This is a genomic window from Pseudomonas sp. TE21435 (assembly GCF_056279265.1).
The window spans coordinates 4,194,707-4,249,994 of record NZ_JBWBQZ010000001.1 but is presented as its reverse complement, the minus strand read 5'-3'; the positions used below and the strand labels follow the sequence as shown (position 1 = coordinate 4,249,994).

The 55,288-nt window shown below is 63.9% G+C and carries 56 protein-coding genes and 1 pseudogene (2 of these 57 cut by a window edge); 32 read left to right on the top strand and 25 right to left on the bottom strand.

Features of this window, described 5'->3' with window-relative positions:
- The 6 genes and pseudogenes from ACZ9C1_RS19300 to ACZ9C1_RS19275 all read left to right on the top strand — a co-directional run.
- Positions 1 to 1,326: pseudogene (locus ACZ9C1_RS19300) on the top strand (phosphomannomutase/phosphoglucomutase); its annotated part reaches 48 nt to the left of the window's first position; the annotation flags it as partial.
- Between the two features lie 30 nt (positions 1,327 to 1,356).
- On the top strand, positions 1,357 to 2,262 hold the full coding sequence (gene argB, locus ACZ9C1_RS19295) for an acetylglutamate kinase (RefSeq protein ID WP_023629901.1): 906 nt from the start codon (positions 1,357 to 1,359) through the stop codon (positions 2,260 to 2,262).
- A gap of 206 nt (positions 2,263 to 2,468) precedes the next feature.
- Positions 2,469 to 3,149: a CsgG/HfaB family protein gene (locus ACZ9C1_RS19290; RefSeq protein ID WP_476254287.1), complete on the top strand. Its 681-nt coding sequence runs from the start codon at positions 2,469 to 2,471 to the stop codon at positions 3,147 to 3,149.
- A 30-nt stretch (positions 3,150 to 3,179) separates the two neighbouring features.
- Positions 3,180 to 3,548, top strand: a complete 369-nt coding sequence (locus tag ACZ9C1_RS19285) for a DUF4810 domain-containing protein (RefSeq protein ID WP_102684805.1) — start codon at positions 3,180 to 3,182, stop codon at positions 3,546 to 3,548.
- Complete coding sequence (locus ACZ9C1_RS19280) at positions 3,545 to 4,204, top strand: DUF799 domain-containing protein (RefSeq protein ID WP_028689941.1); 660 nt, start codon at positions 3,545 to 3,547, stop codon at positions 4,202 to 4,204. The genes ACZ9C1_RS19285 and ACZ9C1_RS19280 overlap by 4 nt, the downstream gene beginning before the upstream one ends.
- Positions 4,205 to 4,341: 137 nt before the next feature.
- Entirely contained in the window at positions 4,342 to 4,548 is a 207-nt protein-coding gene (locus ACZ9C1_RS19275; protein ID WP_110696773.1) for a hypothetical protein, read from the top strand.
- A 56-nt stretch (positions 4,549 to 4,604) separates the two neighbouring features.
- On the opposite strand, the gene pyrE is transcribed toward ACZ9C1_RS19275, so the two are convergent.
- Positions 4,605 to 5,246, bottom strand: a complete 642-nt coding sequence (gene pyrE, locus ACZ9C1_RS19270) for an orotate phosphoribosyltransferase (protein ID WP_476254286.1) — start codon at positions 5,244 to 5,246, stop codon at positions 4,605 to 4,607.
- A gap of 80 nt (positions 5,247 to 5,326) precedes the next feature.
- Here pyrE and ACZ9C1_RS19265 point away from each other — a divergent pair, with 80 nt between their 5' ends.
- A complete protein-coding gene (locus tag ACZ9C1_RS19265) occupies positions 5,327 to 6,106 on the top strand; it encodes an exodeoxyribonuclease III (RefSeq protein WP_023629898.1) in 780 nt (259 codons plus the stop codon).
- A gap of 47 nt (positions 6,107 to 6,153) precedes the next feature.
- Here the strand turns inward: ACZ9C1_RS19265 and ACZ9C1_RS19260 are convergent, their stop codons facing one another.
- Both ACZ9C1_RS19260 and rph read right to left on the bottom strand, forming a co-directional pair.
- Positions 6,154 to 6,522 carry a DUF4870 domain-containing protein gene (locus ACZ9C1_RS19260; protein ID WP_139674867.1) on the bottom strand — a complete coding sequence of 123 codons (369 nt, stop codon included), beginning with the start codon at positions 6,520 to 6,522 and terminating at the stop codon, positions 6,154 to 6,156.
- 24 nt (positions 6,523 to 6,546) lie between these two features.
- Positions 6,547 to 7,269, bottom strand: a complete 723-nt coding sequence (gene rph / locus ACZ9C1_RS19255) for a ribonuclease PH (protein WP_046857587.1) — start codon at positions 7,267 to 7,269, stop codon at positions 6,547 to 6,549.
- A gap of 225 nt (positions 7,270 to 7,494) precedes the next feature.
- Between rph and ACZ9C1_RS19250 the strand changes: the two genes are divergently transcribed.
- Together ACZ9C1_RS19250 and gmk are read left to right on the top strand one after the other, a co-directional pair.
- Positions 7,495 to 8,358, top strand: coding sequence for a YicC/YloC family endoribonuclease (locus ACZ9C1_RS19250; RefSeq protein ID WP_102684577.1), 864 nt, complete (start codon positions 7,495 to 7,497; stop codon positions 8,356 to 8,358).
- 13 nt (positions 8,359 to 8,371) lie between these two features.
- Positions 8,372 to 9,028, top strand: a complete 657-nt coding sequence (gmk, locus tag ACZ9C1_RS19245; protein WP_139674862.1) for a guanylate kinase — start codon at positions 8,372 to 8,374, stop codon at positions 9,026 to 9,028.
- 131 nt (positions 9,029 to 9,159) lie between these two features.
- Here the strand turns inward: gmk and ACZ9C1_RS19240 are convergent, their stop codons facing one another.
- From ACZ9C1_RS19240 to ACZ9C1_RS19230, 3 genes are all read right to left on the bottom strand, one after another.
- Entirely contained in the window at positions 9,160 to 10,701 is a 1,542-nt protein-coding gene (locus ACZ9C1_RS19240; protein ID WP_023631275.1) for an APC family permease, read from the bottom strand.
- 112 nt (positions 10,702 to 10,813) lie between these two features.
- Positions 10,814 to 11,587, bottom strand: coding sequence for a gamma-glutamyl-gamma-aminobutyrate hydrolase family protein (locus tag ACZ9C1_RS19235; RefSeq protein WP_102684580.1), 774 nt, complete (start codon positions 11,585 to 11,587; stop codon positions 10,814 to 10,816).
- A 4-nt stretch (positions 11,588 to 11,591) separates the two neighbouring features.
- Positions 11,592 to 12,974, bottom strand: coding sequence for a glutamine synthetase family protein (locus ACZ9C1_RS19230; RefSeq protein WP_102684581.1), 1,383 nt, complete (start codon positions 12,972 to 12,974; stop codon positions 11,592 to 11,594).
- Positions 12,975 to 13,181: 207 nt separating this feature from the next.
- Here ACZ9C1_RS19230 and ACZ9C1_RS19225 point away from each other — a divergent pair, with 207 nt between their 5' ends.
- The 5 genes from ACZ9C1_RS19225 (at position 13,182) to ACZ9C1_RS19205 (ending at position 17,908) form a co-directional block, all read left to right on the top strand.
- Complete coding sequence (locus tag ACZ9C1_RS19225) at positions 13,182 to 14,057, top strand: LysR family transcriptional regulator (RefSeq protein ID WP_102684582.1); 876 nt, start codon at positions 13,182 to 13,184, stop codon at positions 14,055 to 14,057.
- A 235-nt stretch (positions 14,058 to 14,292) separates the two neighbouring features.
- Positions 14,293 to 14,556 (top strand): DNA-directed RNA polymerase subunit omega, encoded by a 264-nt coding sequence (rpoZ, locus tag ACZ9C1_RS19220; protein ID WP_008091595.1) that lies wholly within the window; start codon positions 14,293 to 14,295, stop codon positions 14,554 to 14,556.
- A gap of 59 nt (positions 14,557 to 14,615) precedes the next feature.
- Complete coding sequence (spoT, locus tag ACZ9C1_RS19215) at positions 14,616 to 16,724, top strand: bifunctional GTP diphosphokinase/guanosine-3',5'-bis pyrophosphate 3'-pyrophosphohydrolase (RefSeq protein ID WP_102684583.1); 2,109 nt, start codon at positions 14,616 to 14,618, stop codon at positions 16,722 to 16,724.
- Positions 16,725 to 16,747: 23 nt separating this feature from the next.
- Entirely contained in the window at positions 16,748 to 17,128 is a 381-nt protein-coding gene (locus ACZ9C1_RS19210) for a RidA family protein (RefSeq protein WP_028689951.1), read from the top strand.
- Between the two features lie 54 nt (positions 17,129 to 17,182).
- On the top strand, positions 17,183 to 17,908 hold the full coding sequence (locus ACZ9C1_RS19205; RefSeq protein WP_476254285.1) for a hypothetical protein: 726 nt from the start codon (positions 17,183 to 17,185) through the stop codon (positions 17,906 to 17,908).
- A gap of 46 nt (positions 17,909 to 17,954) precedes the next feature.
- Here the strand turns inward: ACZ9C1_RS19205 and ACZ9C1_RS19200 are convergent, their stop codons facing one another.
- Positions 17,955 to 18,812, bottom strand: coding sequence for an SDR family oxidoreductase (locus ACZ9C1_RS19200; protein WP_476254284.1), 858 nt, complete (start codon positions 18,810 to 18,812; stop codon positions 17,955 to 17,957).
- 191 nt (positions 18,813 to 19,003) lie between these two features.
- Here ACZ9C1_RS19200 and exbB point away from each other — a divergent pair, with 191 nt between their 5' ends.
- From exbB to ACZ9C1_RS19170, 6 genes are all read left to right on the top strand, one after another.
- Complete coding sequence (gene exbB / locus ACZ9C1_RS19195) at positions 19,004 to 19,993, top strand: tonB-system energizer ExbB (protein WP_476254283.1); 990 nt, start codon at positions 19,004 to 19,006, stop codon at positions 19,991 to 19,993.
- A gap of 3 nt (positions 19,994 to 19,996) precedes the next feature.
- Complete coding sequence (exbD, locus tag ACZ9C1_RS19190) at positions 19,997 to 20,425, top strand: TonB system transport protein ExbD (protein WP_023632733.1); 429 nt, start codon at positions 19,997 to 19,999, stop codon at positions 20,423 to 20,425.
- Entirely contained in the window at positions 20,422 to 21,156 is a 735-nt protein-coding gene (locus ACZ9C1_RS19185; RefSeq protein WP_046857596.1) for an energy transducer TonB, read from the top strand. Before exbD ends, ACZ9C1_RS19185 begins: the two co-directional genes overlap by 4 nt.
- Positions 21,157 to 21,250: 94 nt before the next feature.
- The gene (locus tag ACZ9C1_RS19180) at positions 21,251 to 22,177 is read left to right on the top strand and encodes a hydrogen peroxide-inducible genes activator (protein WP_102684588.1); all 927 of its coding nucleotides are present in this window, start codon (positions 21,251 to 21,253) and stop codon (positions 22,175 to 22,177) included.
- A gap of 4 nt (positions 22,178 to 22,181) precedes the next feature.
- Complete coding sequence (gene recG, locus ACZ9C1_RS19175; protein WP_476254282.1) at positions 22,182 to 24,260, top strand: ATP-dependent DNA helicase RecG; 2,079 nt, start codon at positions 22,182 to 22,184, stop codon at positions 24,258 to 24,260.
- Between the two features lie 78 nt (positions 24,261 to 24,338).
- Positions 24,339 to 25,748: an aminoacyl-tRNA deacylase and HDOD domain-containing protein gene (locus tag ACZ9C1_RS19170; RefSeq protein WP_277502429.1), complete on the top strand. Its 1,410-nt coding sequence runs from the start codon at positions 24,339 to 24,341 to the stop codon at positions 25,746 to 25,748.
- Positions 25,749 to 25,836: 88 nt separating this feature from the next.
- Here ACZ9C1_RS19170 and ACZ9C1_RS19165 read toward each other — a convergent pair whose 3' ends face one another.
- The 4 genes from ACZ9C1_RS19165 to ACZ9C1_RS19150 form a co-directional block, all read right to left on the bottom strand.
- On the bottom strand, positions 25,837 to 26,211 hold the full coding sequence (locus ACZ9C1_RS19165) for a hypothetical protein (RefSeq protein WP_023631265.1): 375 nt from the start codon (positions 26,209 to 26,211) through the stop codon (positions 25,837 to 25,839).
- A 133-nt stretch (positions 26,212 to 26,344) separates the two neighbouring features.
- Positions 26,345 to 26,641 carry an HU family DNA-binding protein gene (locus tag ACZ9C1_RS19160; protein ID WP_046857600.1) on the bottom strand — a complete coding sequence of 99 codons (297 nt, stop codon included), beginning with the start codon at positions 26,639 to 26,641 and terminating at the stop codon, positions 26,345 to 26,347.
- A 188-nt stretch (positions 26,642 to 26,829) separates the two neighbouring features.
- On the bottom strand, positions 26,830 to 27,978 hold the full coding sequence (locus tag ACZ9C1_RS19155; protein WP_139674841.1) for an NAD(P)/FAD-dependent oxidoreductase: 1,149 nt from the start codon (positions 27,976 to 27,978) through the stop codon (positions 26,830 to 26,832).
- Positions 27,979 to 28,011: 33 nt separating this feature from the next.
- Positions 28,012 to 28,179: a rubredoxin gene (locus tag ACZ9C1_RS19150; RefSeq protein ID WP_023532601.1), complete on the bottom strand. Its 168-nt coding sequence runs from the start codon at positions 28,177 to 28,179 to the stop codon at positions 28,012 to 28,014.
- Positions 28,180 to 28,372: 193 nt separating this feature from the next.
- Here ACZ9C1_RS19150 and ACZ9C1_RS19145 point away from each other — a divergent pair, with 193 nt between their 5' ends.
- Positions 28,373 to 28,930, top strand: coding sequence for a chorismate--pyruvate lyase family protein (locus ACZ9C1_RS19145; protein WP_139674838.1), 558 nt, complete (start codon positions 28,373 to 28,375; stop codon positions 28,928 to 28,930).
- Complete coding sequence (gene ubiA / locus ACZ9C1_RS19140) at positions 28,930 to 29,820, top strand: 4-hydroxybenzoate octaprenyltransferase (RefSeq protein ID WP_102684593.1); 891 nt, start codon at positions 28,930 to 28,932, stop codon at positions 29,818 to 29,820. The genes ACZ9C1_RS19145 and ubiA overlap by 1 nt, the downstream gene beginning before the upstream one ends.
- A 53-nt stretch (positions 29,821 to 29,873) precedes the next feature.
- Here the strand turns inward: ubiA and ACZ9C1_RS19135 are convergent, their stop codons facing one another.
- Complete coding sequence (locus ACZ9C1_RS19135; protein WP_476254281.1) at positions 29,874 to 30,245, bottom strand: COG4315 family predicted lipoprotein; 372 nt, start codon at positions 30,243 to 30,245, stop codon at positions 29,874 to 29,876.
- Positions 30,246 to 30,419: 174 nt separating this feature from the next.
- Between ACZ9C1_RS19135 and phoB the strand changes: the two genes are divergently transcribed.
- The 3 genes from phoB to ACZ9C1_RS19120 all read left to right on the top strand — a co-directional run bounded on the left by phoB (position 30,420) and on the right by ACZ9C1_RS19120 (position 34,001).
- The gene (gene phoB, locus ACZ9C1_RS19130) at positions 30,420 to 31,109 is read left to right on the top strand and encodes a phosphate regulon transcriptional regulator PhoB (protein ID WP_003253341.1); all 690 of its coding nucleotides are present in this window, start codon (positions 30,420 to 30,422) and stop codon (positions 31,107 to 31,109) included.
- Positions 31,110 to 31,181: 72 nt separating this feature from the next.
- Complete coding sequence (gene phoR / locus ACZ9C1_RS19125; protein WP_256659354.1) at positions 31,182 to 32,453, top strand: phosphate regulon sensor histidine kinase PhoR; 1,272 nt, start codon at positions 31,182 to 31,184, stop codon at positions 32,451 to 32,453.
- Positions 32,454 to 32,660: 207 nt separating this feature from the next.
- Positions 32,661 to 34,001 (top strand): hemolysin family protein, encoded by a 1,341-nt coding sequence (locus tag ACZ9C1_RS19120; protein ID WP_102684596.1) that lies wholly within the window; start codon positions 32,661 to 32,663, stop codon positions 33,999 to 34,001.
- A gap of 50 nt (positions 34,002 to 34,051) precedes the next feature.
- Here the strand turns inward: ACZ9C1_RS19120 and ACZ9C1_RS19115 are convergent, their stop codons facing one another.
- The 8 genes from ACZ9C1_RS19115 to ACZ9C1_RS19080 all read right to left on the bottom strand — a co-directional run bounded on the left by ACZ9C1_RS19115 (position 34,052) and on the right by ACZ9C1_RS19080 (position 44,543).
- On the bottom strand, positions 34,052 to 34,951 hold the full coding sequence (locus ACZ9C1_RS19115; protein WP_476254280.1) for a peptidoglycan DD-metalloendopeptidase family protein: 900 nt from the start codon (positions 34,949 to 34,951) through the stop codon (positions 34,052 to 34,054).
- A gap of 193 nt (positions 34,952 to 35,144) precedes the next feature.
- Entirely contained in the window at positions 35,145 to 36,056 is a 912-nt protein-coding gene (locus tag ACZ9C1_RS19110; protein WP_277502426.1) for a response regulator, read from the bottom strand.
- Positions 36,057 to 36,218: 162 nt separating this feature from the next.
- Positions 36,219 to 36,989 carry a phosphate signaling complex protein PhoU gene (gene phoU, locus ACZ9C1_RS19105; RefSeq protein ID WP_023630537.1) on the bottom strand — a complete coding sequence of 257 codons (771 nt, stop codon included), beginning with the start codon at positions 36,987 to 36,989 and terminating at the stop codon, positions 36,219 to 36,221.
- Between the two features lie 73 nt (positions 36,990 to 37,062).
- Positions 37,063 to 37,896: a phosphate ABC transporter ATP-binding protein PstB gene (pstB, locus tag ACZ9C1_RS19100; RefSeq protein ID WP_031315066.1), complete on the bottom strand. Its 834-nt coding sequence runs from the start codon at positions 37,894 to 37,896 to the stop codon at positions 37,063 to 37,065.
- Between the two features lie 72 nt (positions 37,897 to 37,968).
- Positions 37,969 to 39,639 (bottom strand): phosphate ABC transporter permease PstA, encoded by a 1,671-nt coding sequence (gene pstA / locus ACZ9C1_RS19095; RefSeq protein ID WP_038707069.1) that lies wholly within the window; start codon positions 39,637 to 39,639, stop codon positions 37,969 to 37,971.
- Positions 39,640 to 39,656: 17 nt separating this feature from the next.
- Complete coding sequence (locus ACZ9C1_RS19090) at positions 39,657 to 41,945, bottom strand: ABC transporter permease subunit (RefSeq protein WP_476254279.1); 2,289 nt, start codon at positions 41,943 to 41,945, stop codon at positions 39,657 to 39,659.
- 143 nt (positions 41,946 to 42,088) lie between these two features.
- Positions 42,089 to 43,087, bottom strand: a complete 999-nt coding sequence (locus ACZ9C1_RS19085; RefSeq protein ID WP_102684600.1) for a phosphate ABC transporter substrate-binding protein PstS — start codon at positions 43,085 to 43,087, stop codon at positions 42,089 to 42,091.
- Between the two features lie 166 nt (positions 43,088 to 43,253).
- Positions 43,254 to 44,543 (bottom strand): MFS transporter, encoded by a 1,290-nt coding sequence (locus tag ACZ9C1_RS19080; protein WP_102684601.1) that lies wholly within the window; start codon positions 44,541 to 44,543, stop codon positions 43,254 to 43,256.
- A 362-nt stretch (positions 44,544 to 44,905) separates the two neighbouring features.
- On the opposite strand from ACZ9C1_RS19080, the gene ACZ9C1_RS19075 reads away from it, so the two are divergent.
- Both ACZ9C1_RS19075 and ACZ9C1_RS19070 read left to right on the top strand, forming a co-directional pair.
- On the top strand, positions 44,906 to 45,304 hold the full coding sequence (locus ACZ9C1_RS19075) for an acyl-CoA thioesterase (protein ID WP_003253317.1): 399 nt from the start codon (positions 44,906 to 44,908) through the stop codon (positions 45,302 to 45,304).
- A gap of 73 nt (positions 45,305 to 45,377) precedes the next feature.
- Complete coding sequence (locus tag ACZ9C1_RS19070) at positions 45,378 to 46,274, top strand: D-hexose-6-phosphate mutarotase (protein ID WP_476254278.1); 897 nt, start codon at positions 45,378 to 45,380, stop codon at positions 46,272 to 46,274.
- A gap of 118 nt (positions 46,275 to 46,392) precedes the next feature.
- On the opposite strand, the gene ACZ9C1_RS19065 is transcribed toward ACZ9C1_RS19070, so the two are convergent.
- The 5 genes from ACZ9C1_RS19065 to ACZ9C1_RS19045 form a co-directional block, all read right to left on the bottom strand.
- A complete protein-coding gene (locus tag ACZ9C1_RS19065) occupies positions 46,393 to 46,926 on the bottom strand; it encodes a DUF3299 domain-containing protein (protein WP_173862461.1) in 534 nt (177 codons plus the stop codon).
- Between the two features lie 49 nt (positions 46,927 to 46,975).
- Entirely contained in the window at positions 46,976 to 47,221 is a 246-nt protein-coding gene (locus tag ACZ9C1_RS19060; RefSeq protein ID WP_023629866.1) for a GlsB/YeaQ/YmgE family stress response membrane protein, read from the bottom strand.
- Positions 47,222 to 47,317: 96 nt separating this feature from the next.
- Entirely contained in the window at positions 47,318 to 48,400 is a 1,083-nt protein-coding gene (locus tag ACZ9C1_RS19055) for a 5-(carboxyamino)imidazole ribonucleotide synthase (RefSeq protein ID WP_046857612.1), read from the bottom strand.
- Positions 48,401 to 48,411: 11 nt separating this feature from the next.
- Positions 48,412 to 48,903, bottom strand: coding sequence for a 5-(carboxyamino)imidazole ribonucleotide mutase (gene purE / locus ACZ9C1_RS19050; RefSeq protein ID WP_031314848.1), 492 nt, complete (start codon positions 48,901 to 48,903; stop codon positions 48,412 to 48,414).
- Positions 48,904 to 49,075: 172 nt separating this feature from the next.
- Positions 49,076 to 50,005 (bottom strand): LysR substrate-binding domain-containing protein, encoded by a 930-nt coding sequence (locus ACZ9C1_RS19045; protein WP_023629864.1) that lies wholly within the window; start codon positions 50,003 to 50,005, stop codon positions 49,076 to 49,078.
- Between the two features lie 181 nt (positions 50,006 to 50,186).
- On the opposite strand from ACZ9C1_RS19045, the gene aspA reads away from it, so the two are divergent.
- The 5 genes from aspA to ACZ9C1_RS19020 form a co-directional block, all read left to right on the top strand.
- Positions 50,187 to 51,611 (top strand): aspartate ammonia-lyase, encoded by a 1,425-nt coding sequence (gene aspA / locus ACZ9C1_RS19040; RefSeq protein WP_031314847.1) that lies wholly within the window; start codon positions 50,187 to 50,189, stop codon positions 51,609 to 51,611.
- Positions 51,612 to 51,778: 167 nt separating this feature from the next.
- A complete protein-coding gene (locus ACZ9C1_RS19035) occupies positions 51,779 to 52,771 on the top strand; it encodes an AraC family transcriptional regulator (RefSeq protein WP_457378927.1) in 993 nt (330 codons plus the stop codon).
- 113 nt (positions 52,772 to 52,884) lie between these two features.
- Entirely contained in the window at positions 52,885 to 53,925 is a 1,041-nt protein-coding gene (locus ACZ9C1_RS19030; RefSeq protein ID WP_476254277.1) for a histone deacetylase family protein, read from the top strand.
- Positions 53,926 to 53,927: 2 nt separating this feature from the next.
- A complete protein-coding gene (locus ACZ9C1_RS19025; RefSeq protein WP_457378925.1) occupies positions 53,928 to 55,031 on the top strand; it encodes an extracellular solute-binding protein in 1,104 nt (367 codons plus the stop codon).
- A gap of 254 nt (positions 55,032 to 55,285) precedes the next feature.
- Positions 55,286 to 55,288 carry the 5' end (the start) of an IS110 family transposase gene (locus ACZ9C1_RS19020; protein WP_111533460.1) on the top strand. Its footprint extends 948 nt past the window's final position, so 3 of the gene's 951 nt are visible here — the first part of the coding sequence; the start codon lies at positions 55,286 to 55,288; its stop codon lies beyond the right edge, outside the window.

Below are 55,288 nucleotides of genomic sequence, written 5' to 3'. Positions count from 1 at the left end.
GTCGGCAAGACCCTGCATGCCGAGACCGCTTACTGGATCGGCCGCGCCATTGGCGCCCAGACCCTCGCCCAGGGCGAACCGCAGATCTCGGTCGGCCGCGACGGTCGCCTGTCCGGCCCGATGCTGGTCGAGCAACTGATCAAGGGCCTGGTCGAGGCCGGTTGCCAGGTCAGCGACGTCGGCCTGGTGCCGACCCCGGCGCTGTACTACGCCGCCAATGTGCTGGCCGGCAAGTCGGGCGTGATGCTCACCGGCAGCCACAACCCGTCGGACTACAACGGTTTCAAGATCGTCATCGCCGGCGACACCCTGGCCAATGAACAGATCCAGGCCCTGCTGACCCGCCTGAAGACCAATGACCTGACCCGTGGCGATGGCCGCGTGGAAAAGGTCGAGATCCTTGAGCGCTACTTCCAGCAGATCGTCGCCGATGTGAAACTGGCCAAGCGCCTGAAGGTGGTTGTCGACTGCGGCAACGGCGCGGCCGGCGTGGTCGCTCCGCAACTGATCGAAGCGTTGAACTGTGAGGTGATCCCACTGTTCTGCGAAGTCGACGGCAACTTTCCCAACCACCACCCGGATCCGGGCAAGCCCGAGAACCTGGAGGACCTGATCGCCAAGGTGAAAGAGACCGGCGCCGATATCGGCCTGGCCTTCGATGGCGACGGTGACCGCGTGGGTGTGGTGACCAACACCGGCAGCATCGTCTACCCCGACCGCCTGCTGATGCTGTTCGCCCAGGACGTGCTGTCGCGCAACCCGGGCGCCGAGATCATCTTCGACGTCAAATGCACGCGCCGCCTGACCCCGCTGATCGAACAGCACGGTGGCCGCGCGCTGATGTGGAAGACCGGCCACTCGCTGATCAAGAAGAAGATGAAACAGACCGGCTCGCTGCTGGCCGGCGAGATGAGCGGGCACATCTTCATCAAGGAGCGCTGGTACGGTTTCGACGACGGCATCTACAGCGCCGCGCGCCTGCTGGAGATCCTCAGCAAGGCCGGGCAGGACGCCGAAAGCCTGTTCGCCGCGTTCCCCAATGATATTTCCACGCCGGAAATCAACATTGATGTGACCGACGAGGGTAAATTCAGCATCATTGATGCACTGCAACGCGACGCCGATTGGGGCGAAGCCAGCCTGACCACCATCGACGGTGTGCGGGTCGACTACCCCAACGGCTGGGGCCTGGTTCGCGCCTCCAACACCACACCGGTGCTGGTGCTGCGCTTCGAGGCCGACAGCGCCGCAGAACTCGACCGAATCAAGGCTGTATTCCGCACGCAGCTGCTGCGGGTCCAACCAGGCCTGCAACTGCCGTTCTGACGACTATCCGTTCCTTACCTGGAGCCCTGCATGACCCTCGATCGCGATGCCGCTTCCCATGTAGCCGAGGTTTTGTCCGAAGCACTGCCTTACATCCGCCGCTTCGTCGGCAAGACCCTGGTGATCAAGTACGGCGGCAACGCGATGGAGAGCGAGGAGCTCAAGACCGGCTTCGCCCGTGACATCGTGCTGATGAAGGCCGTGGGCATCAACCCGGTGGTGGTGCACGGTGGTGGCCCGCAGATCGGCGACCTGCTCAAGCGCCTGTCGATAGACAGCCACTTCATCGATGGCATGCGCGTGACCGACGCGGCGACCATGGACGTGGTGGAGATGGTCCTGGGCGGCCAGGTGAACAAGGACATCGTCAACCTGATCAACCGCCACGGCGGCAGCGCCATCGGCCTGACCGGCAAGGATGCTGAGCTGATCCGCGCCAAGAAGCTCACCGTCACCCGCCAGACGCCGGAGATGACCACCCCGGAAATCATCGACATCGGCCATGTCGGCGAGGTCGTCAGCGTCAACACCGACTTGCTGAACATGCTGGTCAAGGGTGACTTCATCCCGGTGATCGCGCCGATCGGCGTGGGCGCCAACGGCGAGTCGTACAACATCAATGCCGACCTCGTGGCCGGCAAGGTGGCCGAGGCGCTGAAGGCCGAGAAGCTGATGCTGCTGACCAACATCGCCGGCCTGATGGACAAGCAGGGCGAGGTCCTCACGGGGCTGAGCACCGAGCAGGTCAACGAACTGATCGCCGATGGCACCATCTACGGCGGCATGCTGCCGAAGATCAAGTGCGCATTGGATGCCGTCCAGGGTGGCGTGAACAGCTCGCACATCATCGACGGTCGCGTGCCGAATGCCGTGCTGCTGGAGATCTTCACCGACAGCGGCGTGGGCACGCTGATCAGCAACCGCAAACCACGCTGATCCAGCTGTAATCCTATCGCGGGGCAGGCCCGCTCCCGGCTGGGAGCAGGCCTGCCCCGCGATGCATCCATCCCCGCCCACTCAAAAAGATGGCTTATAGCCATTACCCTTGATGTTTGACTATCAAGAATCCCGGTAGACTGCCGAAACAACGTGACAGCATGCTTGCTCGTTACGAATAGTTTCTATTTACCTGGAGAACACGCGTGAAATACGCATCACAAGGACTCGTGCTGGCAGCCGCCCTGGCTGTCGGGTCCATCACCGGCTGTGCCACCGAAACCTCCACCGCTGTTGCCGTGCAACAGGTCGAAAGCGTCAGTCGTCCCTACAGCGGCGTGCGCACGCCGATCGCCGTGGGCAAGTTCGACAACCGCTCCAGCTACATGCGCGGCATCTTCTCCGACGGCGTCGACCGCCTCGGCGGCCAGGCCAAGACCATCCTGATCACCCACCTGCAGCAGACCAACCGTTTCAACGTGCTGGACCGCGACAACATGGGCGAGATCCAGCAGGAAGCGGCCATCAAGGGCCAGGCCCAGCGCCTGAAGGGCGCCGACTTCGTGGTGACCGGCGACGTCACCGAGTTCGGCCGCAAGGAAGTCGGCGATCACCAGCTGTTCGGCATCCTCGGCCGCGGCAAGACCCAGATCGCCTACGCCAAGGTCGCCCTGAACATCGTCAACATCAGCACATCCGAAGTGGTCTATTCGAGCCAGGGCGCCGGTGAATACGCCCTGTCCAACCGTGAAGTCATCGGCTTCGGCGGCACCGCCAGCTACGACTCGACCCTCAACGGCAAAGTGCTCGACCTGGCCATGCGCGAAGCTGTCAACAAGCTGGTGGGCGCAGTCGAAAGCGGCCAGTGGAAACCACAGGCGCAATAACAAGCACAACACGACAAGGAAGACCGTTCGATGAGCATCACCTACCCGGCCTGGCGCACTGTCGCCGGGCTGCTGCTGGGCAGCGTCCTGCTGGCCGGCTGCAATTCGCCCAAGACCCTGTACCAGTGGGAAAGCTACCAGCCCCAGGTATACGGCTACCTCAAAGGTGACGCCAAGGAAGAACAGGTCACCGCCCTGGAGCGCGACCTGGAGAAGATCAAGGCCAAGAACGGCGCAGTGCCACCGGGCTACCACGCGCAGCTGGGCCTGCTGTACTCCAGCCTGGGCAAGGATGACCAGATGATCCAGCAGTTCCGTACCGAAAAAGCGCTGTTCCCTGAGTCGGCGGCCTACATGGACTTCCTGATGAGCAACGCCAGCAAGGGAGCCCAGCAATGATCAAGCGCCTGACCCAACTGATCGTCGGCGCCTGCGTGCTGGCCCTGTTCGCCGGCTGCGCCGAGCGCAAGAGCATCGACTATTCGGCCTACAAGCAGAGCCGACCGAAGTCGATCCTGATCCTGCCGCCGCTGAACGAGTCGCCCGACGTCAAGGCCACCTACAGCATGCTGTCCCAGGTCACCTATCCGCTGGCCGAGGCCGGCTACTACGTGATGCCGGTGGCGCTGGTGGACGAGACGTTCCGCCAGAACGGCCTGACCACGCCGGCCGATATCCACCAGTTGCCCACCGCCAAGCTGAACGAGATCTTCGGCGCCGACGCCGGCCTGTACGTGACCGTCAGCGACTACGGCACCCGCTACATGGTGCTGAGCAGCGCGACCATCGTCACCGCCAGCGCCAAACTGGTCGACCTGAAGACCGGTGCCACCTTGTGGACCGGCAGTGCCACGGCCTCCAGCGAGGAAGGCAAGCAGAACCAGGGTGGCCTGATCGGCATGCTGGTGGCGGCGGCCATCAACCAGATCATCAGCAGCGTGCAGGATGATGCCGGCTACCCGATCGCCGGGATGACCAGCGCACGCCTGCTGACGCCCTACCCGAATGGCGGGATCCTCTACGGGCCACGTTCGCCGAAGTACGGCACAGACTGACACGACGCGCGGGCGGCCCAAGGGCCGCCTTTCTTTTCCAGTTCGGAAAAATCCTACCGCCAGCACGGACAGGCACTACAACACGCATCTCTGCCAGCCAACTAGCATTCCAACTCCATCCCATCGGAGATACAGCGATGCAGAAAGAACTGGTCAAATATGGCAGCGATGTTTCCGCAGGCAGCTACGAATGCGCCGACTGCGGACGCAAGTACTCCAACCAGGGCAAGACCTCGATGCCTCCCTGCCCTGACTTCACCCCCGGCACCCACCCCAAGCGTGGCTGGAAGATCCTCACGGGCGTCGGTGACGCCGTGCAGGACCCTTACCCGAATCGCCGCTGAACCGCAGGCACGAAAAAGGCGACCCGAAGGTCGCCTTTTTCGTGCCTGCGGGCCGGTCAGATACCGTACTGCGCGCGGTAGGCCTCGACCGCCGGCAGGTGCTGCTTGAGCTGCGGATCGTCGGCCAGGAACTCCAGCACCTGGGTCAGCGAGACGATGCTGACCACCGGGATACCGAAGTCGCGTTCGACTTCCTGGATCGCCGACAGCGCGCCATTGCCCCGCTCTTCGCGGTTCAGTGCGATCAGCACACCGGCGGCCTTGGCCTGCTGGGCGTTGATGATCTGCATGACCTCGCGGATCGCGGTGCCGGCAGTGATAACGTCGTCGATGATCAGCACGTCACCGGCCAGCGGGGCACCGACCAGGCTGCCGCCCTCGCCGTGGTCCTTGGCCTCTTTGCGGTTGAAGCACCACGGCACGTCGAGCTGGTGCTGCTCGGCCAGGGCCACGGCAGTGGTCGCCGCCAGGGGAATGCCCTTGTAGGCCGGGCCGAACAGCACGTCGAAGGGGATCTTGCTGTCGACGATGGCCGCCGCGTAGCAACGCCCCAGCTGCGCCAGGGCGGACCCGGTATTGAACAGGCCGGCATTGAAGAAGTACGGGCTGGTACGCCCCGATTTCAGGGTGAACTCACCGAAGCGCAGAACGCCGCGATCGATGGCAAAACGGATGAAGTCGCGCTGATACGGCTGCATGAAAGGTCCCGGACACCACGGATTTAGCTAAATGTGTTGAGCTCGGGTATCATACACGCACGAGATTTTTGGGGCCATTTATGCGGATCATCAGTGTGAACGTAAATGGCATTCAGGCTGCGGCCGAGCGTGGATTGCTCAGCTGGTTGCAAGCCCAGAATGCCGACGTCATCTGCCTTCAGGATACCCGCGCCTCGGCCTTTGAACTCGACGACCCAGCTTTCCAGCTCGATGGCTATTTCCTTTACGCCTGCGACGCGGAGGTGCCCACCCAAGGTGGCGTGGCACTTTACTCGCGCATGCAGCCCAAGGCAGTCATCACCGGCCTGGGCTTCGAGACAGCCGACCGCTACGGGCGTTATCTGCAAGCAGATTTCGACAAAGTCAGTATTGCCAGCCTGTTGCTGCCTTCGGGCATGAACGGGGACGAAGACTTGAACCAGAAGTTCAAGTTGATGGACGACTTCGCCAAGTACCTGGACAAGCAACGCCGCAAGCGTCGCGAGTACATCTACTGCGGCTCGTTCTACGTGGCGCAGCAGAAGCTCGACATCAAGAACTGGCGTGACAGCCAACAGTCGCCGGGCTTCCTGCCACCCGAACGCGCCTGGATGGACGCCATCGTCGGCGACATGGGTTATGTCGATGCCCTGCGCGAAGTCAGCCGTGAAGGCGACCAGTACAGCTGGTGGCCGGACAACGAGCAGGCCGAGATGCTCAACCTGGGTTACCGGTTCGACTACCAGATCCTCACCCCAGGCCTGCGCCGTTTCGTGCGCAACGCCCGCCTGCCGCGCCAGCCGCGCTTCTCCCAGCACGCGCCGCTGATCGTGGACTACGACTGGACGCTGACCATCTGAGAATGGCACGCACAAAAAAGCCGACCATCAGGTCGGCTTTTTTGTGTCTATCTGATCGGCCGCCAGATGAAGGGATAGCGATACGGCTGCCCTTCATTGGCCTTGACCGCTGCCAGGATGATCAGGATCAGCACCGTCACCATCAGCACGGCGAACAGCAGGATGCCGATGAACACGAACATCAGCAGGAAGCAGACGAAGCCGGCGATGGTCACGCTGATCTGGAAGTTCAGCGCCTCCTTGCCCTGGGCATCAATAAAAGGATCCTGCTCGCGCTTGAGGTGCCACAGCACCAGCGGGCCCAGCAAATGCCCCAGAGGCAGCACCAGCCCCAACAATGCCGAGAGGTGGCAGAACATTGCCCATTGCCTGATATCGGCGCTGGGCGGGGTGATCGGTAGATCCGAATCGTTCATGTCCCGCACCTCCCTGGCGTCTGCTCAGTCGGCCAGCGCCGCTTTCTGCAGTTCGAAGATCTCGTCCATGCCCTTCTGCGCCAGCGCCAGCATGGCGTTGAAGTCGGCAGGCTGGAACGGCGCGCCCTCGGCGGTGCCCTGCACCTCGATGAAACCACCGGCGCTGGTCATGACCACGTTCAGGTCGGTCTCGGCGGCAGAGTCCTCGAGGTAGTCGAGGTCGAGCACGGCCTCGCCCTGGTACATGCCCACCGATACCGCGGCAATCATGTGCTTGAGCGGGTTGCCACCCTTGAGGCCGCCACGTTTCTTGATCACCGCCAGGGCGTCGCACAGGGCAACCATGGCGCCGGTGATCGAGGCAGTGCGGGTGCCGCCGTCGGCCTGGATCACGTCGCAGTCGACGTACAGGGTGATGTCGCCGAGCTTGCTCATGTCCAGCGCAGCGCGCAGGGAGCGGCCGATAAGGCGCTGGATCTCTAGGGTGCGGCCGCCTTGCTTGCCACGGCTGGCCTCGCGCTGGTTACGCTCGCCGGTGGAGCGCGGCAGCATGCCGTACTCGGCGGTCAGCCAACCTTGGCCCTGGCCTTTGAGGAAGCGGGGAACACCGTTCTCGACGCTGACCGTGCAGATGACCTTGGTGTCACCGAACTCGACCAGAACCGATCCTTCGGCGTGCTTGGTGTAGTTGCGGGTAATGCGGATCGAGCGGAGCTGATCGGCGGCGCGACCACTTGGACGTTTCATCTGGAATACCTGTACGGGGACATTTGAATCTGCCGAGCATTATAGAGCCCGACGCCCGGCGAAGGCACGCCTGTCGTCGCGCTTGCGCAGCCTGTCGTGTTTTCCGACAGGTTTCGGGGCGACCGTTAGCATGGCTGGATTGGGCGCCCACGCCGCACTGCGCTACAATCCTGCGCCTTGCAGCCGACAGGCTCTCCGTCCACCTGAATACGCGAGGTACTCCCCATGGTGCATAGCATGACCGCTTTTGCTCGTGTCGAGCGCGCTGGCAGCCAAGGCACCCTGGTCTGGGAGCTGCGCTCGGTCAACCACCGCTATCTCGAACCCCACCTGCGCCTGCCCGAGGCCCTGCGCGACCTCGAAGGCGCCGTACGCGAAGGCCTGCGCCAAGGCCTCTCGCGCGGCAAGGTCGAGTGCACCCTGCGTCTGAGCGAGGACAGCACCGGCAAGCCACTGCAGGTCGATCGCGAACGTGCCGCGCAACTGGTCGCCGCCGCCGAAACCGTCGCCAGCCTGATCAAGCAACCGGCACCGCTCAACCCGCTGGAAGTACTGGCCTGGCCGGGCGTGCTGGTGGCCGACGCCACCGACCCGCAAGCGCTCAATGCCGAAGCCATCGCACTGTTCGACGAAGCCCTGACCGAACTCAAGGCCGGCCGCCAACGCGAAGGCGCCGAACTGGCCCGGCTGATCAACGAGCGCCTGGACAGCATGGCCGGAGAAGTCGCCACCCTGCGCGCCCTGGTGCCGCAGATGCTCGCCGCACAGCGGCAGAAGGTCCTCGACCGCTTCAGCGACATGCAGGCCGAGCTCGACCCACAACGCCTGGAACAGGAGATGGTCCTGCTGGCGCAGAAAAGCGACGTCGCCGAAGAGCTGGACCGCCTCAGCACTCACGTCACCGAAGTACGCCGGGTACTCAAGTCGGGCGGCGCCGCCGGCCGGCGCCTGGACTTCCTGATGCAGGAGCTCAACCGCGAAGCCAACACCCTTGGCTCCAAGGCATTCGACCCACGCAGCACGCAGGCGGCAGTCAACCTGAAGGTGCTGATCGAACAGATGCGTGAACAAGTACAGAACATCGAGTAAGGCCACCCCTACCATGAACCACAGCAGCGGCACCCTCTACATCGTCTCGGCCCCGTCCGGCGCCGGCAAGACCAGCCTGGTCACTGAGCTGATCAGGCAAGACCCGCGTGTGAGCGTCTCGGTATCGCATACCACGCGCAAGATGCGCCCAGGCGAAAAGCATGGAACGAACTATCACTTCGTCAGCCATGACGAGTTCAAGACACTCATCGCCAAGAATGACTTCCTTGAGCATGCCGAGGTGTTCGGCAATTTCTACGGTACTTCCCGCAGCGCGATGCAGCAGACGCTGAACAAGGGAAAAGACCTGATACTGGAAATCGACTGGCAAGGAGCCCGTCAGGTACGCAAGCTAATGCCAAAAGCGCGCTCGATCTTCATCCTGCCACCGAGCCAGCAGGCCCTGCGCCAACGCTTGGACGGTCGCGGCCAGGACAGCGAAGAAATCATCGCCGGACGCATGAAGGAAGCGGTCAGCGAGATGGAGCATTACAACGAGTACGAGTACGTCATCATCAACGACAAGTTTGATGATGCACTCGAAGACCTCAAGGCGGTGTTCCGCTCGAACCGCGAAGATGGTGCGGATGCCGTGCAGCATGCCGAAAAGCTGAAGCTGGATAACCAGCAGCGAGTACACCGAGCACTACTCAAAGAGCTGATCGGCTGAAGATAGCCTGGGTCTCTATGAGGCCCATTCGCCGCGGTTCGTCGCCACGACAAGCCGGCTCCCACAAGGGTATGCAATCTCCTGTGGGAGCCGGCTTGCCGGCGATGGGCTGCAAAGCAGCCCCTTTTTCCTTACTCCTGCAGCTGCAACGTCGCCTGCTGACGCAGGGTAGCCCCCAGGAAGTATGCCGGCGCACGCAGCCGCGACAGCAGCATCAGCACGATGCCCAGCGCCGAGATGATCGCCGCGATCACGAATACCAGCCCCAGCCCCCCAACATGCGAGCCACTGCCGAAGTCCGGCGAGGCGCTGTCGATCGCCGTGCGCAGGAAGATCACCGACAGGATCAGGCCACCCACCAGCGGGCACACGCCGCGCATGAAGAAGTGGCGCACGCTGTCGAACAGGCTGCGGCGGAAGTACCACACGCAGGCGAAGGCGGTCAGCGAATAGTAGAAGCAGATCATCATGCCCAGGGCGGTGATGGTGTCGGCCAGCACGTTCTCGCTGAGGGTACGCATGGTCACGTAGAACAGACCTGCGGCAATACCGGCACAGATGGTCGCGTAGCGCGGCGTCTGCGAACGCGGGCAAACAGTGGCGAAGCGTTGCGGCACCGCGCCGTAGTAACCCATGGCAAGCAGGGTGCGCGCCGGCGAGACGAAAGTCGATTGCAGCGAGGCGGCGGTGCTGGCCAGCACCGCGATCGACATCAGGATCGCCAGCGGTCCCATCACCGGCCCGGCCAGGTGGGCGAACACGTTCTCCTGGATGCGCGGATTGTTCAGGCCCAGGCCGTGCTCACTGATCCCGGCAAACTGCAGGGTGGCGATGGCGGTGAGCAGGTACAGGCCGAGAATCAGCAGCACGGTCCAGGTTGCCGCCTTGCCCGGTACTTCATCGCTGCCGATCGACTCTTCGCTGACGGTCAGGCACACGTCCCAGCCCCAGAAAATGAAAATCGACAACGACAGGCCGGCGGCAAAGGCCGAGAACGACTCGACACCGAACGGGTTGAACCAGGCCAGGTCGAACGCCAGCGGCGGCGGCGCAGTGGTCTCGCCGAACGCTGCGAAGGCGAAGCCGATCAGCACCAGCAACTGCAAGGCCACCAAGCCGTACTGCACCGTCATGGTGGTGGCCATGCCGCGACAGCAGATCCACACCGCCAGGGCGATGAACACGCAACAGGTGGTGACGTTGATCAACAGGTTGTCCGCCAACGCGGCCAGCTCCTGGTTGCCGGTGATCTGGGCCAGGAACAGGTAGAAGAAGTCCACCGCCACGCCTGCCAGATTGGACAGCACGATGGTGGTGGCGACCACCAGCCCCCAGCCGCCGATCCAGCCGATCATCGGGCCGAAGGCCCGGGCCGACCAGGTGAAGGACGTGCCGCTGTCGGGCTCCGCCGAGTTCAGCTCGCGGTAGCCCAGGGCGACCAGCAGCATCGGCAGGAAGCCGACGATGAACACCGCCGGCAGGTGGGCGCCGACTTCACGCACGGTCGGGCCGAGCGCGCCAGTCAGGGTGTAGACCGGCGCAATGGTGGAAATGCCCAGCACGACGCTGGCCAGCAGACCGAGGCGGCCCTTGGCCAGGCCCTTGCTGCGCTGGGTGTTGCCCGAGTCGGCCGCCACGTCGGGGGGGCGGCCGGCTTCTGTGTAATCGCTCATGAGTATTTGCCGTAACTATTGGAATTGTTTTCACAGGCCCGCCGTAGCGGGCCCGCTTCCACTCATTGAAAGCTCACTGCCGGGGTGGGTCATCCGAGACTACCGGGTGACGTCAGAGGATCTTCTGGCGCACACCCTCCCGTGCAGCATGGGCAATGCAGGCCTCGCGGAACGCCTCGAACAGGCGCAGCGAAACCGGGTTTTCGGCGAAACGCCATTCAGGGTGCCACTGCACGCCGAGTACAAAGCCCGGCGCATCAGGCATCGACACCGCTTCGATCAGGCCATCCGGGGCCCGTGCCTCGACGCGCAGGCCCGGGGCCAGGCGGTCGATGCCCTGGCTGTGCAGCGAGTTGACCTCGAACCGCGCAGCCAGGCCCAGGCGCTCGAGCACCCCACCCGGCTGTATGCCGACGGGGTGACGAGGGCCGTATTGCACCTCCAGGGGTGCGTCCTCAGGTTCGCGGTGGTCCAGGTAGCCGGGCAATTCCTGCACCCGTTGGTGCAGGCTGCCACCGAGGGCCACGTTCAGTTCCTGGAAGCCACGGCAGATGCAGAACACCGGCACACCCGCGGCAATGGCCGCCTGCAGCAGCGGCAAGGTCAGGCGGTCACGTGCAAGATCGTGCCGGGTGCCTTCCGCGCTGGGCGCGCCATTGTAATGATGCGGCTCGACATTTGAAGGCGAACCGGTAAAAAGAATGCCATCGAGCCTGGCCAGCAGCGTCTGCGTGTCGCTGCCGCCGTCACGGGCCGGCAGGATCAGCGGCAGCCCGGCAAAGCCCGCGGCCTCGACATACTTGTCGCCCACCGTGTGCGACGAGTTCTTCCCCACCTGCTGGCGGCAGGCGCTGACACCGATCAAGGGGACCGCAATTGCGCTCATGGGCTTACACCGTGTGCAGGTACCAGTTGTACTCGAGGTCGGAGATCGACACTTCGAACTCGGCCAGCTCGCTTTCCTTGCAGGCCACGAAGATGTCGATGTAGTCCGGGCTGATGTATTGGTTGAGGACTTCGCTGTCATCCAGCGCGCGCAGGGCATCACGCAGGTTGTTCGGCAGGCTCTGCTCCAGCTGCTCGTACGAGTTGCCCTCGATCGGCGCGTCCGGCTCGACCTTGTTGGTCAGGCCGTGGTGGATGCCGGCGAGGATCGCCGCAAGCATCAGGTACGGGTTGGCATCGGCGCCGGCCACGCGGTGCTCGATGCGCACGTTCTCGCTGCTGTCGGTCGGCACGCGGACAGCCACCGTGCGGTTGTCCAGGCCCCAGCTCGGCGCGTTGGGCACATAGAACTGTGCACCGAAGCGACGGTACGAGTTGATGTTCGGGCAGAGGAATGCCATCGATGCCGGCATGGTTTCCAGCACGCCACCAATGGCGTGGCGCAGGGCGTCGCTTTGCAGCGGGTCGGCATTGGCGAAGATGTTCTTGCCGGTTTTCTTGTCCAGCAACGAAATGTGTACGTGCAGGCCATTGCCCGCCTGGCCCGGATAGGGCTTGGCCATGAAGGTGGAGTCCATCTCATGGTCGTAGGCGACGTTCTTGATCAGGCGCTTGAGCAGGATCGCGTAGTCACAGGCCTTCAGCGGGTCGGCGACGTGGTGCAGGTTCACCTCGAACTGCGCCGGGGCGCTTTCCTTGACGATGGCGTCAGCCGGCAAGCCCTGCTCCTTGGCAGCTTCGAGCATGTCCTGCAGGCAGTCGGCGTATTCGTCGAGATCGTCGATCAGGTACACCTGGGTCGACTGCGGGCGCTTGCCTGAAATCGGCGAGCGCGGCGGCTGCGGGCGACCGTTGAGGTTGTCCTGGTCGATCAGGTAGAACTCCAGCTCGAACGCGGCGCAGATATCCAGGCCCAGGTCGTCGAACTTGCTCACCACCTGGCGCAGCACTTCCCGCGGGTCGGCGAAAAACGGCGCGCCGTCCAACTCATGCATGGTCATCAGCAACTGGGCGGTCGGGCGTTTCTGCCAGGGTTCGTCGCACAGCGTGCCGGCAATCGGGAAACAGATGCGGTCGGCGTCACCGATGTCCAGGCCCAGCCCGGTGCTTTCGACGGTCGAGCCGTTGATATCCAGGGCAAACAGCGACGCCGGCAGGTTGATGCCCTTCTCGTACACCTTGTGCAGGCTGGCGCGCTCGATGCGCTTCCCGCGCACCACGCCGTTCATGTCGGAGATCAGCAGGTCGACGTACTGGGTATCCGGATGGGCATCCAGGAATTCATTCATCTCGCGGGAAGAACTGGCGCACGGGGAGACCGACGTCATGGCTGTACATCCTTTGATTCGGAGCGGCGATGTGGGAACTGCGGATGACGCCTTGTAGGGCGACGATGGTGCTGCTGTTGTTCTTTTCACTGGCCCATCGTTGGGGGCTGGTTGCCGACCGGCTGCATTGATTCCCGGGGGCCGTTCCACTATAAAATGGCCAAAACGCAACAGACATTGGCATTTAGGCAAGCAGAGCGTGCACCGATGCAATATCAGATCAACCATGCGGACCTTTCCCTGGTCCTGGCACTGGAGCGCGGCCGCTCGCTGGCCAAGGCAGCCGAACTGCTCAAGGTCGACGTTTCGACGGTGTTCCGCTCGATCCGCCGGCTGGAGTCGGCGCTGGGCACCGCCTTGTTCGTCAAGAGCCGTAAAGGCTACCTGCCCACCGACACCGCCCAGGCCCTGGCCGAGCAGGCCGAGCGCGCCGAACAGGCACTGGATGCGGCGCGCATCGCCCTGACCAGCGGCGAACAGGTGGTCAGCGGCACCGTGCGCCTGACCTGCACCGAGGCCGTGCTGCACAGCCTGCTGCTGCCGGCGCTGGCCGAGTTCATGCCCAACTATCCGGCGTTGTCGCTGGAGATGGGCACCTCCAACACCTTCGCCAACCTCAGCCGTCGCGATGCCGACATCGCCCTGCGCCTGACCAACACGCCGCCGGAGCATCTTGTCGGGCGCTGCCTGGGCTCGACCTCCTACGTGGTCTGCGGCCAGCCGGCGCTGCGCGAGCGGCTGCAGGAGGCGCCCCTGAGTGTGCCCTGGATCGCCCCCGACGATTCCATGCAGGACCACGCCACCGTGGTCTGGCGCAACCAGCAGCATCCCGGCCTGATCCCGCGCTACCAGTGCAGCGGCATGTCGACCATCGCCCAACTGGTGACCACCGGCCTGGGCGTGGCGGCGCTGCCCGACTACATGGTCCACGACCTGCCCGGCGTCGAGGCGCTGAGCGGCCCGCTGCCCGGCTGCGACACCCAGTTGTGGCTGCTGACGCGGCCCGATTGCCGTGCCCTGCGTTCGGTGCAGACGCTGTTCGAGGAGCTGACCCCGCGCCTGCGCGACGCAATGTTGCGTTAACGCGCCAAGGACGGTTGTTTTCGGGCAACAAGAACCGTTATCGTCCGAATCAGGACACGGGCTGCTTCGCGGGCAAGTCCGCTTCCACAGGGCCCGCAAAGCGATTCCAACAGCATCGGAGGAAGGCCACCCGATAAAACAGTCCTTCCCTATTGGCTGGTGATTTTTTAAACTATCGAGTCCGCCTGCCCATTCTGGGCTGCACGCCTAACCGCATTTGCTACTGAGGAAGACCATGGCCCGCGTAACTGTTGAAGACTGCCTGGAACACGTGGATAACCGCTTTGAGCTGGTCATGCTCTCGACCAAGCGCGCCCGCCAGCTGGCTACCGGCGGCAAAGAGCCACGCGTTGCGTGGGAAAACGACAAGCCTACCGTCGTCGCCCTGCGTGAAATCGCCGAAGGCATTGTCACGCCAGAGTTCATCGCCGCCGAAGAGATCGTCACCGAGGATCCGGTATTCGCCGCGTTCGAGGACGAGAACAACGAGGCCGTCTGATTGATGCCCAGTCGACACCGTGCGGCGCAAGGCCCTCTTCTACTGCAAGAGGTGAAACCATGCCGGGTATAGAAGCCCTCGCCGAACGGCTGTCGACCTATCTGGGCCCCGAACAGGTCAACCTGGTTCGTCGGGCCTACTTCTACGCCGAACAGGCCCACGATGGCCAGCGCCGCCGCAGCGGCGAGCCCTACGTGACCCATCCGCTGGCGGTCGCCAGCATCCTCGCCGACATGCACATGGACCATCAGAGCCTGATGGCGGCCATGCTGCACGACGTGATCGAAGACACCGGCATCGCCAAGGAAGCCTTGAGCCAGCAATTCGGCGAGACCGTCGCCGAACTGGTCGACGGGGTCAGCAAGCTGACCCAGATGAACTTCGAGACCAAGGCCGAGGCGCAGGCCGAGAACTTCCAGAAGATGGCCATGGCCATGGCCCGCGATATCCGCGTGATCCTGGTCAAGCTGGCCGACCGCCTGCACAACATGCGCACCCTGGAAGTGCTCTCCGGCGAGAAACGCCGGCGCATCGCCAAGGAAACCCTCGAAATCTACGCCCCCATCGCCAACCGGCTGGGGATGCACACCGTGCGCGTGGAATTCGAGGACCTCGGCTTCAAGGCCATGCACCCGATGCGCTCGTCGCTGATCCACCGGGCGGTGAAGGCCGCGCGCGGCAACCGCAAGGAAATCGTCGCCAAGATCGAGACCTCGCTGGCCAACTGCCTGGCCGCCGACGGTATCGAAGGCGAGGTCAGTGGCCGGCAGAAACACCTCTATGGCATCTACAAGAAGATGCGCGGCAAGCGCCGCGCCTTCACCGAGATCATGGACGTGTACGCCTTCCGCATCATCGTCGACAAGGTCGACACCTGCTACCGCGTGCTCGGCGCCGTGCACAACCTGTACAAGCCACTGCCGGGTCGCTTCAAGGACTACATCGCGATCCCCAAGGCCAACGGCTACCAGTCGTTGCACACCACGCTGTTCGGCATGCACGGCGTGCCCATCGAAATCCAGATCCGCACCCGCGAAATGGAAGAGATGGCCAACAATGGCATCGCCGCGCATTGGCTGTACAAGTCCAACGAGGAAGAGCAGCCAAAAGGCAGCCATGCCCGCGCCCGCCAATGGGTCAAAGGCATCCTCGAGCTGCAGCAGCGCGCCGGCAACTCGCTGGAATTCATCGAGAGCGTGAAGATCGACCTGTTCCCGGACGAGGTCTACGTCTTCACCCCCAAAGGCCGGATCATGGAGCTGCCCAAAGGCTCCACCGCGGTCGACTTCGCCTACGCGGTGCACACCGACGTCGGCAACAGCTGCATCGCCTGCCGCATCAATCGCCGCCTGGCGCCGCTGTCCGAGCCGCTGCAGAGCGGCTCCACCGTCGAGATCGTCAGCGCACCGGGCGCCCGGCCGAATCCGGCCTGGCTCAACTTCGTGGTCACCGGCAAGGCGCGCACGCACATCCGCCACGCTCTCAAACAGCAGCGCCGCTCCGAGTCCATCAGCCTTGGCGAACGCCTGCTGAACAAGGTACTGACCGGCTTCGACAGCAGCCTGGAAAAGATTCCCCAGGAGCGTATCCAGTCGATCCTCACCGAGTATCGCCTGGAGCTGGTCGAGGACCTGCTCGAAGACATCGGCCTGGGCAACCGCATGGCCTACGTGGTCGCCCGACGCCTGTTGTCCGCCGAAGGCGAGCAGCTTCCGGCCCCGGAAGGCCCGCTGGCGATCCGCGGTACCGAGGGCCTGGTGCTCAGCTACGCCAAATGCTGCACGCCGATCCCGGGCGACCCGATCGTCGGCCACCTGTCGGCGGGCAAAGGCATGGTCGTGCACCTGGAAGACTGCCGTAACATCAGTGAAGTCCGCCATAACCCGGAGAAGTGCCTGCAGCTCTCCTGGGCCAAGGACATCACCGGCGAGTTCAACGTCGAGCTGCGCGTCGAGCTGGAACACCAGCGCGGCCTGATCGCCCTGCTGGCCAGCAGCGTCAATGCCGCCGACGGCAACATCGAGAAAATCAGCATGGACGAACGCGACGGCCGTATCAGCGTGGTCCAACTGGTGGTCAGCGTGCACGACCGCGTGCACCTGGCCCGTGTGATCAAGAAGCTGCGCACCTTGACCGGCGTGGTCCGCATCACCCGGATGCGTGCGTAGTCCGCCAACCGCAAGGAGTCATCATGAGCAAGACCGTCATCACCAGCGATAAAGCCCCTGCCGCCATCGGCACCTACTCGCAAGCGATCAAGGCTGGCAACACCGTGTACATGTCGGGTCAGATCCCGCTCGACCCGAAGACCATGGAGCTGGTCGAAGGCTTCGAAGCCCAGACCGTCCAGGTGTTCGAGAACCTGAAGTCGGTGGCTGAAGCTGCTGGCGGTTCGTTCAAGGACATCGTCAAGCTGAACATCTTCCTCACCGACCTGAGCCACTTCGCCAAGGTCAACGAGATCATGGGCCGTTACTTCGAACAGCCTTACCCGGCCCGCGCCGCCATCGGCGTGGCCGCGCTGCCGAAGGGTGCCCAGGTCGAGATGGACGCCATCCTGGTCCTCGAGTAATACCCCGGTGACGGGCCGAGGCCCGTCACCCCCTCCTGCCTCAAGGTTTTCACCATGCGCCACGCATTGCCTCTCACGCTGGCAGCCCTGCTCCTGGGCGGCTGCGCCAGCCACAAGCCTGAAGATTTCAACGGCACCTGGATCAACCAGGCCGCCATCGATGCCGCCAGCAAAGGCACCAGCCTGCGCCAGGCCCTGGATGCCAAGGGCCCGGTGTTCGAGTGGAAGATCGACGTCAAGAACCAGCAGGCCAGCTTCAGCAATGGATTCGAGGCCGCCGACGGGCGCCTGAGCGCCAACGAGAAGGACTGGCAGGTCACCTTCGAAGGCGACCTGACCGAACAGCTCAAGCTCGATGGCGACGAACTGGTGACTATCGACCCCTCCGGCCATGAGCAGACCTTCGTGCGCAGCAAGGCGCCAGAAGGCGCTGCACTGGGCGGCAGCTTCGAGAAGGCGCTGTACCAGCAATACCTGGGCGGCGACTGGAAGATCGTCGAGGGCCAGGGCAAGGGCGCGGTGGTGCGCTTCAGCGATACCGGCAACGTCACCGGCCTGCCCGGCCCGGACCGCTTTGCCCTGTGCCTGGCGGGTGACTGCGCGACCATGGGCGATGGCAACGACAGCCTGTGGCTGGAGCGCAACCAGCGTGGCGCCCCGTGGATCTTCAAGCGCGATGGCGACACCCTGGAGATCTTCCAGGCAGTCAACCGCGCCCAGCCGGATGAGATGCCGCAACTGACTGCCGGCGCCCGGCAGTGGGTGCTGGAAAAGGATTAGCCATCAGCGCGGCGACCCGACTGGCCCCGCGATGGGGCCGGCTCTCTCAACCACGCCCTTGGAGAATGGCCGCATAGCCTTCTTTATAGCTCGGATACTGCGGCACCCATCCTAGCGCCCGCACCCGCGCATTGCTGCAACGCTTGCTGCCGGTACGCCGCACCCGCTGCTGGTCCGACCACTCGGTGACCCCCAGGTACTCGCGCAGCCAGCCCACCACGTCAGCCAGCGCTGCCGGGTCGTCATCGACACCGATATAGCAGTCGTCCAGCACCACGCCCCGGGCATCGGCCTGCAGCAGGTGCGCCAGCAAACCAGCGGCATCCTCGGCGTGAATCCGGTTGCCGTACAATGGCGGCTCCTCGGCCACTCGGTAGCCTTGGCGTACCTGACTCAGCAACCACTCACGTCCCGGCCCATAGATGCCGGTCAGGCGCACGATGCTGGCGGGGATGCCACTGCCCAGCGCCAGGCGCTCCGCCGCGAGCATCACCTTGCCCGAATACCCCTCGGGCGCGGTGGCTGCGGTTTCGTCGATCCATTCGCCATCCTGTTGTGCATAGACACTGCTGCTGGAAACGAACAGCAGGCGACGCGGCCGCTGACCCTTGCTCTCAAGCCAGCCAAGCACATGGCGCAAACCGTCGACATAGGCGGCCTGGTAGCCCGCCTCGTCATGCTGGCTGGCCGCCACGCAGTACACCAGGTAGTCCGGCGCGCGCGCGGGCCACGCTTCTGGCAGGCGCGGGTTCGCCAGATCGGCGGCAACGGGCCGCACCCCTTCGGGCAGGTCCCGCACCGACCGGCGCAGGCCATCGACCTGCCACCCATGGGCGAGCAACTGGCGGGCCAGACGGCCTCCCACATCGCCGCAGCCGACGATCAACGCACTCAGGTCCGACATCATGAAACTCCAAATCCAAAGGTTCACGCTAACCGGATTTAGCGATCAGCGGCTAGACAAAGGTTAAAAAAAGCGCTCTCCATTCTTTTGTTAACAAGAATTACTTGCAATAATGGCGGCCCTGTCTGTTCTCGGCCTGCTTCGAGGCCTTGAAGAACTCAACCCATTTCTCTTCATCAGGTCCGGCCAGCATGACACGTACTCAACCTTCCGCTTCGCCAACCCCGTCGCGCGCCTGGCGCGCCATTGCCGCGCTGATGTTCAGCCTGGTACTGGCCCCTGTGGCCATGGCCGATGAGCCCACCGCCGCCACCGCCGCCGCACCGGCAGCCGCCAGCGCCCCGGCCGCGCCTGCCGCCGAAGGCCAGGCACCGGTAGCCGCACCAACCGACGCGCCTGCCGACGCCAACGCCCCAGTGGATGGCCAGGCACCGGCCGACGAGAACGTGCAGGCGATGGTCGAAGACACCTCGCTGGGCATGGCCCACGACCTGTCCCCTTGGGGCATGTACAAGAACGCCGACGTGGTGGTGAAGGCCGTGATGATCGGCCTGGCCATCGCCTCGATCATCACCTGGACCATCTGGATCGCCAAAGGCTTCGAGCTGATGGGCGCCAAGCGCCGCCTGCGTGGCGAGATCGCCGCCCTGAAACGCTCGGTGAGCCTGAAAGAGGCCAGCGAGGTGTCGAACAAGGAAGGCACCCTGGCCCACACCCTGGTGCATGACGCCCTCGAAGAGATGCGCCTGTCGGCCAACGCTCGCGAGAAAGAAGGCATCAAGGAGCGCGTCAGCTTCCGCCTCGAGCGTCTGGTGGCCGCCAGCGGTCGCACCATGAGCAGCGGTACCGGCGTGCTGGCCACCATCGGCTCCACTGCCCCGTTCGTCGGTCTGTTCGGTACCGTGTGGGGCATCATGAACAGCTTCATCGGCATCGCCAAGACCCAGACCACCAACCTCGCCGTGGTCGCCCCAGGCATCGCCGAAGCCCTGCTGGCCACCGCCCTGGGCCTGGTTGCCGCGATCCCGGCCGTGGTCATCTACAACGTCTTCGCCCGCTCCATCGCCGGCTACAAGGCACAGGTGTCCGACGCCTCCGCCCAGGTCCTGCTGCTGGTCAGCCGTGATCTGGACCACCAGGGTGGCGAACGCGCCGCCCCGCACATGGTGAAAGTGGGGTAAACCATGGGCCTGCATCTCAACGAAGGTGGCGACGACCTCGCCGAGAACCACGAAATCAACGTCACGCCGTTCATCGACGTGATGCTGGTGCTGCTGATCATCTTCATGGTCGCGGCGCCCTTGGCCACGGTCGACATCAAGGTCGACCTGCCCGCCTCGACCGCCAAGCCCGCGCCGCGGCCCGAGAAGCCGGTGTTCGTCAGCGTCAAGGCCGACAAGAAGCTCTACCTGGGCGACGACGAGGTGGCCCAGCGCGACCAGCTTGGCGCGATGCTCGATGCCAAGACCAAGGGCGACAAGGAAACCACCATCTTCTTCCAGGCTGACAAGGGCGTCGATTACGGCGACCTGATGGAAGTGATGAACACCATGCGTGCCGCTGGCTACCTCAAGGTCGGCCTGGTCGGACTCGAGACGGCAGCCAAGAAATGACGAAAACGCGCTCAAACATGGCGCGCTACGGTGGCAGCCTGGCGATCGTGCTGGGAGTGCACGCGGTCGCCGTGCTGCTGACGCTCAACTGGTCGGTGCCCCAGGCCCTCGAGTTGCCGCCGGCAGCGATGATGGTCGAGCTGGCACCGCTGCCAGAGCCCGCGCCACCGCCACCGCCCAAGGCCGCCCCGAAACCGCCGACGCCGATCGAGGAGCCGCCGCTGCCCAAGCTGGCAGAGGCGCCGAAGCCGAAGATCGCCATCCCCAAGCCGCCCAAGCCCAAGGCCAAGCCACAGCCGCCCAAGCCCGAGAAGAAGCTTGAGCCGCCGAAAGACGAGCCACCGGCCAAGGACGACGTCGCGGACACGCCGCCGAGCAACACGCCACCGCAGAAGTCGGCGGCGCCGCAGCCAAGCATCGCGTCCAACAGTAATGCCCTGCCGAGCTGGCAGAGCGACCTGCTGCGCCACCTGGCCAAGTACAAGAAGTACCCCGAGGACGCTCGCCGCCGTGGATTGCAGGGCATCAACCGCCTGCGTTTCGTGGTCGACGCCGAAGGCAAGGTGGTGTCGTACACGCTGGCCGGTGGTTCGGGCAGCGCGGCGCTGGACCGGGCCACGCTGGAGATGATCCGCCGTGCCGGCACGGTACCCAAGCCTCCGGCGGAGTTGCTGAACAATGGCACGATCGAAGTGGTTGCGCCGTTCGTGTACTCGCTGGACCGACGCTGACGTTTTTGTTTCTGTCACAAAACGGCAAGTCTGATAACGTGCGTCTATCGATTGCAGCCGCTATGCTGGGGCCGCAACTTCATGGACGCACGTTATGACCCTCACCGAACTTCGCTACATCGTTACCCTCGCGCAGGAGCAGCACTTCGGCCACGCGGCCGAGCGTTGCCACGTCAGCCAACCGACCCTGTCGGTGGGCGTGAAGAAGCTCGAGGACGAACTCGGCGTGCTGATCTTCGAGCGCAGCAAGAGCGCGGTGCGCCTCACGCCGGTCGGCGAGAGCATCGTCGCCCAGGCGCAGAAGGTACTGGAGCAGGCTCAAGGCATCCGCGAGCTCGCCCAGGCCGGCAAGAACCAGCTGACCGCCCCGCTCAAGGTCGGCGCCATCTACACCGTCGGCCCCTATCTCTTCCCGCACCTGATCCCGCAACTGCACCGCGTGGCGCCGCAGATGCCGTTGTACATCGAAGAGAACTTCACCCATGTGCTGCGCGAAAAGCTGCGCAACGGCGAACTGGACGCGGTGATCATCGCCCTGCCGTTCAACGAGGCCGACGTGCTGACCCTGCCGCTGTACGACGAACCGTTCTGTGCGCTGATGCCGGCCGACCATCCCTGGACCGCCAAGGACACCATCGACACCGCCATGCTCAACGACAAGAGCCTGCTGCTGCTGGGCGAGGGGCATTGTTTCCGCGACCAGGTGCTCGAAGCCTGCCCGACACTGAACAAGGGCGGCGAAGCCTCCAAGCACACCACGGTCGAGTCCAGCTCACTGGAAACCATCCGCCACATGGTCGCCTCCGGCCTGGGCGTCTCGATCCTGCCGCTGTCGGCCGTACACAGCCATCACTATGCACCGGGCGTCATCGAAGTTCGCCCGCTGACCGCGCCCGCACCGTTCCGCACCGTGGCCATCGCCTGGCGCGCCAGCTTCCCGCGGCCGAAGGCCATCGAGATCCTCGCCGACTCGATCCGCCTCTGCTCGGTGGCCAAGCCGCCCGTGGAACAACCGGCCTGAACCCATGACCGAGCTGTCGAACGTCCCGGTCACCACGCTCAAGGGTGTTGGTGAAGCCATGGCAGAGAAACTCGCCAAGGTCGGTCTGGAGAACCTGCAGGACCTGCTGTTCCACCTGCCGTTGCGCTATCAGGACCGAACCCGCGTAGTCCCCATCGGCCAACTGCGTCCCGGCCAGGACGCGGTGATCGAGGGCGTGGTCAGCGGGGCTGACGTGACCATGGGCAAGCGCCGCAGTCTGGTGGTGCGCCTGGGCGATGGCAGCGGCACGCTGAGCCTGCGCTTCTACCATTTCAGCAATGCGCAGAAGGAGGGCCTCAAGCGAGGCACCCACCTGCGTTGCTATGGCGAAGCACGTCCGGGCGCCTCGGGCCTGGAAATCTACCACCCCGAATACCGTGCGCTGAACGGCGAAGAAGCGCCACCGCCGGTCGAACAGACGCTGACGCCGATCTACCCGACCACCGAAGGCCTCACCCAACAACGCCTGCGTCTGCTCTGCCAGCAGAGCCTGGGCCTGCTCGGCCCGCGCAGCCTGCCCGACTGGCTGCCCGACCAACTGGCCCGCGACTACCAATTGGCGCCGTTGAGCGATGCCATTCGCTACCTGCACAACCCGCCTGCCGACGCCGACCTCGACGAACTTGCCGAGGGCCATCACTGGGCCCAGCACCGCCTGGCCTTCGAGGAGCTGCTGACCCATCAGCTCTCCCAGCAGCGCCTGCGTGAGAGCCAGCGCAGCCTGCGTGCGCCGGTATTGCCCAGGGCTACCCGCCTGCCAGCGCAATACCTGGCCAACCTGGGCTTCAACCCGACAGGTGCCCAGCAGCGCGTCGGCAACGAGATCGCCTACGACCTCAGCCAACCCGAACCGATGATGCGCCTGGTACAGGGTGACGTGGGCGCCGGCAAGACCGTGGTCGCCGCCCTCGCGGCTCTGCAGGCCCTGGAGGCTGGCTACCAGGTGGCGCTGATGGCCCCCACCGAGATCCTCGCCGAGCAGCATTTCATCACCTTCAAACGCTGGCTCGAGCCGCTGGGTATCGAAGTCGCCTGGCTGGCCGGCAAGCTCAAGGGCAAGGCCCGCGCCAACGCCCTGGAGCAGATCGCCAATGGCGCGCCCATGGTGGTCGGTACCCACGCGCTGTTCCAGGACGAGGTGCAGTTCAAGCACCTGGCCCTGGCGATCATCGACGAACAACACCGTTTCGGCGTGCAGCAGCGCCTGGCCCTGCGCAAGAAGGGCGTCATGGGCCAGCTGTGCCCGCACCAGCTGATCATGACCGCCACGCCGATCCCCCGCACCCTGGCCATGAGCGCCTACGCCGACCTGGACACCTCGGTCCTCGACGAGCTGCCCCCCGGGCGTACCCCGGTGAATACCGTGCTGGTCGCCGACAGCCGCCGTTTCGAAGTGGTCGAGCGAGTCCGCGCCGCTTGTGCCGAAGGGCGCCAGGCCTACTGGGTGTGCACCCTGATCGAGGAATCCGAGGAACTGACCTGCCAGGCTGCCGAAAGTACCTTCGAGGAGTTGGGCAGCGCCCTGGGCGAACTGCGCGTGGGCCTGATCCATGGGCGCATGAAGCCTGCGGAAAAAGCGGCGGTCATGGCCGAGTTCAAGGCCGGTGAGCTGCAACTGCTGGTCGCCACCACGGTGATCGAGGTCGGTGTCGACGTGCCCAATGCCAGCCTGATGATTATCGAGAACCCCGAGCGCCTGGGCCTGGCGCAGTTGCACCAGCTGCGCGGCCGGGTCGGCCGGGGCAGCGCGGCAAGCCACTGCGTGCTGCTCTATCACCCGCCACTTTCGCAGATCGGCCGCGAACGCCTGGGCATCATGCGCGAAACCAACGATGGTTTCGTCATTGCAGAGAAGGATCTGGAGCTGCGCGGCCCCGGTGAAATGCTCGGGACTCGCCAGACCGGCCTGCTACAGTTCAAGGTCGCCGACCTGATGCGCGACGCCGACCTGTTGCCGGCCGTACGCGACGCCGCCCAGGCCCTGCTGGCACGCTGGCCCGACCACGTCAGCCCGCTACTCGACCGCTGGTTGCGCCACGGCCAACAATATGGCCAGGTGTGACGCCCGTCCCATAATGGATCCAGCTTGGCGGTCAGGCTGGTTATACTTCGCGTTTACAGAAATGATTGGATACAGGCCATGACTGAAGTTGCCCTGGATACCGCAACCCTACACGCACCGTCTGTCATCCGGCAGTTGCTCGAAAAGCTCGACGTCAGCTTCCGCGAGGTGCCCGAGCACCCGGGGCTGCCGGCCAACTCGCGCGTACAGGCCGTACTGCTCGATGACGAGATCGGTGCCTTGATGGTGCTGTTCCCGCAAAGCCAGTTGCTGGACCTCAAGCGCCTCGAGGAGTTGACCGGGCGCAAGCTAAAGGCCGTGCCGCTGGAGCGCTTGAAGCAGATGCTCGACAAGCATCATCTCAAGGCCCTACCCGCCATTCCCGCATTGACCAGCTCGCCGTGCCAGTACGAAAAGAGTTTGCTCGACAACGAAACCCTGCTGATCCAGTCCGGTGAAGCCGGGCTGCTCCTGGAAATTGGCCGGACGGCTTTCAAGAAAATGCTGGTCAAGGCCAGCGCCAGCACCTTCGGCCAGCCGATCAGCGATATTCGCCTCAGTTTCGATCAGTTGGACGGCCCTCCCAGGGAAGTCATCCGCGCGGTCCAGGCTTTCACCGCCCGGCGCATCCAGCAACGCCTGGAGCAGACCATCGAAATTCCGCCGCTGGCCGACACCGCGCAGAAGATCATCAAGCTGCGCGTCGACCCCAATGCCAGCATCGACGACATCACCGGTGTAGTCGAAACCGACCCTGCCCTGGCCGCACAGGTCGTCAGCTGGGCGGCATCACCCTACTACGCATCCCCCGGCAAGATCCGTTCGGTGGAAGATGCCATCGTCCGGGTATTGGGCTTCGACCTGGTGATCAACCTGGCCTTGGGCCTGGCCCTGGGCAAGACCCTGAGCCTGCCCAAGGACCACCCGCAACAGGCCACGCCGTACTGGCAGCAGTCGATCTACACTGCGGCGGTGATCGAGGGCCTGACCCGCGCCATGCCGCGCGCAGAGCGCCCGGAAGCAGGCCTTACCTATCTCGCCGGGCTGCTGCACAACTTCGGCTACCTGCTGCTGGCCCACGTCTTCCCGCCACATTTCTCGCTGATCTGCCGCCATCTGGAGGTCAACCCGCACCTGTGCCACAGCTATGTAGAACACCACTTGCTGGGGATCAGCCGTGAACAGATCGGTGCCTGGCTGATGAAGCTGTGGGACATGCCTGACGAACTCTCCACAGCCTTGCGTTTCCAGCATGACCCGACCTATGACGGTGAGCACTCGGCCTTCCCGAACCTGGTGTGCCTGGCTATTCGCTTGCTGCGCTCGCGCGGGATTGGTTCGGGACCACAGGGCGAGATCCCGGATGCCCTGCTCGAGCGCCTGGGACTGACCCGGGACAAGGCGCAAGAGGTGGTGAACAAGGTGCTGGAGGCCGAGGCGTTGCTACGTGAGCTGGCCTCGCAGTTCCACGCGCCGCATTCGCATTAAGGCCGCCCCGTAGGAGCGGCTTCAGCCGCGATCACCCGCGAAGCGGGTGCCAGAAACCGCGGTGCCTGCATCGCGGCTAAAGCCGCTCCTACACTTTCTTCTTCGGTTTCAGGTACTTCATCAAGCCCTGGAACCAGATCACCAGCGCCGGATTGCCCTTGATCTGGATGTTTTTCTCCTGAATCCCCTGCATGAACGCCAGCTGCTTGTTACCGGCCTGCAGCGTGGCGAAACCGTAGGCGGCATCCTTGAAGGCAATGGCGAACGCCGGCTGCGGGTGCAGGCCGCCCTTGCTGCTGATGCGCAGGTCCTTGACGATGAAGTGCCGGGCAACCTTGCCGTCGAGCGTCTGCATCTGGAAGACCAGGTCCTTGTCCTGCAGCTGCTGCTGGAACGCCGGGTTGTTGCGGCTGGCCTTGGCCATCAGCAAGCCCATGGCCCAGAGAAGAAAACGAAACTTCATCAACGCGCCTCGAGTGAAAAATGACTGAGTCGCGCAGTTTATCCGTTTATCGCCCTGTTTATGCAAGTTCGCCGCATTTGCTTACCAGAAACACAACGGGCGCCTTAAGGCGCCCGTCTCGATGGCTTGTCGATCACTTTTTCTTGGCAGGCTTGGCCGGTGCGTTGACGCTGTCACGCAGGCCCTTGCCAGGCTTGAAGGCGACAGTGTTGCTGGCCTTGATCTTGACCGGCTCGCCCGTCTGCGGATTCTTGCCGGTGCGGGCACCGCGGTGGCGTTTTTCGAAGGTGCCGAAGCCGACCAGGGTGACGGTGTCCTTGTCGAGTGCGCCGGTGATGCTGTCGAGAATCGCGTTGAGGACCTGGTTGGCCTTTTCCTTGGTCAGATCGGCCTTTTCGGCGATGACGGCGGCGAGTTCTGGTTTACGCATAGTGAAGCCTCTTTGACGGGATTTCTTGTTGTTATGCCGTGCTGCCGAAGGGAGCAGCGTTCAAGGCACCGCAGGCTCTAGGCTGCGGCAGACGCCAGTGAGGATGGCACGCCGACCGGGGCCGCGCCAGTATCTGGGCGGCCATTGTCGCGGCAAGAACAGGATAATTCCGACAGAACGCCCGCTATTTACGCCATCAAGGGTGGCAACTGGCGATTCAACGCCAGTTTCTCCATGACTGCGCCGCCAGTCAGGGCGTAGCCCAGCAGCTGGCCATCGGCGCCATGGCAGAGCACTTTCAGGTCGCCGCCACTACCTTCCACCACCCAGGTGCCCTCGTGGCCTGCCGGCACGGGGGACACCACCAGCGGACAGGCCGGGGTCTTCACGGTGACCGGCATTGGCCCATAGGCCACCGCGGTCGGGTTGCCGGCCAGGGTCTGGGCCAAGGCACGGGCACAGGTCATCAATGGCATGACGTACAGCAGGTTGATGCCATCGACCTCGGCGCAGTCGCCCAGGGCGAAGATGTTGGCGTGAGAAGTGCGCAGCTGGCGATCCACCACCACCCCGCGGTTGACCTGCAGGCCCGCTGCGGCCGCCAGGTCGGTGCGCGGCCGCAGGCCGATCGCAGACACCACCAGGTCGCACGGGATGACGCTGCCGTCGGACAGGTGCGCCTCCAGTGCCGCCCCGGAGCGTTGCAGGCGGGTCAGCACCGGGCCGAGATGGAAACGCACCCCCAACCCTTCCAGGCCTGCCTGCACCGCGGCGGCCGCCGCAGGGTGCAGCAAGGTCGGCATTACCTGTTCGCACGGCGCCACGATCTCGCACTGCAGGCCACCCAAGGTGAGGTCGTTGGCGAATTCGCAGCCGATCAGGCCGGCGCCGAGGATCAGCACCCGTTGCTTGCCTGCGGCAGCGGCACGAAAACGTGCGTAGTCCTCAAGGTCGTTGATCGGGAAGACCAGCTCGCCCGCATCGCCTTCCACAGGCACCTGCACAGTCTGCGCGCCCCAGGCCAGTACCAGGTCGCGGTACGCCACCGCTTCTTCGCCGATCCACAGGCGCTTGTGGCCGGGGTCGATGCCGCTGATGCGGGTGTGGGTGCGGATCTCGGCCTTGAGCTGCTCGGCCATGGCGCCCGGTTCGGCCATGCACAGGCCGTCGGCGTCCTTCTGCTTGGCAAAGCCGGTCGACAGCATCGGCTTGGAGTAGGAGCGACCGTCGTCAGCGGTGATCAGCAGCAGCGGCGTGTCGCCGTCCAGCTTGCGAAACTCTCGCGCCAGGTTATAACCGGCAAGACCGGTACCAATGATCACCACGGGGGACGTCATGTCGTGCGTTCCTTGTTCAAACCAGGGTTGCGATCAGCCAATGGCGATCATTTCGAAGTCACTCTTGCCTACGCCACAATCAGGGCACAGCCAGTCTTCCGGCACGTCTTCCCAGCGAGTGCCGGGGGCGATGCCGTCGTCCGGCCAGCCGTCCGCTTCGTCATAGATCAGGCCACAGACAATACATTGCCACTTTTTCATCGGGTGCTGTTCCTCGGTCAGGCTCATTGGTGCGTTGCAGTTGGTGGCCTGGTCGCGGGGCACGCCCGCGCCTGCAAGTGACCACCGTGCAATCTCTGGTCGGCTTTTGTACTGGGCCTGCTGGCAGTATGCAAGCCAGGACGGCAATCATGCTAAGCTCGCCGCCTCTCTGGCCTGTATCAAGCATACCGACGTGCCGTACGAAACCCCGCAAGCAGCCGCTGTCGCGTGGCTGGCGTATCCGCAACTGGCGCCCCTGCCCGATCAGCCGACCCTGAACTGGCTGTTCGATGAAGGCTCCCTGACCCGTCGCCTGACCGGTCTGTCCCATGACCACTTCAGCGTCACTCCTTTGTTCGAGGGCTGGCAGCCACTGCGTGACGATGAATGCGCCGCGTTGGGCCTGCGGCCTGGCGCGCAGGGCTGGGTGCGCGAGGTCTACCTGCGCGGCCATGACCATCCCTGGGTTTTCGCTCGCAGCGTGGCCAGCCGCACGGCGCTGGAACGCGGCGGGCTCGACCTGGAGACCCTGGGCAGCCGCTCGCTGGGCGAGCTGCTGTTCTGTGACCAGGCGTTCGTCCGCCACCCTATCGAAGTATGTAGTTATCCACAGGGCTGGCTGCCCGCCGAGGTTGCCAGCGCCGGGCTGTGGGGACGGCGCTCGCGCTTCGAACGCGACGGCCTCGACCTGCTGGTGGCCGAGGTGTTCCTGCCCGCCCTGTGGCACGCGGCCAAGGAGGAAAAACGCTGATGTACCTGCAACTGCTCAAGTCGCTCAACCACCTTCACCCGCGCGCCTGGGACTTTGTCCAGCTCAGCCGCATGGACCGCCCCATCGGCATCTATCTGCTGCTGTGGCCGACGCTGTCGGCGGTGTGGATCGCCGGCAACGGCTCGCCGACCCTGGCCAACGTGCTGATTTTCGGCCTCGGCGTGGTGCTGATGCGTGCCGCCGGCTGCTGCATCAACGACTTCGCCGACCGCAAGGTGGACGGCCACGTCAAACGCACCGCCGACCGGCCACTGGCCAGCGGCCGGGTAAAGCCCCGCGAAGCACTCATGCTGTGCGCTCTGCTGGTGGGGGTGAGCTTCCTGCTGGTGCTGTGCACCAACGCCACCACGGTGTGGCTGTCGTTCGGAGCGGTCGCCCTGGCCTTCTGCTACCCGTTCATGAAGCGCTACACCTACTACCCGCAGGTGGTGCTGGGCGCGGCGTATTCCTGGGGAATCCCGATGGCTTTCACCGCCGCGGGTGGCGAGCTGCCGGCCAGCGCCTGGCTGCTGTACATCGCCAACCTGCTGTGGACGGTGGGGTATGACACCTACTACGCCATGGTCGACCGTGACGACGACCTGAAGATCGGCGTGAAATCCACCGCCATCCTGTTCGGCGAGGCAGACCGGGTGATCATCCTGAGCCTGCAGTTGCTGTCGCTGGGCTGCCTGCTCCTGGCGGGCAACCGCTTCGAACTGGGCGCCTGGTTCCACCTGGGGCTGCTGGCGGCGGCGGTATGCTTCGCCTGGGAATTCTGGTCGACGCGCAAGCTGGACCGCGAGTCGTGCTTCAAGGCGTTCTTGCACAATCACTGGGCGGGGTTGTTGATCTTCATGGGTGTGGTGCTGGACTACGCGCTGCGCTGAAACTGTCCAGGCAATGGTGGGAGCGGCGGAGCGGCGCTCCCACGCCTGGTGCATCAAGGCTTGGCGACGTGCCAGACATCCTTCATGCCATCGCCGGTGGTCTCGCCGGCCTTCTTGTCCTTGACGAAGGTGTACAGCGGCTTGCCGTCATAGGCCCACTGCATCGAGCCATCGTCGCGGGTGACGTGGGTCCACTTGTCCTTCGGCGCCTCGTCGTCCTTCTTCACCATCAACGGCGGCCAGTTCTTGGCGCACTCGCCATTGCACATGGACTTGCCACCAGCGTCCTTGTCAAAGGTGTACAGCGTCATGCCATCGTGGTCGACCCACATGCCATCCTTCTCCGTGGCGTGATGAGCCGACGCCACCCCCGGCACTGCCAGCGCAGCGCAAAGGGCCATCCAGCTCAGCGTATGTCGTGTCATTGGAATCACCATTGTTTCAGGGGTGGATTGAATGTTCGCGCCGCCCTCGCGGCCCCTTGTAGCCTAGTCCAGTCACGCAATGTCGCCAGAACCGCCCACGCCCTGTCACACAGCTGCAATAATTCCGTTATCTAATGCGGGCCAAGACATCGTTCCTGGGAGAGGTAATTGAGCATGGTTGGCAGAAACATTCTGATCGTCGACGACGAAGCGCCTATCCGCGAGATGATCGCCGTTGCATTGGAAATGGCCGGCTATGACTGCCTCGAGGCCGAGAACTCGCAACAGGCCCACGCCATCATCGTCGACCGCAAGCCGGACCTGATCCTGCTCGACTGGATGCTGCCGGGCACATCCGGCATCGAGCTGGCCCGCCGCCTCAAGCGCGACGAGCTGACCGGCGACATCCCGATCATCATGCTCACCGCCAAGGGTGAAGAGGACAACAAGATCCAGGGCCTGGAAGTCGGCGCCGACGACTACATCACCAAGCCGTTCTCGCCCCGTGAACTGGTGGCGCGCCTCAAGGCCGTGCTGCGCCGCACCGGCCCAAGCGACAGCGAAGCGCCGATCGAAGTCGGCGGCCTGCTGCTCGACCCGATCAGCCACCGCGTGACCATCGATGGCAAACCGGCCGAGATGGGCCCCACCGAGTACCGCCTGCTGCAGTTCTTCATGACTCACCAGGAGCGCGCCTACACCCGCGGCCAGTTGCTCGACCAGGTCTGGGGCGGCAACGTCTATGTCGAGGAGCGCACCGTCGACGTGCATATCCGCCGCCTGCGCAAGGCACTGGGTGAAGCCTATGAAAATCTGGTACAAACCGTCCGCGGCACTGGCTATCGCTTCTCGACCAAAAGCTGATCGAAGCCCAAGCGCCCGCTGTACAAGGACTGTCAATTGAACCAGAACTGGCACGCGACCCTGATTCGCCACATGCTCCTGCTGATCACCGTCTGCCTGATCGGCGGGCTGGTCAGCGGTTACTATGGCTGGAGCCTGGCCATCGGCCTGGCCTTCTACCTGGGCTGGACACTGAAGCAGTTGCTGCGCTTGCACGACTGGTTGCGCAATCATCAACCCGATGAAGCGCCACCCGATGGCTACGGCCTGTGGGGCGAAGTGTTCGACAGCATCTATCACCTGCAGCGCCGCGACCAGCGCGTGCGTGGCCGCCTGCAGGCAGTGATCGACCGGGTCCAGGAGTCCACCGCTGCCCTTCGCGATGCGGTGATCATGCTCGACAGCGACGGCAACCTTGAGTGGTGGAACCGCGCCGCCGAGACCCTCCTGGGCTTCAAGACCCCGCAGGACGGCGGCCAGCCGGTGACCAACCTGGTGCGCCACCCGCGCTTCAAGGAGTACTTCGAGTCGGAGAACTACGCCGAGCCGCTGGAGATCCCTTCGCCGATCAACGACCGCCTGCGCGTGCAACTGCACCTCACCCGCTACGGCAACAACGAGCACCTGATGCTGGTGCGCGACGTGACCCGCATCCACCAGTTGGAACAGATGCGCAAGGACTTCGTGGCTAACGTTTCCCACGAGCTGCGCACGCCATTGACAGTGATCACCGGCTACCTCGAGACGCTGCTGGACAACGTCGAGGACGTGAACCCGCGCTGGAGCCGGGCCTTGCAGCAGATGAGCGCGCAAGGCTCACGCATGCAGACGCTGCTCAACGACCTGTTGCTGCTGGCCAAGCTCGAAGCTACCGACTATCCCTCGGACAACCAGCCGGTGCTGGTCGACACCCTGCTCACCGCCATCAAGAACGACGCCCAGGCCCTGTCCGGCCCGCGCAACCAGCGAATCAGCCTGGAGGCAGCGCCTGGCATACGGCTCAAGGGCAGCGAGTCGGAGCTGCGCAGTGCGTTCTCCAACCTGGTGTTCAACGCGGTCAAGTACACCCAGGACGAAGGCAATATCCGCATCCGCTGGTGGGCCGACGAACAGGGCGCGCACCTCAGCGTGCAGGACTCGGGGGTCGGTATCGAGGCCAAGCACCTGCCACGCCTGACCGAACGCTTCTACCGCGTCGATTCCAGCCGAGCCTCCAACACCGGCGGCACCGGGCTGGGCCTGGCGATCGTCAAGCATGTGCTGATGCGCCATCGCGGGCGCCTGGAAATCAGCAGCGTGCCGGGCCATGGAAGCACCTTCACCTGTCATTTTGCGCCAGCACAATTGGTCGTGAACAAGGGCTGAGATCCGAGGGCCGCTTCGCGCCCCATCGCCGGCAAGCCGGCTCCCACAGGAAAGATGCGGCCCTCGTGCGAACCGGCTTGCCGGCGATGGGGCGCGAAGCGGCCCTTTGCTTTTGCAGCCTCAGCCGCTACATTGGATCCCCTGTGCCAGCAAACGCTGGCACTTTTTTTCTTACATTTCAGCAGACGGACCCCGTAAAACCCCATCATGGACCCTTCCCCTGGTATCAGCCTCACCTCGTTGTTCGCCGATTTCGGCATGATTCTCTTTGCTTTGTTCCTGGTGCTGCTCAACGGCTTCTTCGTGGCTGCCGAGTTCGCCATGGTCAAGCTGCGCTCCACCCGCGTCGAATCCATCGCCGAGCTGCATGGCTGGCGTGGCAGCATCCTGCGCAAGGTGCACAACCAGCTCGACGCCTATCTCTCGGCCTGCCAGCTGGGCATCACCCTCGCCTCCCTGGGCCTGGGCTGGGTCGGCGAGCCGGCGTTCGCCCACCTGCTCGAGCCGCTGCTGGCCTATGTCGGCGTGGACAGCCCGGAGCTGATCAAGGCGATCTCGTTCTTCGTCGCCTTCTTCGTCATCTCCTACCTGCACATCGTGGTCGGCGAGCTGGCCCCCAAGTCGTGGGCGATCCGCAAGCCCGAGCTGCTGTCGCTGTGGACCGCCGTGCCGCTGTACCTGTTCTACTGGGCGATGTACCCGGCGATCTACCTGCTCAACGCCAGCGCCAACACCATCCTGCGCATCGCCGGGCAAGGTGAGCCCGGCCCGCACCACGAGCACCACTACAGCCGCGAGGAGCTCAAGCTGATCCTGCACTCCAGCCGCGGCCAGGACCCAAGCGACCAAGGCATGCGCGTACTGGCCTCGGCCGTGGAGATGGGCGAGCTGGAGGTGGTCGACTGGGCCAACTCGCGCGAGGACATGGTCAGCATCGATGCCCATGCGCCGCTGAAGGAAATCCTCGCCCTGCTGCGCCGTCACAAGTTCAGCCGCTACCCGGTGTATGACGCCGAGCGCGAGGAATTCACCGGCCTGCTGCACATCAAGGACCTGCTGCTGGAGCTCGCAGAGCTCGACCACTTGCCGCAAACCATCGACCTTGCAGACCTCGCCCGCCCGCTGGAACGGGTGTCCCGGCACATGCCGCTGTCCCAGCTGCTGGAACAGTTCCGCAAGGGTGGCGCGCACTTCGTGCTGGTCGAGGAAGCCGACGGCAAGGTGATCGGCTACCTGACCATGGAAGACGTGCTGGAAGTGCTGGTGGGCGATATCCAGGACGAACACCGCAAGACCGAGCGCGGCATCCTCGCCTACCAGCCGGGCAAGTTGCTGGTGCGCGGTGATACGCCGCTGTTCAAGGTCGAGCGCTTGCTGGGTATCGACCTGGACCACATCGAAGCGGAAACCCTCGCCGGGCTGATCTACGAGACGCTTAAGCGCGTCCCTGAGGAAGAGGAAGTGCTGGAAGTGGAAGGCCTGCGCATCATCATCAAGAAGATGAAAGGGCCTAAGATCGTGCTGGCCAAGGTGCTCAAGCTCGATTGACCTGAGAGCCCGCGCCTACATTTGTGGGAGCGGGCTTGCCTCGCGATGCGTCATGGATTCCCTGCGGTAAAGTCCGGCAGTCCACCGATTGGCCGGTCGAACTGATACGGGATCGACTCCAGCGCCAGCCCCACATTGCGCTGCACCACGAAATGCAGGTGCGGCCCGCTGCTGTTGCCGGTATTGCCCGATTTGGCCAACGCCTGTCCCTGGGCAACCCGCTGCCCCTCGCCCACCACCACCGAGCCGCGCATCAGGTGCAGGTAAACGCCCATGGTGCCGTCCGGGTGCAGGATCCTGACGAAATTGCCCGCCGGATTGTTGCCCCGCCCGCTCTGGTTGTTCTCGATCTTCACCACCACCCCGCCACGTGCCGCGATGATCGGTGTGCCTTCGGGCATGGCGATATCCATGGCGTAGCGGCCCTTGGGCCCGAAGTGGCTGAAACGGCCGTTGGGGCCCTGGCTCAGGCGGAACGGCCCGCCCTTCCAGGGAAACGGATAACGGTAGCCCTGCGGGCGCTGGCCCGGGTCGCCCATGGCGTAGCGGAACTTGGTGTCGTACTTGAGGCGAGCCCCTTGGCGAGCCTGCACCACGCTGAGGATCAGGTTCGAGCGTGGTGGCACCAGGCGCCGGACGATACGCGGGGCGTTACCGCCCTGGGCATTGGCCAGGCGCTCCACACGCAGTTCAACTTCCATCGGCACGAACAGCTCGTTGCGCGCGACAAAACGCACGCCACCGGCGAAATCCTCGGTCTTCAGCCGCACCTGGCCGTCCAGGCGCTCGACCATGGGTTCGCGGAACACGAAAACCTTGGCGCCCACGCTGGGCCGGTCGGAATAGGAAACCACGCCATAGCTATCGGTGGTCTTGTAGATGGTCATGCCCAGGCTCGACGCCGAGGCCATGAGCAAGGCACAGAACAGCAGCAGTCGGGAGGGCGGCATGATGGTGGCTTTTTGACAGTGGTGTTCTGTCGAAGCCTAGCAGCCCAGTTAAAGACAAGTTGTGACAGCTGGTCGGATGTTTTAGCGGGGCTCTGTAGGAGCGGCTTCAGCCGCGATGCAGACAACGCGGTTGGCACCCGCTTCGCGGGTGATCGCGGCTGAAGCCGCTCCTACAGAGTGTACAGCCCGGCCATCAGGCGCCAGGCGTGAAATGCTTCTGCGCCGTGCCGCGGGCGATCAGCCGCGACAGGTAGTCGAGTTTCTGCGCATCCTGGTCGACGAACTTGAAGGTCAGCTGCAGCCAGTCGCTCTCAGGCTTGGGCTCCAGCGCCGCAATGGCGTGCAGGTAGCCGTTCAGGCGCGCGGTTTCGGCATTCTCGCCTTGCTCCAGGTCCAGCACCGCGCCTTCGAGCACCTGTGGCAGGTTGGTGCCGCGGCGCACCACCAGCAGGGCTTCCTTGAGGCTCAGGGCCTTGATCATGCACGGCTGGGTTCCGCTGGACAGGCGCAGTTGGCCTTGACCACGACCAGCCTGGGCCGCCGCAGCGGCAGTCTTCGGCGTAGGGGCGTTGATCAGAGGCTTGGCCGCTGCTGCCACTGGCGCGGCGACGGGCGCGTTCACCTTAGCCGCCTCCGGGCGACCACCGGTCAGGGCGCTGAGCGAGTCATTGGCGAACGCCGAGTTGACCCGCGCCGGCGCGCTGGACATCAGGCTGTCGAGCTTGCCGATCTTGGTCAGCGACTTCTTCACCTTGGTCAGCAGCTGCTCGTTGGTGAACGGCTTGCCAACGAAATCGGAAACGCCGGCCTGGATAGCCTGGATCACGTTCTCCTTGTCACCACGGCTGGTCACCATGATGAACTGCATGGTCTTCATCTCGTCCTGCTGGCGGCACCAGGTCAGCAGTTCGAGGCCGGACATCTCCGGCATTTCCCAGTCGCACAGGACCAGGTCGAAACGTTCCTTGCTCAGCATGGCCATGGCCTTGCGACCGTTGACCGCGTCCTCGATCACCATGCCGGGGAAGGCATTGCGCAGGCACTTCCTTACCAGGTCGCGGATGAACGGGGCATCATCCACGACCAGCACATTCACTTTACTCATCGATACTCCTCTTGATCCCGGCTAGCATACCGCCGACTGATGGCCATTTGCCAAACCACTGGTCACGCCGGGACTTCTCACACGGTTCGCGGGTGCCTGCTGGTGCTCGACCGCAAACGAAAACGCCCGGCGGTTGCCGGGCGTTCATGCTCGGGAGCAATCCTATTTATCGTCCGGTTCGGCCGGAACATTAGCGATTTCGCCCTCATCGAACGCTTCGCCCTGCACCTCGGCCTTCATGCGCTTGAGGCCCATGTGGCGCACGTCGGTACCACGCACCAGGTAGATCACCAGCTCGGAGATGTTGCGTGCGTGATCGCCAATACGCTCCAGCGAACGCAGGGCCCAGATCACGCTCAACACGCGGGAGATCGAGCGCGGATCTTCCATCATGTAGGTGACCAGCTCACGCAGCGCTGTCTTGTACTCGCGGTCGATTGTCTTGTCGTACTGGGCCACCGACAGCGCCAGGTCGGCGTCGAAACGGGCGAAGGCGTCCAGCGCGTCGCGGACCATGTTGCGCACCTGGTCGCCGATGTGGCGCACCTCGACGTAGCCACGCGGCGACTCGCCTTCCTCGCACAGCTGGATGGCACGGCGGGCGATCTTGGTGGACTCGTCACCGATGCGCTCCAGGTCGATCACCGACTTGGAGATGCTGATGATCAGGCGCAGGTCGGAGGCCGCCGGCTGGCGACGGGCGAGAATGCGCACGCACTCCTCGTCGATGTTGCGCTCCATCTGGTTGATCTGTTCGTCGACCTCGCGCACCTGCTGCGCCAGGCCCGAGTCGGCCTCGATCAGCGCGGTGACGGCATCGTTCACCTGTTTCTCCACCAGCCCGCCCATGGCCAGCAGGTGGCTGCGCACCTCCTCGAGCTCGGCGTTGAACTGCTGGGAGATGTGGTGGGTAAGGCTTTCTTTGTTGATCATCGTTTCGCTCCGCGAAGCAGCTGCAGGCTTCAAGTCGTTCGTGTCGTTCCCTGGCGTTCCTACCTTGCCGGTCTTAGCCGTAGCGACCGGTGATATAGTCTTCGGTCTGCTTCTTCGCCGGGTTGGTGAACAGGGTGTCGGTATCACCGAATTCGACCAGTTTGCCCATGTACATGAAGGCGGTGTAGTCCGAAACACGGGCCGCCTGCTGCATGTTGTGGGTCACGATGACGATGGTGTACTTGGATTTCAGTTCGTAGATCAGCTCTTCGACCTTCAGTGTCGAGATCGGGTCCAGTGCCGAGCACGGCTCGTCGAGCAACAGCACTTCCGGCTCAACGGCAATGGTACGGGCGATTACCAGACGCTGCTGCTGGCCACCTGACAGGCCCAGCGCCGACTCGTGCAGGCGGTCCTTGACCTCATCCCACAGGGCCGCGCCCTTCAGCGCCCACTCGACGGCCTCGTCGAGCACGCGCTTCTTGTTGATGCCCTGGATACGCAGGCCGTAGACCACGTTCTCGTAGATGGTCTTGGGGAACGGGTTGGGCTTCTGGAACACCATGCCCACGCGGCGACGCAGCTCAGCCACGTCCTCGCCCTTGCGGTAGATGTTGTTGCCGTACAGGTTGATGGCGCCTTCGACACGGCAGCCGTCGACCAGGTCGTTCATGCGGTTGAAGGTGCGCAGCAGCGTGGACTTGCCGCAGCCGGACGGGCCGATGAAGGCGGTCACGCGCTGCTTGGGGATGTTCATGCTGACGTCGAACAGCGCCTGCTTGTCGCCGTAGAACAGGGACAGGCCGGGTACTTCGATGGCCACGGTCTCTTCAGCCAGGCGCAGGCTCTGCTTGTCGCGGCCCAGGGCCGACATGTCGATGCCGTGGGCGTGGGATTCATGCTGCATGGTCAACTCCATACGCTATCAATTCGTTTCAAAGGGCCGCCCGGCATCCGGGCGGCGCGCTTGCAATCAGGATCAGTGGTCCAGGGCCTTGTACTTCTCGCGCAGGTGGTTACGGATCCACACCGCCGAGAGGTTGAGGGTGGCGATCACCAGCACCAGCAGCAGCGCGGTGGCGTACACCAGCGGCCGCGCGGCCTCAACGTTGGGGCTCTGGAAGCCGACGTCGTAGATGTGGAAGCCCAGGTGCATGATCTTCTGGTCCAGGTGCAGGTACGGGTAGTTGCCGTCCACCGGCAGCGATGGCGCCAGCTTCACCACACCCACCAGCATCAGCGGGGCCACTTCGCCGGCGGCGCGGGCCACGGCGAGGATCATGCCGGTCATCATGGCCGGGCTGGCCATCGGCAGGACGATCTTCCACAGGGTCTCGGCCTTGGTTGCGCCCAGGGCCAGCGAGCCCTCGCGCACGGTGCGCGGAATACGCGCCAGGCCTTCCTCGGTGGCCACGATCACCACCGGCACGGCCAGCAGCGCCAGGGTCAGCGAAGCCCACAGCAGGCCCGGCGTACCCAGCGTAGGTGCCGGCAGCGACTCGGGGAAGAACAGCCGGTCGATGGAGCCGCCCAGCACGTAGACGAAGAAGCCCAGGCCGAACACGCCGTAGACGATCGCCGGAACGCCGGCGAGGTTGTTCACGGCGATGCGGATCAGCCGGGTCACCGGGCCCTGCCTGGCATATTCACGCAGGTAGACGGCAGCCAGCACGCCGAACGGGGTGACGATCACCGCCATGATCAGGGTCATCATCACGGTGCCGAAGATGGCCGGGAAGATACCGCCTTCGGTGTTGGCCTCACGCGGGTCGTCGCTGAGGAACTCCCACACCTTGGCGAAGTAGGCGCCCATCTTGGTAAAACCGGACATGGCGTTCGGCTGGATGGCGTGGACCACCTTGCTCAGGTTGATCTCCACTTCGCGGCCGTTGCCGTCGCGGGCTACCAGGCTGTCGCGGGCGAACTCCTGGTGCAGGCCGTTGAGGCGCTCTTCGATGGCCTTGTAGCGGTTGTTCAGTTCGGCGCGCTCGGCGTCCATGTCGGCCTGTGCAGCGGCGTCGAGCTTGCCGTCCAGCTCCAGCTTGCGGCTGTGCAGGCGCAGGCGCTCCAGGCCGTGGTTGATGGCACCGATGTCCTTCTTCTCGAGCTTCACAAGCTGGTCGTTGAGTTGGCTGGCGCGCTTGAGGCGGGCCTGCAACTCGTTCCAGGCTTCCGGTCCCTGGGCGACCACACGGCCTTCTTCCTTGACGCTGACCAGATAGCCGTAGAAGTTGCCCCATTCGCGGCGCTCCAGGGCAATCAGGTCGGCAGGTTTCTGCTGGTCGACCAGCCACTCGCCGACCACCCAGGTGAAGTCGCTGCCATTGAGGTCGCGGTTGCCCACCTTGATCAGCTCGCGGGTCATGAACTCCGGGCCTTGGTCGGGCACCGGCAAGCCGGCACCCTTGAGGCGTTCCCGGGGCACTTCTTCCTTCTGCACCACTTCACCGATGACGATGTGGTCAGCCTGGCCCGGCACCTTGTAGGTGGCCTGGACCAGGTCGGCCGGCCAGAAGTGGCCCAGGCCGCGGACGGCGATCACGGCCAGCAGGCCGACGGTCATGATGACCGCCATGGCCACCGCGCCGCCACTGATCCAGACGCCGGGGGCGCCGCTCTTGAACCAGCCTTTGAGGGAATCCTTTTTCACGGATCTCTACCTTTCTATCAAAGCGACGAGTATTTCTTGCGCAGGCGCTGGCGAATCAGCTCGGCCAGGGTGTTCATCACGAAGGTGAACAACAGCAGCACGAGGGCGGCGAGGAACAGCACACGATAGTGGCTGCCGCCGACTTCCGATTCGGGCATTTCCACGGCCACGTTGGCGGCCAGGGTGCGCATGCCCTCGAACAGGTTCAGCTCCATCACCGGGGTGTTGCCGGTGGCCATCAGCACGATCATGGTCTCACCTACCGCACGGCCCATGCCGATCATCAGCGCCGAGAAGATGCCCGGGCTGGCGGTGAGGATGACCACGCGGGTCAAGGTCTGCCATGGTGTCGCGCCCAGGGCCAGCGAGCCCAGGGTCAGGCTGCGCGGCACGCTGAACACAGCGTCCTCGGCGATGGAGTAGATGTTCGGGATGACCGCGAAGCCCATGGCGATACCCACTACCAGGGCGTTGCGCTGGTCATAGGTGATCCCCAGATCGTTGGTGATCCACAGGCGCATGTCGCCATCGAAGAACCAGCTCTCGAGGAACGGGCTCATGTACAGGGCGAACCAGCCGATGACGAGAATCACCGGGATCAGGATCGCCGCTTCCCAGCCATCAGGGATGCGCAGGCGGATCGACTCCGGCAGGCGGCTCCAGCTGTAGCCGGCAAGCAGGATACCGATCGGCATGATCAGGAACAGGCTGAACACGCCCGGCAGGTGGCCTTCGAGATACGGCGCAAGGAACAGGCCGGCGAAGAAGCCGAGGATCACCGTCGGCATTGCTTCCATCAACTCGATCACCGGCTTGACCTTGCGGCGCATGCCTGGGGCCATGAAGTAGGCGGTGTAGATGGCGGCGGCGATGGCCAGCGGGGCAGCCAGGATCATCGCGTAGAACGCGGCCTTGAGCGTACCGAAGGTCAGCGGCGACAGGCTCAGTTTGGGTTCGAAGTCGGTGTTCGAGGCGGTCGACTGCCAGACGTACTTGGGCTCGTCGTAGTTCTCGTACCAGACCTTGCCCCACAGCGCGCTGAAGGAGACTTCCGGGTGCGGGTTCTTCAGGCTCAGCGGCAGCAGCTTGCCACCTTGCTCGATGATGATGCGATTGGCGCGCGGAGACAGGGCGAGGATGCCCGCGCCTTCGGCGACCGGCTCGACCAGCAGGGTGCGGTGCGCGGTGCTGTGGAACACGCCGAGCTTGCCTTCGCTGTCCAGGGCGATGAAGCCCTTGCGGCGCTCCTCGGCGTCGATCTGCACCACCGGGGCCTTGCCCAGCTGGAAGCTGCGGATCAACTTGAAGCGCGACTCGCCATCGGGGTCGCGGGCCATGAACCACTGGCTCAGGCCACCCTTGGAGTCACCGAAGATCAGCGAGATGCCGCCAACCAGCTGGGCGGTCGCGGTGATTTCGGCGTTGCCGTCCTCGAGCAGCTTGTAGCGGCCGTTGAGGCTCTTGTCGCGCAGGCTGAACACGTCGGCGGTGGCGCGGCCGTTGACCACGTACAGCCACTGCTGGCGCGGGTCGATGAAGATGTTCTTCACCACCTCGGTCATCTGCGGCAGTTCGATACGGTTCTGCTCGACAGTGACCTCGTCAGTCATCATGTTCTCGGTGCGCGACAGTTCGATCACCTGCAGGTGCGCACCGGTGGAACCGGCCAGCAACAAGGTGTCGCCGTTGACGTTGACGCTCACATGCTCCAGCGCGCGGCCTTGTTCATCCAGGGTGAACAGGTCCTGACCATAGGGGAAGTCGATGCCCGCCTCGATGGTCTTCTTGTTGTCCGGATAGGTGATCTTGTAGGTGTGGTGGAACACCAGCGCCTGGCCGTTGGACAGGCCCACCACCACCAGCGGGCTGCCCGGCTGGTCGGTGCTGATCGAGCTGACCTGGGCGCCGACCGGCAGCGGCAGGTCGACGCGCTTCAGTTCGTTGCCGGTCTTGGTGTCGAAGAACAGGGCCTGGCCCTTGTCGGATACACGCATACCCACGAGGTTCTGTTCCTCGAGGGCGATCAACAGCGGTTTACCGGCGTCCTGCTGCAGCCAGGTCGGCTCCAGCGCCTTCTTGCTGGACAGCGTGGCGCCCTGGAACAGCGGCAGCACCACATAGGCCAGGTAGAAGAAGATCAGCGTGATCGCCGCCAGCACGGCGAGCCCGCCCACCAGGACGTACCAGCGGGTCAGGCGATCCTTGAGGGCGCGCAGGCGGCGCTTGCGTTGCAACTCGGGCGTATTGAAGTCAATGCGCACGGGAGGAGAATTTTGGGTCATTGTGGAGTTGGCCAGATCATTCATGCGCACACCCTAGCGGTCCCGTATGACAAAAACATGACAGTGCAGTGACGCAAAAAAGCCCGCCGCTCAGGAGCCCTGGCTTCGGACTAAGGAATTCGTGGAGGAGGCCGGCATTCTGTGGCACCGGCCTCATCCTCAGTTACTTACTTCTTTGCAACGTTACCCGCGTGGGACAGGCCCAGGTCGGCCAGGGTCTTGTCGACCACTTTGGCTGGCAGCGGGATGTAGCCGTCCTTCACGACAACTTGCTGGCCGGCCTGCGACAGCACCAGCTTGACGAACTCGGCTTCCAGCGGGGCCAGAGGCTTGTTCGGGGCCTTGTTGACATAGACGTAGAGGAAGCGCGACAGCGGGTAGGTGCCGTTCAGGGCGTTGGCTTCGTTGTCTTCGACGAACGCGCCGCCTTCTTTCTTGGCCAAGGCAACGGTCTTGACGCTGGCGGTCTTGTAGCCGATGCCCGAGTAGCCGATGCCGTTCAGCGACGAGCTGATCGACTGCACTACCGAGGCCGAGCCAGGCTGTTCGTTGACGTTAGGCTTGAAGTCGCCTTTGCACAGGGCTTCTTCCTTGAAGTAGCCGTAGGTGCCCGATACCGAGTTGCGGCCGAACAGCTGGATTGGCTTGTTGGCCAGGTCGCCGGTCACACCGATGTCGCCCCAGGTCTTGACGTCAGCCTTGCCGCCGCACAGGCGGGTGGAGGAGAAGATAGCGTCAACCTGAGCCATGGTCAGGCCCTTGATCGGGTTGTCCTTGTGCACGAACACGGCCAGGGCGTCCACGGCAACCGGAATGGCGGTCGGCTTGTAGCCGTACTTCTGCTCGAAGGCCTGCAGCTCGACGTCCTTCATCTTGCGGCTCATCGGGCCCAGGTTGGCGGTGCCTTCGGTCAGGGCGGGTGGCGCGGTCGAGGAACCGGCGGCCTGGATCTGGATGTTTACGTTCGGATATTCCTTCTTGTAGGCCTCGGCCCACAGGGTCATCAGGTTCGCGAGGGTGTCGGAACCGACGCTGGAGAGGTTGCCCGAAACACCGGTGGTCTTGGTGTAGGTCGGGATTGCAGGATCGACAGCGGCGACCGCATTGGCGGCAGCGACGCCAGCGGCGGCAAAGGTCAGGGCCGCCATCAAACGCTTCAGTTTCATGCCTTGCTCCTAGCAGGAATATCGTGGGTTGTGAGATGGAACGGGCCCAAGTATCTGCAGGCCGCATGAACACTCTATGACTCGAATGTGACAATTGGATGAAAGGCCATCACCGGTAACCGGGATGGCCTTTACAGGATGTTGCAGAGGGGATCTAGAGCGGGATTCAGCGTTTGCGTGCAAGCAGATAGATGCCCACCAACAGACCAACGGCGCAAAGGCACGCCACGTAATAGGCGGGTGCCATCGGACTGAACTTCAGCAGTGCGGTCACCACCATCGGCGTGAGGCCACCGAAGATCGCGTAGGCCAGGTTGTAGGAGAACGACAGACCGCTGAACCGAACCACCGGCGGGAACGCCTTGACCATCACGTAAGGCACGGCGCCGACGATACCCACGCACAGGCCAGTCAGCGCATAGAGCGGGAACAGCAGGTCCGGGCGGGTCGGCAGACTGTGGTAGAAAGCCCAGGACGACGCCAGCAGCGCCAGGCTGCCGACGATGAACACGCGCCCGGCGCCGAAACGGTCGGCCAGGCTGCCAGCGCCGACGCAGCCCAGGCTGAGCAGCACGATGGCCAGGCTATTGGCCTTGAGCGAGTCGGTGGGGCTGACGTGGTAGAGGCTCTGCAGCAACGCCGGGGTCATGAGGATAATCACCACGATGCCGGCCGACAGCAGCCAGGTGAGCAGCATCGACAGGATGATCGCGCCGCGATGATCACGCAGCACCGCGCGCAGCGGCAGCTCTTCGGCCAGGGCCTTGCGCGCCTGCATTTCGGCGAAAACGGGGGTCTCATGCAACCAACGGCGCAGGTAGACCGCGAAGAAGCCGAACACCCCACCGAGCAGGAACGGGATACGCCAGGCGTAGTCCGCCACTTCCTCGGGGGTGTAGAGCGTATTGATCAGCGTTGCCACCAGCGAGCCAAGCAGGATGCCCGAGGTCAGGCCGGCGGTCAGCGTGCCGCAGGCATAGCCGGTGTTGCGCGCCGGCACGTGCTCGGAGACGAACACCCAGGCTCCTGGCACCTCGCCACCGATGGCCGCGCCCTGAATCACCCGCATCAGCAGCAGCAGGATCGGCGCCCACAGGCCAATCTGCGCATAGGTGGGCAACAGGCCCATCACCAGGGTCGGCACGGCCATCATGAAAATGCTCAGGGTGAACATCTTCTTGCGTCCGAGCAGGTCGCCAAAGTGGGCCATGACGATGCCGCCCAGTGGCCGGGCCAGGTAGCCGGCAGCGAAGATGCCGAAGGTCTGCATCAGGCGCAGCCATTCGGGCATGTCGGCGGGGAAGAACAGCTTGCCCACCACCGTGGCGAAGAACACGAAGATGATGAAGTCGTAAAACTCCAGGGCACCGCCCAGGGCGGACAGCGAGAGGGTCTTGTAGTCACTGCGGGACAACGGCCGGGACGGCTGCTCGATACTGCTCTGCACGGAGGTCATCGCTGCTCTTTCTCTTGTAGGTCTGCGGACCGCTTGGCATGCGGCTTCTGGATTGAGTAGTCGGCGAAGATAGCAAATTGCCGAGCCGCGCTCATAGCGGTACAAAATCCATACAGATATTCATGAATGTGCGGTCGTCGCTGGCTGTGCAGGTATATATACTGCCCGCTCGTAGGAAAAGGTTGCTTATCCTGAGGGATGCTGTGCGAAAACGTCGGTCATTGTTGTCAGACTGTTTCGCAGAGTTTCCCTGAGGCCGCCCCCTGAAGCGAAATCAGCGTAGTATGCGTGTTGCTGAATCGTTTTTACGGCGTCCGTTATTGCGCCACCAACGAAGCGTCACGGGTCAGAGGCCCCACGGCATGATTGAGCTCGAACAAGAAGATCCTATCCCGCAAGGCGACCTGGCCTTGCAGATCACCGCGCTGCCGCGCGAGACCAATGGTTTCGGCGATATCTTCGGCGGCTGGCTGGTCGCCCAGATGGACCTGGCCGGCACCGCCATGGCCAGCCGCGTCGCCGGAGGCCGAGTGGCCACGGTAGCCATCGACCGCATGGCGTTCCTGGTGCCGGTGGCGGTGGGCGCGCAGTTGTCCTTCTATACCCAGACCCTGGAAATCGGCCGCAGCTCGATCCAGATGATGGTCGAAGTGTGGAGCGACGACCCGCTGTCCAGCGAATGGCGCAAGGTCACCGAGGCAGTGTTCGTGTTCGTCGCCATCGATGGCAGTGGTCGCACCCGCTCCGTACCTCGTCGCTGAGCCTGGCGAGCGGTAAACTCATTGCACGTCACCGGGTCCAACGGCCTGACAGACAATCAATGAGACGAACGCAATGGCTAACTTCACGGTCGAGACCGAGCTGCACGGCGAGCTCAACTGCTGGCGCATCACCAGCGATCATGCCGAACTACTGATTGCCCAACAGGGCGCCCAGGTCCTGAGCTATCAGCGCCTGGGCGAGCCACCGCTGCTGTGGCTGAGCGACCAGGCCACCTTCGGCCAGGGCAAGTCGGTGCGTGCCGGCGCACCCGTGTGCTGGCCGTGGTTCGGTATCTTCGAGCGCAATCCCGATTCGGTCAAAGCCATGTTCAAGGGCGAGCAGCCGCCCGCCCACGGCCTGGTGCGTGGCCGTGACTGGCAGTTGTTGCGCGCCGAGGAACACGGCGACCACCTGCAGTTCGAGTTCGAATTGCCCGAAGCCCAGGGTAAGCTGCCGGGTTGGCCTCATGACGTCCAACTCAAGCTCCTGGTAGAACTGGACGACCAGCTGAAGCTCACCCTCACCAGCTACAACCTCGGCAATACCGATGTCACCCTGAGCCAGGCGCTGCACAGCTACTTCGCCGTGAGCGATGTGCGCCAGGTGCAAGTGGAAGGCGTTGACGGGTTGGCCTACATCGAAACACTGGCCAACTGGGAACAGCGCAAACAACAGGGCAACCTGGGTTTCGCCGGCGAGACTGATCGCATCTACCTGAACGCGCCTGAGCGACTGGCGATTGTCGATCCGCACTGGAACCGGCGCATCACCCTTAACGCTGGCGGCTCCCGCACCGCGGTAATCTGGAATCCCTGGACCGACCGCGCCCGCGACCTGCCGGACATGGCCGACGATGGCTGGCAGCGCATGCTGTGCATCGAGACGGCGAATGTGATGGATGACGTGGTGGTGCTCAAGCCAGGGGCGACTCATGCGATGAGCGTGGCGATCGGTAGCGAAGCGCTCTGACCCGATAGTTTCAGCCGCCTGTACTGGCCCTATCGCCGGCAAGCCGGCTCCCACAGGATTGCGCGGTCGCCTGTGGGAGCCGGCTTGCCGGCGATAGGGCCTCGACAGGAAAAATACCTTACAGATCCGCGTCTTCCACCACCCTCACCTTCCCCGCCTCCAACGCATACGCCGCATCCGCCAGGTCATTGCTGACTTTCTCCACCTTCAAGGTGCCGGTCACCCACAGCGGCGTGTAAATGTCGTCGATCTTCAACCCTTTCGGATACCGCACCAGCACCAGCTGGTTCGGTGGCGGCGGCGGTACATGGATGCACGCCCCTGGGTACGGCACCAGGAAAAACAGCGTGCTGTTGCCTTTGGCATCGCTCTCCAGCGGCACCGGATAACCACCCAGGCGGATCTGCCTGCCGTTCATGGCGGCCACGGTCTTGGTCGAGTACATCACCGCCGGCAGGCCTTTGCTCTGCTTCAACCCACCCTTGGCGGTGAAAGTGCCCAGGGCTTCCGGGGAGTTGTGGTCGATCTCGGGCATCTGCTCGAGCGCCTTCTGGTCCGACTTGGGCATCAGCTCCAGCCAGTCGGTCTCGGGCAGTTCGGCATGGGCCAGGGCGCTGGCCAGCAACAGGGGAATGAGGAATAACGCACGCATGAAGATGCTCGGCAACTCTGGATGAATTGCCGGGCATTCTAACGGGAATTCAGCGTTTCTTGATGAAGCCGTAGATCACCAGCAGGATGATCGCGCCGACCAGGGCTCCGAAGAAGCCCGCGGCCTGCCCGGCCTGGTAGATGCCCAGGGCTTGTCCGCCGTAGGTGGCGGCCAGGGAACCGGCGATGCCGAGGAGGATGGTCATGATCCAGCCCATGCTGTCGTCACCCGGTTTCAGGAAACGCGCCAGCAGGCCGACGATCAGGCCGATGAAGATGGTTCCAATGATGCCCATGGCAATCCCTCTGTGATGAACATGAAACATGCCAAAGCCTAGTCAGCGCTTTGGCATGCTGCCATCTCAGAGCGGCATTGCCCGGCAGAAGTTCGATCAGCCGGCGATCAACGCCTCTACTTCGGCAATCTTGGCCTTGAGGGTGGCCATGTCCTGGCAGCGCAGAGTGGCGTGGCCGACCTTGCGCCCGACCTTGAATGCCTTGCCGTAGTGGTGCAGGTGGCAGTCATCAATGGCGACCACCTTGTCCACCGCCGGCACTTCGCCGATGAAGTTGAGCATGGCGCTTTCGCCGACCTTCGCGGTCGAGCCCAGCGGCAGGCCGGCCACGGCGCGCAGGTGGTTCTCAAACTGGCTGCACTCGCTGCCTTCGATGGTCCAGTGCCCGGAGTTGTGCACACGCGGGGCGATTTCGTTGGCCTTCAGGCCACCGTCCACTTCGAAGAACTCGAAGGCCATGACGCCGACGTAGTCGAGTTTCTGCAGCACGCGGCCGACGTAGTCTTCGGCCAGAGCCTGCAACGGGTGCGCCTCGCTGGCCACCGACAGGCGCAGGATGCCGCTGTCATGGGTGTTGTGCACCAGCGGGTAGAAGCGGGTTTCGCCGTCGCGGGCGCGCACGGCCACCAGCGACACTTCGCCGGTAAACGGCACGAAGCCTTCCAGCAGGCACGGCACGCTGCCCAGTTCGGCAAAAGTGTCGACCACGTCTTCGGGCTTGCGCAGGACCTTCTGGCCCTTGCCGTCGTAACCCAGGGTGCGGGTTTTGAGCACGGCCGGCAGGCCGATGCTGGCCACGGCGGCATCAAGGTCCGCTTGCGAGAGGATGTCGGCGAAGGCCGGGGTGGGAATACCCAGGTCGCGGAACATGCTCTTCTCGAACAGGCGGTCACGGGCGATGCGCAGGGCCTCGGCGCTCGGATAGACCGGGACGAACTGCGAGAGGAAGGCGACGGTCTCGGCCGGCACGCTTTCGAACTCAAAGGTCACCAGGTCGACTTCGTCGGCCAGCTGGCGCAGATGGTCCTGGTCACCGTAGTCGGCACGCAGGTGCTCGCCCAGCGGCGCGGCGCAGGCGTCCGGTGCCGGGTCGAGGAAGGCGAAGTTCATGCCCAGCGGAGTCCCCGCCAGGGCCAACATGCGGCCCAGCTGGCCACCACCGATTACACCGATCTTCATGGGTTTCAGCCTCAAGCCTGACGCGGATCTGGATTGTCCAGCACGGTGTCGGTCTGCTCGGTGCGGAACTGCTTGAGCGCCGCGTGGAACTGCGGGTGCTTGGCCCCGAGGATGCTCGCCGACAGCAAGGCTGCATTGATCGCGCCGGCCTTGCCGATGGCCAGGGTGGCGACCGGGACACCAGCAGGCATCTGCACGATCGACAGCAGCGAATCGACACCCGAGAGCATCGACGACTGCACCGGCACACCGAGCACCGGCAGGTGGGTCTTGGCGGCGCACATGCCCGGCAGGTGGGCGGCGCCACCGGCACCGGCGATGATCACTTCGATGCCGCGGCCTTCGGCCTCATCGGCGTACTGGAACAGCAGGTCCGGGGTGCGGTGGGCGGAAACCACCTTCACTTCGTAGGGAATGCCGAGTTTTTCCAGCATATCGGCGGTGTGGCTAAGGGTGGACCAATCGGACTTGGAGCCCATGATCACGCCAACCAGTGCACTCATCGTCGAGCCTCTTCGCTTGTGCGCCCGCAGGCGCGTCAAAAAACAACAAGCCACGCGGGACGACCGGCGTGGCTTGTTTGCTGATCATGACCGGAATCTATCCGGTCGAGGGGCCGCGCAGTATAGCGTAACGCGAGGCAATCACGGCACCCCCGGCGACCAACTGTCGGCCTTATTTTTCGGGGGTTTGGCTGACTTTCGGGTCAACTGAACCGCCCTCCAGCTTGCGCCACAGCAAGCGCACGTTGGCCTTTCGCACCAAGGCACAGCGATACAGGCGGATTTCCAGTGGCACATGCCACTGGCTGCCACCGCAGATCGCCAGCTCGCCACGCTCCAGTTCGCCGCGCATCGACAGTTTCGGGACCCAGGCGATGCCCATGCCTTCGAGCGCCATGCTCTTCAGACTGTCGGCCATGGCCGTTTCATAGACAGTGGTATAGCGCAGGTTGCGCTGGCGCAGCAGCAGGTTGACCGACCGGCCGAGGAAGGCGCCGGCGCTGTAGGCCAGCAAGGGCACGCTGGCCTCTCCCTCCAGGTCGAACAGCGGCTTGCCGTCAGGGCCCACGGCACACACCGGAAGCATTTCGGTATTGCCCATGTGCAGCGACGGGAAGATCTCGGCGTCCATCTGCAGTGCCGCGTCCGGGTCGTAGAAGGCCAGCATCAGGTCGCAGCCGCCTTCGCGTAATGCATGCACCGCATCACCGACGTTGGTGGCGACCAGGCGCGTGGCGATGTTCAGGCCATCGTTGCGCAATTGCGCCACCCAGCGCGGGAAAAAGCCCGAGGCCAAGGAGTGCGCGGCCGAGACCTGGATCACCTCGCCCTGGCCGCCTTCCAGGTGATGTAAATGGCGAAGAACTTCGCTCAACTGGTCGACAACAGTGCGCGCGGTGACGAGAAACAGCTGCCCGGCCTCGGTCAGCTCGATGGGCGTGCGGGAACGATTCACCAAGGTCAACCCAAGCGCCGCTTCCAGGCTGCGTATGCGTCGGCTGAACGCCGGCTGGGTAACGAACCGGCGCTCGGCCGCTTGCGAGAAACTGCGGGTCGAGGCCAGGGCACTGAAGTCCTCCAGCCATTTGCTTTCGAGGTTCATCGACTACTCCGCACCGCGCGCACCAAAATGGAACACGCTCGATTGTCAATCGGCGTCACATCAAACCGTATGCCGTTTGCGCATAGGTTAGCGTGCAACAGCATTGGCCGCAAAATCTGGGCAGCCCTAGCATTGGCGCCATTCCGGCAGGTGCCGGGTCAAAATCGAGATGATATCCATCATGTCCTCCGCTGCATCGTTCCGCGTCGAAAAAGATCTGCTTGGTACCCTTGAAGTCCCTGCCGATGCCTACTACGGCATCCAGACTCTGCGCGCTGCCAACAACTTCCACCTCTCCGGTGTTCCGCTGTCGCACTACCCGAAACTGGTAGTCGGCCTGGCGATGGTCAAGCAGGCAGCTGCTGACGCCAACCGTGAGCTGGGGCACCTGAGCGATGCCAAGCACGCCGCGATCAGCGCAGCCTGCGCACGACTGATCAAAGGCGACTACCACGAGCAGTTCGTGGTGGACATGATTCAAGGCGGTGCTGGTACTTCCACCAACATGAACGCCAACGAAGTCATCGCCAACATCGCGCTGGAGGCCATGGGTCACCAGAAGGGTGAGTACCAGTACCTGCACCCGAACAACGATGTGAACATGGCGCAGTCGACCAACGACGCCTACCCGACCGCGATCCGTCTGGGTCTGCTGCTGGGCCACGACGCCCTGCTGGCCAGCCTCGACAGCCTGATCCAGGCCTTCGCTGCCAAAGGTAAAGAGTTCGACCACGTACTGAAGATGGGCCGTACCCAGCTGCAGGACGCCGTGCCGATGACCCTGGGCCAGGAATTCCGCGCCTTCGCCACTACCATGACCGAAGACCTGCAGCGCCTGCGCTCGCTGGCTCCGGAACTGCTGACCGAAATCAACCTGGGCGGCACCGCCATCGGTACCGGCATCAACGCCGACCCGGGCTACCAGATGCTGGCCGTACAGCGCCTGGCGATCATCAGCGGCCAGCCGCTGGTGCCGGCTGCCGACTTGATCGAAGCCACCTCCGACATGGGCGCCTTCGTGCTGTTCTCCGGCATGCTCAAGCGCACCGCGGTCAAGCTGTCGAAGATCTGCAACGACCTGCGCCTGCTGTCCAGCGGCCCACGCACCGGCATCAACGAGATCAACCTGCCGGCGCGCCAGCCAGGCAGCTCGATCATGCCAGGCAAGGTCAACCCGGTTATCCCTGAGGCCGTCAACCAAGTCGCCTTCGCCATCATGGGCAACGACCTGGCCCTGACCGTCGCCGCCGAAGGTGGCCAACTGCAGCTGAACGTGATGGAACCGCTGATCGCCTACAAGATCTTCGACTCGATCCGCCTGCTGCAACGCGCCATGGACATGCTGCGCGAGCACTGCATCGTCGGCATCACCGCCAACGAACAGCGCTGCCGTGAACTGGTCGAGCACTCGATCGGCCTGGTCACCGCCCTGAACCCGTACATCGGCTACGAAAACGCCACCCGTATCGCCCGCGTCGCCCTGGAAACCGGCCGCGGCGTACTGGAACTGGTGCGCGAAGAGAAGCTGCTGGACGAAGAGATGCTCAACGACATCCTGCGTCCGGAAAACATGATCGCTCCCCGTCTGGTTCCGCTGAAGGCGTAACCCAGACCGCTGCAAACAGTCTCACCAGGTCGAGGGACTAGACACCTCTCAACCTTTCAAGGGCCCGAGCGCATGCTACGGGCCCTTTTTTTATGCACGGAACAGGCACCTGCTGAACGGCACACAACTTGCTCGGTAATGCTCCCCAGCTCAACGGGATGCCGAGCATGCTGCACAGCCACCTCACCACCCTCAACGCCGTTTCGCTGATCCTCCAGGTGTTCCAGGAAGACGGCGTGGACGCGCAGCACATGCTCGCCGGCAGCGGCATAGGCCCCGCAGACCTGGGCCACGCCGATGCGCGCATCACCACCCAGCAGGAACTGCAGGTCTGCGCCAACGCCGTGTCCAGGCGCCAGGACATCGGCCTGGAACTAGGCCGGCGCATGCACGTGTCGTGCTACGGCATGCTCGGTTACGCCCTGCTCTCCAGTGCCACTTTGGGTGACGCCCTGCGCCTGGCGCTAACCTTTCCGGCACTGCTGGGAACAGTTTTCCAGCTACGCCTGGTGGACGATGGCCAGCGCGTGTGGCTCAGCGCCAGCGACCATTACGACGCGCCTGGGCTGGCCGCCTTCAATGCCGAATTCTGCCTGCTGTCGCTGAAAGTGATCTGCGACGACCTGCTCGGCCGCCAGCTACCGTTGCTGGCGGCCCGTTTCGAACACCCGCGCCCTAGCTATCACGCGCTCTATGACCGTGCATTCCAGTGCCCGCTCGGCTTCGGCGCCAGCGACAACGCCTTCGCCTTCGAACGACGCTGGCTGGACATGCCCCTGCCCCTGGCCGACCCGATTACCCACAAGGCCATGGGCGAACGCTGCCGGCGCCTCAACCTGGAGTTCACCGGCCGCCAGGCGTGGCTTGGGCGCATTCGCCAGCTGCTGCTGCGGCAACTGGATGCCGCGCCTGGGCTGGAAGGTTTGGCACGGCAGATGAACTGCTCGTCGCGCACACTGCGCCGGCATTTGCAGGCGCTGGGCAGCAGTTATCAACAGCTCCTCGACGAGCTGCGCTTCGAGCGGGCCAAGCAGTTGCTGGCCGAGGACCAGATGCCGATCTACCGCATTGCCGAAACATTGGGGTTCAGCGAGACCGCGAGCTTCCGGCATGCCTTCCAGCGCTGGAGCGGCGTGGCGCCCAGCCATTTTCGCGGTTGACCGGTTGCGGACGGCTTGGCCACATCGATCCCCTTTTGGCCGTTTGCGACGTTCTCCAGTACCGGGCAGTCCGTAAAAATGGCTCCACGCCAGTGAATACGGAGAACAACAACGTGCTGACGATCTATTCCGATGACCACCGCCTGCACCATGGCCGCTGCGAGCTTATCGACGGCAAGCTGATGCCCTGTTTCGAAATGCCGTCGCGCGCCGACCACGTCCTGGAGCGCGTCAAGCAGCGCAGCCTCGGGCCCGTGCAGGGCCCCGTCGACTTCGGCCGCGCACCGCTGCAGCGCATCCACAGTGCCGACTACCTGGATTTCTTCGAAGGTGCCTGGGACCGTTGGGCCGCGCTTGGCCAGGAAGGTGACCTGCTGCCGTTCACCTGGCCAGCGCGCACCCTGCGCCAGGTCAAACCCAGCGGCCTGCACGGCGAGCTCGGTTACTACAGCTTCGACGCCGGCGCACCGATCACCGCCGGCACCTGGCAGGCCGCCTACAGCGCCGCCCAGGTCGCCCTGACCGCCCAGGCCGCGATCCAGCAAGGCGCCCATGCCGCCTTCGCCCTGTGCCGGCCGCCAGGGCACCACGCCGCAGGCGAAGTGATGGGGGGTTACTGCTACCTCAACAACGCAGCCATTGCCGCCCAGGCCTTCATCGACCAAGGCCGGCGCAAGGTGGCGATCCTCGACGTCGACTACCACCACGGCAACGGCACCCAGGATATTTTCTATACCCGCAACGACGTGTTCTTCGCCTCGATCCACGGCGACCCACAGGACGAGTTCCCGTTCTTCCTCGGCTACGCCGACGAGACCGGCGAAGGTACCGGCGAGGGCTGCAACATCAATTATCCGCTGCCTGCCGGCAGCGACTGGGCGGACTGGAGCGCGGCCTTGGAGGACGCCTGCCAGCGCATCGCCGCCTTCAATGCCGATGTGCTGGTGATCTCCCTTGGCGTGGATACCTTCAAGGACGACCCCATCTCCCAGTTCAAGCTCGACAGTCCCGACTACCTGGCGATGGGCAAGCGCATCGCCCAGCTGGGCAAGCCGACCTTGTTCGTGATGGAGGGCGGCTACGCTGTGGAGGAAATCGGCATCAACGCGGTCAATGTGCTGGAAGGCTTCCAGCAGGCCCAGCCAGGAGCGTGAACATGACCCGACTCAAATGTCTGCTCGCCCCGCTCATCGCCACCGGCCTGTTCACCGGCGCACTCCAGGCACACGCCGAACAGAGCACCCTGCGGGTGTACAACTGGTTCGACTACATCACCCCGCAAACCCTGGTCGACTTCCAGAAGGACAGCGGGGTCAAGCTGATCTACGACATCTTCGACACCAACGAAGCACTGGAAGCCAAGCTGCTTACCGGCAACTCCGGCTATGACGTGGTGGTGCCGTCCAACGTGTTCCTCGCCAAGCAGATCGAGGCTGGGGTTTTCCAGCCCCTTGACCGCGGCAAGCTGCCCAACTGGCAGCATCTGGACCCGGCACTGATGAAACTGATCGAAGCCAACGACCCCGGCAACAAGTTTGCCGTGCCTTACATGTACGGCACGGTGCTGATCGGCTTCAACCCAGACAAAGTCAAGGCCGTGCTCGGCGACGACGCACCGGTGGACAGCTGGGACCTGATCTTCAAGGAAGAGAACATCGCCAAGCTCAAGCAATGCGGCGTGGCCCTACTTGATTCGCCGTCGGAGATCCTGCCGCTGGCGCTGTCGTACCTGGGGCTGGACCCTAACAGCGGCAAGCCGGCCGACTATCAAAAAGCCCAGGATCTGCTGCTGAAGATCCGCCCGCATGTAACCTACTTCCACTCGTCCAAGTACATGGCCGACATCGCCAATGGTGATATCTGTGTGGCGGTGGGCTACTCGGGCAGCTTCTCCCAGGCCGCGAATCGGGCTCGCGAAGCGAAGAACGGCGTGGTGGTGGACATGCGCCTGCCCAAGGAAGGCGCACCGATCTGGTTCGACATGCTGGCGATCCCCAAGAACGCGGCCAACCCTGAAGATGCCCACACATTCATCAACTACCTGTTGCGACCAGAAGTGATCGCGCCGATCAGCGACTTCGTCGGCTACCCGAACCCGAACAAGGATGCGACCGACAAGGTCAGCCCGGCGATCCGCAACAATCCAAACCTGTACCCGACGGCGGAGGCAATGGCCAAGTTGTACACGCTCAAGCCGTTGCCACGGGATGCCGAGCGGGCACGGACGCGTGCCTGGACCAAGATCAAGTCCGGCACCTGATGTTTTTGGGGCTGCTCTGCAGCCCATCGCCGGCAAGCCGGCTTGTGTCTTGAAAGGCTCTTAGACTGAAGGGGTGAGAGCGGTGGATGGCAGACTGCAAGCCGGCGGTGCCCTAGAGCACGTGTGGGAGCATAGTCGCCATCCACCCCTCACTCTGACCTGAAGCCCGAACAGTTGGATGAGGTGCGAGCTCGAAATCACAAGCGTGGGATAGGTCAGAGCGCTCTCACTTCCCAGTGTAAGAGGGCTTGGCCATG

Coding starts and splice junctions, on each gene's coding strand:
- ACZ9C1_RS19280 (WP_028689941.1), top strand. CDS start 3,545: ATGATCAAGCGCCTGACCCAACTGATCGTCGGCGCCTGCGTGCTGGCC.
- ACZ9C1_RS19210 (WP_028689951.1), top strand. CDS start 16,748: ATGAGCAAGACCGTCATCACCAGCGATAAAGCCCCTGCCGCCATCGGC.
- phoR (WP_256659354.1), top strand. CDS start 31,182: ATGCTCCTGCTGATCACCGTCTGCCTGATCGGCGGGCTGGTCAGCGGT.
- ACZ9C1_RS19205 (WP_476254285.1), top strand. CDS start 17,183: ATGCGCCACGCATTGCCTCTCACGCTGGCAGCCCTGCTCCTGGGCGGC.
- exbD (WP_023632733.1), top strand. CDS start 19,997: ATGGGCCTGCATCTCAACGAAGGTGGCGACGACCTCGCCGAGAACCAC.
- ACZ9C1_RS19035 (WP_457378927.1), top strand. CDS start 51,779: ATGCTGCACAGCCACCTCACCACCCTCAACGCCGTTTCGCTGATCCTC.
- purE (WP_031314848.1), bottom strand. CDS start 48,903: ATGAGTGCACTGGTTGGCGTGATCATGGGCTCCAAGTCCGATTGGTCC.
- ACZ9C1_RS19135 (WP_476254281.1), bottom strand. CDS start 30,245: ATGACACGACATACGCTGAGCTGGATGGCCCTTTGCGCTGCGCTGGCA.
- ACZ9C1_RS19180 (WP_102684588.1), top strand. CDS start 21,251: ATGACCCTCACCGAACTTCGCTACATCGTTACCCTCGCGCAGGAGCAG.
- ACZ9C1_RS19265 (WP_023629898.1), top strand. CDS start 5,327: ATGCGGATCATCAGTGTGAACGTAAATGGCATTCAGGCTGCGGCCGAG.
- ACZ9C1_RS19070 (WP_476254278.1), top strand. CDS start 45,378: ATGGCTAACTTCACGGTCGAGACCGAGCTGCACGGCGAGCTCAACTGC.
- ACZ9C1_RS19085 (WP_102684600.1), bottom strand. CDS start 43,087: ATGAAACTGAAGCGTTTGATGGCGGCCCTGACCTTTGCCGCCGCTGGC.
- argB (WP_023629901.1), top strand. CDS start 1,357: ATGACCCTCGATCGCGATGCCGCTTCCCATGTAGCCGAGGTTTTGTCC.
- ACZ9C1_RS19155 (WP_139674841.1), bottom strand. CDS start 27,978: ATGACGTCCCCCGTGGTGATCATTGGTACCGGTCTTGCCGGTTATAAC.
- ACZ9C1_RS19025 (WP_457378925.1), top strand. CDS start 53,928: ATGACCCGACTCAAATGTCTGCTCGCCCCGCTCATCGCCACCGGCCTG.
- ACZ9C1_RS19240 (WP_023631275.1), bottom strand. CDS start 10,701: ATGAGCGATTACACAGAAGCCGGCCGCCCCCCCGACGTGGCGGCCGAC.
- ACZ9C1_RS19235 (WP_102684580.1), bottom strand. CDS start 11,587: ATGAGCGCAATTGCGGTCCCCTTGATCGGTGTCAGCGCCTGCCGCCAG.
- ACZ9C1_RS19160 (WP_046857600.1), bottom strand. CDS start 26,641: ATGCGTAAACCAGAACTCGCCGCCGTCATCGCCGAAAAGGCCGATCTG.
- ACZ9C1_RS19055 (WP_046857612.1), bottom strand. CDS start 48,400: ATGAAGATCGGTGTAATCGGTGGTGGCCAGCTGGGCCGCATGTTGGCC.
- ACZ9C1_RS19150 (WP_023532601.1), bottom strand. CDS start 28,179: ATGAAAAAGTGGCAATGTATTGTCTGTGGCCTGATCTATGACGAAGCG.
- rph (WP_046857587.1), bottom strand. CDS start 7,269: ATGAAACGTCCAAGTGGTCGCGCCGCCGATCAGCTCCGCTCGATCCGC.
- ubiA (WP_102684593.1), top strand. CDS start 28,930: ATGTACCTGCAACTGCTCAAGTCGCTCAACCACCTTCACCCGCGCGCC.
- ACZ9C1_RS19090 (WP_476254279.1), bottom strand. CDS start 41,945: ATGAATGATCTGGCCAACTCCACAATGACCCAAAATTCTCCTCCCGTG.
- rpoZ (WP_008091595.1), top strand. CDS start 14,293: ATGGCCCGCGTAACTGTTGAAGACTGCCTGGAACACGTGGATAACCGC.
- ACZ9C1_RS19060 (WP_023629866.1), bottom strand. CDS start 47,221: ATGGGCATCATTGGAACCATCTTCATCGGCCTGATCGTCGGCCTGCTG.
- phoU (WP_023630537.1), bottom strand. CDS start 36,989: ATGATCAACAAAGAAAGCCTTACCCACCACATCTCCCAGCAGTTCAAC.
- ACZ9C1_RS19285 (WP_102684805.1), top strand. CDS start 3,180: ATGAGCATCACCTACCCGGCCTGGCGCACTGTCGCCGGGCTGCTGCTG.
- recG (WP_476254282.1), top strand. CDS start 22,182: ATGACCGAGCTGTCGAACGTCCCGGTCACCACGCTCAAGGGTGTTGGT.
- ACZ9C1_RS19065 (WP_173862461.1), bottom strand. CDS start 46,926: ATGCGTGCGTTATTCCTCATTCCCCTGTTGCTGGCCAGCGCCCTGGCC.
- ACZ9C1_RS19200 (WP_476254284.1), bottom strand. CDS start 18,812: ATGTCGGACCTGAGTGCGTTGATCGTCGGCTGCGGCGATGTGGGAGGC.
- ACZ9C1_RS19230 (WP_102684581.1), bottom strand. CDS start 12,974: ATGACGTCGGTCTCCCCGTGCGCCAGTTCTTCCCGCGAGATGAATGAA.
- ACZ9C1_RS19075 (WP_003253317.1), top strand. CDS start 44,906: ATGATTGAGCTCGAACAAGAAGATCCTATCCCGCAAGGCGACCTGGCC.
- pyrE (WP_476254286.1), bottom strand. CDS start 5,246: ATGCAGCCGTATCAGCGCGACTTCATCCGTTTTGCCATCGATCGCGGC.
- phoB (WP_003253341.1), top strand. CDS start 30,420: ATGGTTGGCAGAAACATTCTGATCGTCGACGACGAAGCGCCTATCCGC.
- ACZ9C1_RS19115 (WP_476254280.1), bottom strand. CDS start 34,951: ATGCCGCCCTCCCGACTGCTGCTGTTCTGTGCCTTGCTCATGGCCTCG.
- ACZ9C1_RS19120 (WP_102684596.1), top strand. CDS start 32,661: ATGGACCCTTCCCCTGGTATCAGCCTCACCTCGTTGTTCGCCGATTTC.
- ACZ9C1_RS19275 (WP_110696773.1), top strand. CDS start 4,342: ATGCAGAAAGAACTGGTCAAATATGGCAGCGATGTTTCCGCAGGCAGC.
- ACZ9C1_RS19110 (WP_277502426.1), bottom strand. CDS start 36,056: ATGAGTAAAGTGAATGTGCTGGTCGTGGATGATGCCCCGTTCATCCGC.
- ACZ9C1_RS19045 (WP_023629864.1), bottom strand. CDS start 50,005: ATGAACCTCGAAAGCAAATGGCTGGAGGACTTCAGTGCCCTGGCCTCG.
- ACZ9C1_RS19250 (WP_102684577.1), top strand. CDS start 7,495: ATGGTGCATAGCATGACCGCTTTTGCTCGTGTCGAGCGCGCTGGCAGC.
- spoT (WP_102684583.1), top strand. CDS start 14,616: ATGCCGGGTATAGAAGCCCTCGCCGAACGGCTGTCGACCTATCTGGGC.
- ACZ9C1_RS19080 (WP_102684601.1), bottom strand. CDS start 44,543: ATGACCTCCGTGCAGAGCAGTATCGAGCAGCCGTCCCGGCCGTTGTCC.
- ACZ9C1_RS19170 (WP_277502429.1), top strand. CDS start 24,339: ATGACTGAAGTTGCCCTGGATACCGCAACCCTACACGCACCGTCTGTC.
- ACZ9C1_RS19260 (WP_139674867.1), bottom strand. CDS start 6,522: ATGAACGATTCGGATCTACCGATCACCCCGCCCAGCGCCGATATCAGG.
- ACZ9C1_RS19185 (WP_046857596.1), top strand. CDS start 20,422: ATGACGAAAACGCGCTCAAACATGGCGCGCTACGGTGGCAGCCTGGCG.
- ACZ9C1_RS19165 (WP_023631265.1), bottom strand. CDS start 26,211: ATGAAGTTTCGTTTTCTTCTCTGGGCCATGGGCTTGCTGATGGCCAAG.
- exbB (WP_476254283.1), top strand. CDS start 19,004: ATGACACGTACTCAACCTTCCGCTTCGCCAACCCCGTCGCGCGCCTGG.
- ACZ9C1_RS19225 (WP_102684582.1), top strand. CDS start 13,182: ATGCAATATCAGATCAACCATGCGGACCTTTCCCTGGTCCTGGCACTG.
- pstB (WP_031315066.1), bottom strand. CDS start 37,896: ATGCAGCATGAATCCCACGCCCACGGCATCGACATGTCGGCCCTGGGC.
- aspA (WP_031314847.1), top strand. CDS start 50,187: ATGTCCTCCGCTGCATCGTTCCGCGTCGAAAAAGATCTGCTTGGTACC.
- gmk (WP_139674862.1), top strand. CDS start 8,372: ATGAACCACAGCAGCGGCACCCTCTACATCGTCTCGGCCCCGTCCGGC.